Origin of the sequence: Streptococcus sp. Marseille-Q0941, assembly GCF_943736975.1 — a bacterium.
Taxonomy (GTDB): Bacteria; Bacillota; Bacilli; order Lactobacillales; family Streptococcaceae; genus Streptococcus.
Map to the genome: position 1 here is coordinate 115344 of NZ_CALSFO010000003.1, position 57671 is coordinate 173014.

Genomic DNA, 57671 nt, shown 5'->3' on the forward strand with positions numbered 1-57671 from the left:
TCAAGATTAAAGCAGAACAAGAAACAGAAATCAACGGAACTGGTCCTAGTGTTGAATCAGAGCAACTGGAAGAGTTGAAAGATATTCTTTCAAGTTTAACAGCAGAAGATACAGTTGTCTTTGCAGGATCAAGCGCTAAAAACTTAGGCAATGTCATCTATAAGGATTTGATTGCCCTGACTCGTCAGACAGGCGCTCAAGTGGTTTGTGACTTTGAGGGTCAGACTTTAATCGATAGTTTGGATTATCAACCCCTTTTAGTTAAACCAAATAATCATGAACTTGGAGCTATCTTTGGTGTTAAATTAGACAGTTTAGATGAAAGTGAGAAATATGCCCGAGAGTTATTGGCTAAAGGTGCTCAAAACGTTATTATTTCTATGGCTGGTGATGGAGCACTTCTGGTAACTTCAGAGGGTGCATACTTTGCTAAACCGATCAAGGGAACTGTTAAAAACTCAGTGGGTGCTGGTGACTCTATGGTTGCTGGATTTACGTGTGAGTTTGTCAAATCAAAAGATGCAGTAGAAGCCTTCAAATGGGGTGTGGCTTGTGGAACAGCAACTACATTTTCAGATGATTTAGCAACTGCAGCATTTATTAAAGAAACTTATGAAAAAGTTGAGGTAGAAAAAAGAAGAAAATTCAAGATTTATTGAGAAAAGATGTCATGTTGCTGGATTTGCAGGCAACTGAAAAAACAGCGGTTATCGAAGAAATGATTCATAGCTTGGTAAATCACGGTTATGTGACAGATTTTGAAACCTTTAAATAAGGAATTTTAGCCCGTGAAGCTCTCTCTTCCACTGGTCTGGGTGACGGAATTGCTATGCCTCACAGCAAGAACTCTGCTGTCAAAGAAGCGACTGTTCTCTTTGCTAAGTCAAACAAGGGTGTTGACTACGAAAGTTTAGACGGGCAACCAACAGACCTCTTCTTTATGATTGCGGCTCCAGAAGGTGCTAATGATACTCACTTAGCTGCCTTAGCAGAATTGTCTCAATACTTGATGAAAGACGGCTTTGCTGACAAACTTCGTCAAGTAACATCTGCTGACCAAGTCATTGAGCTTTTTGACCAAGCTTCAGAAAAAGCTCAAGAACCAGTTCAAGCTCCTGCAAATGAATCTGGTGACTTTATCGTAGCAGTTACAGCTTGTACAACAGGAATTGCCCACACATACATGGCCCAAGAAGCTCTTCAAAAAGTGGCTGCGGAAATGGGTGTTGGTATCAAGGTTGAAACCAACGGTGCAAGTGGTGTAGGCAACAAATTAACAGCAGAAGATATCCGCAATGCCAAAGCTGTTATCATCGCTGCAGATAAAGCAGTTGAGATGGATCGTTTCGATGGTAAACCATTGGTGAACCGTCCAGTTGCAGACGGTATCCGTAAGACAGAAGAGTTGATCAACTTGGCTCTTTCTGGTAATGCTGAAGTCTACCGTGCTGCTAACGGAGCGCAAGCTTCAACAGCATCTAATGAAAAACAAAGTCTAGGTGGTTCCTTCTACAAACACTTGATGAGTGGTGTATCACAAATGTTGCCATTCGTTATCGGGAGCGGTATCATGATTGCTCTTGCTTTCTTGATTGACGGTGCTTTGGGTGTACCTAATGAGAGCCTTGGAAATCTTGGTTCTTACCATGAGCTAGCTTCTATGTTCATGAAAATCGGTGGGTCAGCCTTTGGTTTGATGCTTCCAGTGTTTGCAGGATATGTTGCTTACTCAATCGCTGAAAAACCAGGTTTGGTAGCCGGTTTCGTAGCTGGTGCTATCGCTAAAGAAGGTTATGCCTTTGGTAAAATCCCTTACGCTCAGGGTGGTGAAGCAACTTCAGCTCTTGCAGGAGTATCATCAGGTTTCCTTGGAGCCCTAGTAGGTGGATTTATCGCTGGTGCCTTGGTTCTCTTGATTAAGAAATATGTAAAAGTTCCTCGTTCACTTGAAGGTGCTAAATCAATCCTTCTCTTGCCACTTTTTGGAACAATCTTGACAGGATTTGTTATGCTAGCTGTTAATATCCCAATGGCCGCAATCAATACTGGTATGAATAACTTCCTCGCTGGTCTTAGTGGAGGGTCTGCTATTCTTCTTGGTCTTGTTCTTGGAGGAATGATGGCTGTCGATATGGGTGGACCTGTCAATAAAGCCGCTTATGTCTTTGGTACTGGTACTCTTGCAGCAACAGTGTCAACAGGTGGTTCAGCAGCTATGGCAGCAGTTATGGCTGGAGGAATGGTTCCGCCGCTAGCAGTATTCATTGCGACTCTTCTTTTCAAGGACAAATTTACCAAAGAAGAACGTAACTCTGGTTTGACAAATATCGTAATGGGCTTGTCATTCATCACTGAAGGTGCGATTCCATTTGGTGCTGCTGACCCAGCTCGCGCTATCCCTAGCTTTATGGTTGGTTCAGCTTTAGCAGGTGGACTGGTTGGTCTGGCAGGTATCAAACTTATGGCACCTCACGGGGGGATCTTTGTTATCGCTCTTACAACAAATGCCTTCCTTTTCCTTGTCTTTGTCTTTGTCTTGGTAGGGTCTCTTGTAAGTGGAGCTTTGTTTGGTTACCTACGCAAACCATCAGAAAAATAATTACAAACACAATTAAATGACTGAACACGAAAGTGGGCAGTCATTTTTTTAACCTCTCGAAAAGTTCATGAAATATGTTATAATAGAAGAATGGCAAACAAGAATACAACTAAAACAAGACGCAGACCGTCTAAAGCAGAATTAGAAAGAAAACAAGCGATTCAACGAATGTTGATTTCCTTAGCTTTGGCTATCTGTTTAATTTTTGCTGCCCTTAAATGGGGAGCTGTAGGAATCACTGTTTACAATCTAATCCGCTTACTTGTGGGGAGTTTAGCTTATCTAGCTATTTTCTCTCTCTTGATCTATCTCTTCTTTTTCAAATGGATTCATAAACAAGAAGGATTGCTAGCTGGTTTCTTTTTCATTTTTACAGGCTTACTACTAATATTTCAAGCCTATCTTATCTGGAAATTTAGCATGGCAAACGCCGTTTTCCAAGGAACGGTTGGACAAATTTTTAAAGATTTAACTAGCTTTCAAGTGACAAGTTTTGCTGGTGGAGGTGTGATTGGGAGTGCACTCTACATTCCGATAGCCTTTTTGTTCTCAAATATTGGGACCTACTTTATCGGAGCAATCCTAATCATAATCGGAGTTCTTTTAATAAGTCCATGGTCTATCTATGATATCGCAGATTTTCTTTCAGCTCGATTTGCTATCTGGATGGAGCGCCGTGAACAGAGAAAGCAAGAGCGTTTTATCAAGCGTGAAGAAGAAAAGGCACGAAGAGAAGCAGAAGAGCAAGCAAGACTTGAGAAAGAAAAGGAGGAGCAGGCTTTACTTGACCTGCCTCAAGTAGATATGGAAACTGGAGAAATATTGTCAGACGAACCAAGACAAGAATTTCCTCCACTACCAGAGGAAGAATGGGTAGGACCTGAGATTATTCTCCCTCAAGCTGATTTTGAATATCCTGAGGAAGATCACTATCCGATAGAAGAAGATTTCCCAGAAGATGATGACGAAGATGTTGAAGTAGACTTTTCTGCTAAAAAGGCCTTGGAGTATAAGCTTCCAAGTTTGCAACTCTTTGTGCCAGACAAACCAAAAGACCAGTCTAAAGAAAAGAAAATCGTTCGAGAAAATATCAAGATTTTGGAAGAAACCTTTGCAAGTTTCGGTATCAAGGTAACGGTTGAACGTGCTGAAATAGGTCCATCAGTAACCAAGTATGAGGTTAAACCAGCAGTTGGCGTTCGTGTTAATCGTATTTCCAATCTAGCAGACGACTTAGCTCTAGCCTTGGCTGCTAAAGATGTCCGTATTGAAGCACCGATACCTGGAAAGTCGCTAGTCGGTATAGAAGTTCCAAACTCAGAAATCGCAACAGTTTCCTTCCGTGAGCTTTGGGAGCAGTCGCAAACCAAACCTGAAAATCTTTTGGAAATTCCTCTTGGGAAAGCAGTCAATGGTACGGCTCGTAGTTTTGATTTGGCTAAAATGCCTCACTTGCTAGTAGCAGGTTCGACTGGTTCAGGTAAATCTGTTGCAGTTAATGGTATTATCGCAAGTATTCTGATGAAGGCTCGTCCAGACCAAGTCAAGTTTATGATGGTGGATCCTAAGATGGTCGAGTTATCAGTTTACAACGATATCCCCCATCTCTTGATTCCAGTTGTAACCAATCCTCGCAAGGCAAGTAAGGCCCTTCAAAAAGTCGTAGATGAAATGGAAAACCGTTACGAACTCTTTGCTAAAGTCGGAGTTCGGAATATTGCTGGATTCAATGCTAAAGTTGAGGAATTCAATGCTCAGTCTGAATACAAGCAAGTACCGCTACCTTTAATCGTTGTGATTGTCGATGAGTTGGCAGATTTGATGATGGTTGCCAGCAAGGAAGTGGAAGATGCTATTATTCGTCTCGGGCAAAAGGCACGTGCGGCTGGGATTCACATGATTCTTGCAACCCAGCGTCCTTCAGTAGATGTTATCTCTGGTCTGATTAAGGCAAATGTGCCGTCACGTGTAGCATTCGCTGTTTCTTCAGGAACGGATTCACGTACGATTTTGGATGAAAATGGTGCTGAGAAATTGCTTGGTCGAGGGGACATGCTCTTTAAACCAATTGATGAAAACCATCCTGTTCGCTTGCAAGGTTCCTTTATCTCAGATGATGATGTTGAACGCATCGTAAACTTCATCAAGGCTCAAGCTGATGCGGATTATGATGACAGTTTTGACCCAGGAGAAGTTTCTGAGACAGATAGTGATTCTGGTTCTGGCGATGAGGGCGGGGATCCACTCTTTGAAGAAGCCAAGGCCTTGGTTATTGAAACTCAAAAAGCAAGTGCATCCATGATTCAACGCCGTCTATCGGTTGGTTTTAACCGAGCAACTCGATTGATGGAAGAATTAGAAATGGCTGGTGTTATCGGCCCAGCTGAAGGAACAAAACCTCGTAAAGTCTTACAACAATAAATTGTTTGAAAATAGAATAAAAATTCAAGAAATCACCTTTAGGAAATTTGGGGAATCTACTCTAATTTTTCGAAGGTGGTTTCTTTCTTTATACCTATGATTATAAGTATTTTTGTTGTAAAAAGACTTTCAGCTTGGTCCGAGATTTAGATTTTACTTTTACTAATTTTAACTAATAAAGTATTGATTTTTAAACTGGTTTTTGATATATTAAAATGGTATAAGAAATATTTATATGTTTAAAAAATAAGCGAAAAAAATGAAGGGGGTTATTTTTTTAAGAGAAAATGCAAACGCTTACTTTTTAAACAGAAAGGAATAAAAAACGAATGGATAAAAGGTTATTTGAAAAACGTTGTAAATATAGTATTCGGAAATTTTCATTAGGTGTTGCCTCTGTTATCATTGGTGCGACATTCTTTGGAACAAGTACTGTTTTAGCAGATACAGCCCAAACTGGATCTACTGCAAATATGCCAGCTGATTTAGCAGCAGCTCTGGCCAATGCAAAAGATGATACTGGGCATGATTTTGAAGCGCCAAAATCTGGAGAAGATCAAGGTTCTCCTGAAGTGACTGATGGACCAAAAACTGAGGAAGAATTACTAGAGAAAGAAAAAGAAGCTGCAGCAACTTCAGCAACTGAAAATGAACTTCCAAAAGATCTGCGTGAAAAACTAGATAAAGCCGAAGATAGCGGTCATATTGCTTCAAAAGAAGACCTGGAAAAAGAAGACAAAAGTTTAGTTCCAGCAGAAGTTGCAAAAACAAAAAATGGAGAATTGAACTACGGTGCTACGGTTGAGATTAAGAGCGATGCTGGAACTGGTAGTGGTATTGTTATTGGAGAAAATCTTGTCTTATCAGTGTCTCATAACTTCATCAAAGATGTTCCAGATGGGAACAATCGTAGAGTAGCTGATAACATTGATAGTGATAAAGATGTTTATACAGTTTCTTATGAAGGTGCACCAGACGTTAAATTTAGTAAAAATGATGTAAAACACTGGGATCGTGAAGGCTTCCTAAAAGGTTATAAAAATGACTTAGCTATTGTCAAACTTCGCAGTCCTCTTGCAAATGCTCCAGTTGAAGTTGCGGATAAACCGTCAACTATCAAGAAAGGAGATAAGGTTCATGTATTTGGATATCCAAAAGGAGTGCTCGATCCAATCCTCAATACTACTGTCGAAGATATTAATGACCATGGAGAAGGCGTTCGTGGAATTAGCTACCAAGGAAGTGAACCTGGTGCAAGTGGCGGTGGAATCTTTGATGAAAATGGAAAATTAATTGGGATTCATCAAAACGGTGTATCTGGTAAACGTAGTGGTGGTATTCTTTTCTCACCTGCACAGTTAGAGTGGATTCAAAACTATATTAAGGGTATTGAAACAACTAAACCAGCTGGTCTAGATGCTCTTGATAAACAAGTTGAAGATAAAGAAGAAAAACCAAAAGAGGATAAACCTCAGGAAGAAAAACCAGCTGAAAACAAACCGGCAGAAAATAAACCGGCTGAAGCAGCAACGGGAGGAACTAGTGACGCTACTACCGAAGTGAAAAAAGAGTGGGACTCAGTAAGCCGTGTGAAAGGGAATGTTGAAGTCGTTGAAGAAGGCGGAGTACGCTACAACAAATTAACTTCAACAACAGCTAACGACAATGGAGCAAACGAAGCTTTATTTGAAAAAGCTGGATTACAGGCGGATGCGGAAGGAAATGTAAGCGTTGACTTAACGTTCAAGGCAAACACTCCTCCAGCTGAAACACGCTTTGGGGTATATCTAAAATATAAAGATAATGACAACAACATCTTTGTTGGGTATGACAAGGGCGGTTGGTTCTGGCAATACAAAGGACCAAATGTAAACACTTGGTATAGTAAGACTCGTGTAGAAGCACCAAATGTAGGGGAAGAAAACCACCTATCGATCGTGTACAAGAAAGACGGTCAATTAAACGCTACAAATAATGGACAAACTTTATTTAGCACTGAAGTCGTTCCAGAAGCTGTCAAGAACGCTTTAGCTGATGTCAATAAAGTTTACCTTAAAGCAGGTACTTATGGTAAAGAATTAACATCTGTATCGATCAAAGCGGATAACCAAGATAATATCAAACCTGAAGAAGAAACTCCAGCTGTGGATGATGGGTTACGTCGCAATGATCAAGACGTTCATTATGAAACTTTACAATCAGAACAATTAAAAGCGATTATTGACACAGCGTTTCCACGTGTTAAAGAATATGAATTAGATGGAAAAACGTTAACAGGTCAAGTTCAAAAATTAGATAAAATGTCAATCAACGGTGTGTTAGTGACTCCAGAAGTTCAATACCGCAAGATTGATGACACTACTGCAGAATATGTAATGAAAGTAAGAAACGATGATGAATTCATCAATGCTGAAATTACTGTAAAATTACAATTAGTTGGCAACGAAATGCATTTCGATGTTACTAAAGTAGTGAACAAAAACAATGTCGAAATGGGTAAACCAGTCGACAATGTTCGCAAATTAATCCAAACCATTGAATTCCCAGGAAACACACTTGTTTCTGTTGGTTCTAACAAACAAGGTGCAAAATTCGACGGAGCTCAAATGTCTACAAACACGCATAACCGTGGAGACTATCATTTAGACTTGAAAGAAGGCAAGATGAATGAATATACTTACGGCTTCATGTATGGATTTGTTTCTTCTAATGAATTAGCAGCGTCTGTTTGGAGTAACTCTCAATTTACTTATAAAGGAAATGACTTTGCACGTTTAACAACAGCGTTAGAACGTGTTGAAGGCGTAAACTACTTAGGTATTCAAAGCTCACCTTACTGGTATCAACGTGCTTATAAGAACTTAGTATTCCCAGAATACACATTAGAATTACCAAGTTCTAAAGTAGTCATTACAAAAGACTTAAACAAAGATAATGTTGTGGACTGGCAAGATGGTGCGATTGCATATCGTAATATCATGAACAATCCAAAAGGAGCAGAATCTGTTCCAGATTTAGTAGCCTATCGTATTGCGATGAACTTTGCATCTCAAGCGCAAAACCCATTCTTAATGACATTAGATGGTATTAAGAAGATTAACTTACACACAGATGGTTTAGGCCAATCAATCCTACTTAAAGGGTATGGTAGTGAAGGTCACGACTCAGGTCACTTAAACTATGCGGATATCGGTAAGAGAATCGGTGGCGTTGAAGACTTCAAGAAATTATTAGCAAGAGCAAAAGAATACGGAGCTAAAGTCGGTATTCACGTAAACGCTTCTGAAACATATCCTGAATCTAAATACTTCAGTGAAGCTATTTTACGTAGAAATTCTGACGGAACATATATGTACGGTTGGAACTGGTTAGACCAAGGTATCAACATCGATGCAGAATATGACTTGGCTCATGGACGTTTGGATCGTTGGAAAGAATTAAGAGAAAAACTAGGTGCTGACTTAGACTTCATCTATGTGGACGTTTGGGGTAACGGACAATCAGGAGATAACACTGCTTGGCCAACTCACGTACTTGCTAAAGAATTAAACTCTCAAGGCTGGCGTATGGCTATCGAGTGGGGCTTCGGTGCGGAATATGATTCGACATTCCAACACTGGGCAGCTGACTTAACTTACGGTGGATACACACTGAAAGGTATTAACTCAAACATTACTCGATTCATCCGTAACCACCAAAAAGACTCATGGGTGGGTGACTATCCAAGCTACGGTGGTGCCGCTAACTATCCATTACTTGGTGGATATAACATGAAAGACTTCGAAGGATGGCAAGGTCGAAGCGACTACGAAGGATATATTCGTAACCTCTTCGAAAACAACATCATGACGAAGTTCTTCCAACACTACAAAGTTTCTAAATGGGTGAACGGTGACCCAGTTGCGATGAGCGACAACGGTCAAAACTACAAGTGGACTCCAGAAATGGAAGTGCATTTAACAAATGACAATGGGGACGAAGTGAAAATTGTTCGTCAATCGAACGACCCTAATAGCCCAGACTACCGTAAACGTGTAACAACATTAAACGGTCGTGTCATTGAAAATGGTGGAAGCTACTTAGTACCATGGAACTGGGATGAAAATGGTAAAGCTTTGACAGGCGACAAAGAAAAGATGTACTTCTTCACAAATACTGCTGGAACAACTGAATGGACACTTCCAGATGATTGGACTGGAGATAAAGTATACCTCTATCGTCTAACAGACCAAGGTAAGAAAGATTTAGTCGAATTAACAGTAGGTGCAGACCGTAAGATTCAAATTACGGGAGATGCGTACCAACCATATGTACTTTACAAAGTTCCTCAAGGCAAGAAGACAATGGTATGGAGTGAAGGGCTACACATCTATGACCAAGGTTTCAACAGCGGAACATTAGATCATTGGGAAAAAACTGGTGACAGCGAACACGCTGAAATCGTGAAATCTCAAGGGGCTAACGAAATGTTACGTATTCAAGGAAACACTGAACGTGTGACATTGAAACAACGCTTAACAGACTTGAAACCTAATACAAGATATGCTGTTTATGTAGGTGTAGATAACCGAAGCGATGCACGTGCAGATATCACAATCCGTGTGGGCGATAAAGTGATTTCTAACTACACGAACAAATCAATCGCGAAGAACTATGTACAAGCACATGCGCATAACACACTTAAGAAAAATGCGACAGTGGATAATACAAGTTACTTCCAAAATATGTATGTATACTTCACAACAGGCGAAGATGTTTCTAATGTGACATTAGAACTTGGACGTGATGCGGATGCAGCAGCAACTTACTTCGATGAAATTCGTGTATTTGAAAACCAATCTGTAATGTACAACGAAAAACACGACACAGGAAATGGTAAATTCAAACAAGACTTTGAAGAAGTGCCTCAAGGTATCTTCCCATTCGTAGTGGGAGATGTTGAAGGTGTACAAGATAACCGTACTCACTTATCTGAAAAACACGAACCATATACTCAACGTGGATGGAATGGTAAGAAAGTCAACGATGTTATCGAAGGCAATTGGTCATTGAAGACAAACGGTTTATCAGGATATGACAAACTCGTTTACCAAACAATTCCACAAAACTTCCGCTTCAAAGAAGGTAAGACTTATAAAGTAACCTTCGAATACGAAGCAGGTTCAAATGGAGCATACTCATTCGTAATCGGTAATGGCGAAAATTCTCGTCGTAGTAAATTAACGAAATACGACTTAGAAAACACTTGGGAAAATTCATCAACTCCTAAGAAAGTAAGCTTCTATGTTACTGGTGAAAAAGGTGGAAACACTTGGATTGGTATTTACTCAAATGCGCGTGGTGCCGATACTAAAGGAGATACAGATAACAACGAAATCAACTTCAAAGGTTATAAAGACTTTATGTTAGATAACCTTGAAATTGAAGAAATTAAGTTAACTGGTAAGATGATCATCGATGAAGCATACGAAAAGAATACTCCAATCGTAAATGGCAACTACAAACAAGATTCATTAAATGCTTATAAAGACGCTGTAGCAGCTTTATTAGAAGCAGACGATGATATTAGTGTGGATGATGCTAAAGCTCTTGTAGAACGCGTTAACGAGGCTAAAGAAAAACTTGCGGTAAAACGTAGCGCTCCAGATTGGGACGATATTCATGATCTTGATGCTCCTTATGAAGAAGCAGATAATGTATGGTATGCATTTGATGGAAATACAAATACTTTATGGCATACACCTTATGGAGTGAATAGCTTAGGAAAACCATTAACAGTAGAGTTCAATAATCCGATGGAATCAACTCGCTTTGAATATGTTCCTCGTCCTTCAGGTCCAAACGGACGTGTGATGAGCGGTAGCCTTACAGTGATTGATGAAAAAGGACAAGAACATAACTTTAACTTTACTGGATGGGCAAATGATGCGAAGACAAAAGTGATTAACTTCGATGCTCCAATCAAAGTGAAGAAAGCTATCTTTACTGGTAACGAAACATACGGTGACCCTGGACATATTTCAGCAGCGGAATTACGCTTCGTCCTTCCAATTGAAGATGATAAACCATTAGATGAAGCTGCATACAATGCTGAAGTAGAACGTGTTCGTAAGATTGATCGTCAAGATGCGAAAGAATACTTGGCAGCTGTTGAAGCGTACAAGAATGGTCTTGCAGAGCATAACTTATTAACTCCAAACGGACTTAATAAATTGGTAGAAGGCTTGAAAGAAATCAAAGAAACTGAAGATTCAACTCCAGATCTAAAACCAACTCCAGATCCAGAGCCAACTCCAGATCCAAAACCAACTCCAGATCCAAAACCAACTCCAGATCCAAAACCAACTCCAGATCCAGAGCCAACTCCAGATCCAAAACCAACTCCAGATCCAAAACCAACTCCAGATCCAGAGCCAACTCCAGATCCAAAACCAACTCCAGATCCAGAACCAACTCCAGATCCGAAACCAACACCGAATCCAGAGCCAACACCAGATCCAGAACCAACACCAAATCCAAAACCAACTCCAGAACCTGAAGTCCTTTCAAGTAAGGGAGATCAACAACCACCAGTAGTTGAAATTCCTGAATTTACAGGTGGCGTTAATGCTGCAGAAGCGGCTGTTCATGAAATTCCAGAATTCAAGGGTGGCGTTAATGCTGCAGAAGCGGCTGTTCATGAAATTCCAGAATTCAAGGGTGGCGTTAATGCTGCAGAAGCGGCTGTTTATGACATTCCAGAATTCAAGGGTGGCGCTAATTGGGTTGAAGCGGATAAGAATGAGCACCCAGAGTTCAAAGGTGGCGTTAATTGGGTTGAAGCGGACAAGAATGAGCTTCCAGAATTCAAGGGTGGCGTTAATTGGGTTGAAGCAGCTAAGAATGATGTTCCTGAGTATAAAGAGACATTAGGTGCAGGAGACAATCAGACAAGTCCAATTGCAGAAAAACTTGATCAGAATCCAGCTCTAACACCAATGCCTGCGATGCAAGCAGCACAAAAAGAAGCAGATCAGTCCAAACTTCCTGAAACAGGTGAAGGAGCAACTGAACACCTCTTCCTAGTGGGTCTTACAGTAGCGATGTCTGCCCTATTTCTTGAAAAAAGAAAAGAAGATTAAAACATCATAGAGTTTTATACCATAAAAACTCAAACTCCTAACGGATTGTAATGGAGAAAAACAAACACCTAGAGAGGACCTCTTGGTCCTCCCTTTTTAAAAGGGAAATGATAACGCTTACCCAATTTAAGCGTGGGAAGGAAATAAAGAAAATGGGAAAACATTTTTTTGAGAGACGGTGTCATTACAGTATACGTAAATTTGCTATTGGCGCAGCTTCTGTTATGATTGGTGCTAGCATTTTTGGTGCTGGCATGGTTCAAGCAGCAGAAACAGAGGGACCTGCAGAGACAGAGGGTACAGTGACACAGGTTCAGCCCATGGATAAGTTACCAGCAGATCTAGCAGCTGCCATCGAAAAAGCTGAAGCAGCAAATCCAACTGAAACTACGGAAACGAATCCAACTGATGCGGAAGCTCATCCTGAAAATACTGGACAAGTAGCTCCAAAGCCAGCAGAAACTTCTGCTCCTAAGGAGGAAGTAACTCCAAAACCAGCAGAAACTCCTGCTCCTAAGGAAGAAGTAGCTCCAACAACTAAACCAGCGGAGAAGCCAGTGACCAAAGATTTGGTTGAAACTCCAGATGTCAACCATTTAGAAAAGGCAACTGCAACAGCTTCAAACCATGAAGCCAATACTCCATTTACAGCTGAGAAGGCGATTGATGGAAATCCAGATACTCGATGGGCAACTGACCGTGATGTTGTGAAACCAACAATCGAATTTAAGCTTGAAAAGACAACCTTAATTAAGCATGTGGAAATCGATTGGGACCGTCGTGTTCGTGGTGAACAAAATGATCCAAACATCAAATCTTGGAACCTCTATTATGCAGGTCAAGACGAAGTCAATGGATCAGGTCCTGGAGAATGGAAGTTAGCCCATCAACGCACAGGAACTCCGGTTCTAGATGAAAAAGTTGACTTAAAAGAAGCCATTCAAGCAAAATATCTCAAACTGGAAATCACAGATTATCAAGCTGGTACGATGCAATGGAAAAATGTGGGTATCCAAGAAATTCGCGCCTACTCAAATATACCGGATGCTAGCAAACCAACAGATATTCGTCAAGTTACAGAAATCACTGTTGCTGAAAATGGAAAATCACTTGTATTGCCTAAATTGCCTGGTCAAGTTAGTTTGATTGGAAGCAACAAGCAAGGAGTTGTTGACCTAAATAATAAAATCTATACACCTTTGACAGACCAACATGTCAAAGTGATGGTCCAACAAACCAATGATAACCACACTTTCAGAAAAGAATTCGAAGTTGTTATTAAAGGCTTGCATGCTGATGAAGGTGTTGGAACGAAGCCTGCAGTTGCACCAGCAGTCCAACAATGGTACGGTACTCAAGGTAAAACTTCTATTACTTCAGAGACGGTCATTTCAGTTGGAGATTCTGGATTTGACAAAGAGGCTAAATTCTATCAAACAGACCTCGAAAATCGTGGTTTGGAAGTCGCAACAGGTGGTCAAGAAGCACAAAACCGCATTGAGTTTAAAAAGGTTGAAGACAAGGGCTATGGCAAAGAAGGCTATGGTATCACCATTAAAGATGGCGTTATCACAGTAGAAGCTGCAACCAATACTGGTGCCTTTTATGCAACTCGTACCCTCCTTCAAATGGGAGAAAAAGACTTACAGAACGGTGAAATCCGTGATTACCCAAGCTTTAGTCACCGTGGCTTTATGCTAGATACAGGTCGTAAGTTTATTCCTTATGATACGCTTGTAGATATCATGCTCAACATGGCCTACTACAAGATGAACGATCTTCAATTGCACTTGAACGACAACTATATCTTCCTCGATAAACACGTGGAAGGTAAACATCTCAGCCAACAAGAAGAATTGGATTATGTTCTTAAAAATGCTAAGACAGGCTTCCGTGTAGAGACTGATGTTGTCGGTGAAAATGGTGAGAAATTAACATCTGACGAGCATTACACCAAGGAAGAAATGCAAGAAATTATCAAGTTAGCTAAAGCTTTGCATATCAACCTTGTTCCTGAAATTGACACACCAGGTCACGCATTATCATTTGTTAAGGTACGTCCAGACTTGATGTATAAGGGCCAACTAAGTGCCAGAAAACACAATGTAGAACGTGTAGCTATGTTGGACTTGGATAACAAGTACGAAGAAACGCTGGCTTTTGTCAAATCAGTCTATGATAAATTGCTCGATGGTGAAAATGCACCTCTTCGTGGCGTTTCAACAGTTCATATCGGTACAGATGAGTACTATGGAAGTCCTGAAAGTTATCGTCGTTATGTCAATGATATGATCCAGTACATCAAAGGTAAGGGCTTAACACCACGTATTTGGGGTTCGCTCTCTGCCAAACAAGGAACTACACCTGTTGATTGGAAAGATGTAGAAGTGGATATCTGGAGTATCCACTGGCAACGTCCAGCTGCCGCAATTGCTCAGGGTGCTAAGATTATCAATATCACAGATATTCCAACCTATAGTGTTCCAAGTGGAAGCAATAGTCAAGGTGGTTATGGGGATTATGCCAACTATGAAACTCAATACAACCGCTGGACACCAAATGACTTCTCAACTGGTGGAGGACCACGCCTAGAAGCCTCTAATCCAAATATCCTTGGTGGTGGTCATGCAGTCTGGAATGACAACATTGACCTCCATGAAACAGGACTTACCTCTTTTGATATCTTTAAACGCTTCTTCAAGAGTATGCAATCAACTGCAGAACGCACTTGGGGTTCAGATCGTGCAGCTAAGACCTATGCAGACCGTATCCAACCAACAAGTGTTTATGCACCGCGTTCAAATCCAGATAAGATAGTAGAAGAAAGCGACCTCTTTACAATTAAAGCAGAAACTATTAAGAAATATCTTGCTAAGAATGTGAAGAAAACAGAAGCAGGATTGAATTTTGAAAAAGATTCTAGCATCGAAGGTCTCGTTGGTGATGTTGGTCCGAGTCATGTTTTGAAATTGGATGTGACAGTGACAGGAGACGGAGAGCAAGTCTTCTCAACTAGTGGAGACAACCAACTTTATCTTGCGGACAAGGATGGCTATCTCGCTTATAAATTTGAACAATTCCATATTCAATTTAATAAGAAACTTGAAAAGAACAAACGTTATCAAATCTCAGTTGTAACCAAACCTCAAGTGACAGAAGTTTATGTAGATGGCGAAAAGGTTGAACGTATTGCAAATCCAGCTCATCCTCGCTTGGCCCACAATACCTTGGTACTTCCACTTGAAACAATCGGTGGTTTCCAAGGAATCTTGCATAGTGCGGAGTTGTCCAATGAAGCATTTGTAAATCCACGTTTGATCCCAACAGATCACTTTAGTGTTTCTGCAACTAGTCAGGAAACACCAGGAACAGAAACTGAAGGACCAGTAGAAAAAGCTTTCGATAATGATCCGAATACTTTCTGGCATTCAAAATGGACTGGAGACCGTGCTCCATATACAGTTGCAATGAATTTGAATGCTCCTGAAAAAGTCAATGGTTTGACTTATCTTCCACGTCCAGGTGGAGGCAACGGAGTCGTGACCTCTTATGAAATTTATGCTCAAAAAGATGGTCAAATGGTGAAAGTTGCTTCAGGAACTTGGGAAAATAATGCCAAAGAAAAAACTGTTAATTTTGCGACAGTTGAAACCAACAAGGTAGAATTTAAAGTTCTATCAGGTGTCGCAGGATTTGGTAGTGCTGCAGAAATCCAACTACTCAAGCCACTTTCTAATAGTGAATCTGAAGAACCAGTTGCTCCAGAAAAACCAGTGACTCCTGAGAAACCAGTGACCCCAGAACCACCAAAAGTTGGAGAAGTGGGCGATGGTACAACTGAACTCGCTGATAGTTTTGTAGCTAAGAAGCCAGCTAGTGATGATGTGATTGCTGCTGCGGCACAAAGTCAAGACTATCTCAAGAAAGAATACAAGGTATTCCCAACACCACAAAAAGTTACTTATGGTGAAGGTGTTACGAAACTTCAAAAACAAGTTAATCTTGTAATGGGCAATCAGTTAGATATTTATACTCGAAACCGCTTGAAGAGTGTCTTGCAAGATCATCAAATTTCTTACACAAGCAGTCAAGCAGCAGTAGCAGGTGCTACCAATATCTATCTTGGTGTTCATGGTCAAAATTCACAGGCTGAAAAAGAAATCTCTGGTATTTCTCAAGGACTTTTTGATAAGATTGATGCTTATGCTTTGTCAATCAAAAACAATACAATCTCTATCGTCGGTAAAGATACAGATGCTGTCTTCTATGGTTTGACGACTCTTAAACACATGCTTAATGAAAGTGAAGCTCCAGTTTTACGTAATGTAACAGTTGAAGATTTTGCTGAAATCAAAAACCGTGGCTTTATCGAAGGTTACTATGGAAATCCATGGTCAAATGCTGACCGAGCTGAACTCATGCGCTATGGTGGTGACTTGAAGTTGACTCAATACTTCTTTGCACCAAAAGATGATCCATACCACAACAAGAAATGGCGTGAACTTTATCCAGAAGAAAAATTAGCTGAAATTCGTGAGTTGGCGCGTGTCGGAAACCAAAACAAGACTCGCTATGTTTGGACTATCCACCCATTCATGAACAACCGTATTCGTTTTGGAAATGATGCTGACTACCAAAAAGACCTTGATACCATTAAGGCTAAATTCACTCAATTGATGGATGTCGGTGTCCGTGAGTTCGGTATTCTAGCTGATGATGCTCCAAGCCCAGTTGGTGGCTACAATAGCTACAACCGCTTGATGAAGGACATGACAGATTGGTTGACTGAAAAACAAGCAACTTATGCGGGCCTTCGTAAGGAAATGATCTTCGTTCCAGGTCAGTATTGGGGTAATGGTCGTGAAGATGAATTGAGATCTCTAAATGAAAATCTTCCAACTTCAACTTCTATGACCCTTACTGGTGGTAAGATTTGGGGTGAAGTATCAGAAAACTTCCTTACAAACCTTAAGAACAACCTAACTGCAGGTGGTAAGACTTACCGTCCAGTTTCTCTATGGGTCAACTGGCCTGTTACAGACAACTCTAAACAACACTTAATCTTGGGTGGTGGTGAGAAATTCCTTCATCCAAATGTGGACCCAAGTCTCCTTTCAGGTATCATGTTGAATCCAATGCAACAATCTGAGCCTTCTAAGATTGCCCTTTTCTCTGCGGCTCAGTATGCATGGAAACAATGGAAGTCTGAAGAAGAAGCTAAGAAAATAAATGATATCGCCTTCAACTTTGTTGAAACTGGTAAGTTTACAGATAGTGAAACATCTGTTGCCTTCCGTGAACTTGGTAAACATATGATCAACCAAAACATGGATAATCGTGTCGTCAAACTGGAAGAATCTGTAGACTTGGCTCCAAAATTAACAGACTTCCTGACCAAGCTTAAAGCAGGTCAGGATGTGACTGCCGAACGTGCAGCCTTGCGAGCTGAATTTGCCAAGATTAAAGAAGCAGCCGAACTTTACAAAGCATCAGGCGATAAAAAAATGGTTGCCCAAATCCACTATTGGTTGGATAACGCAATCGACCAAATGAATGCTCTCGATGCCTTCCTTACAGGAACTGAAGCCATGGCTACAAACGATGCAGCCAAACTCTGGGATAGCTACTATAAAGGTTTGAAATTGTACGAACAGTCTCAAACTCATACCTTCCATTATGTAGACCATATGGAAAAAGCTGAATTGGGTGTCCAACATATCCGTCCATTCTTACTTGGTCTTCGTGAAGTATTGGCAACTGAAGTTCAAAAAGCCTTGCACCCTGACCAAGTGATCAGCACCTTTATCACAAACCGTACAGGTGTAGAAGGTGGACTTGCTGAAGTTACTGATGGAGATTTAGGAACACATGCCCTTATCAAATCACCAAACAGTATCCAAACGGGTGACTATATTGGTTTGAAATTTAATAAGGCTGTTCCAATCCAAAACTTGACATTTGCAATGGGAACTCAAGCAAATCCACGCGATACCTTTAACAATGCTAAAGTTGAGTACCTCAATAAAAATGATCAATGGGTAACACTTTCAGAACCAAGCTACACTGGTAATGAGCCTCTTCTTAAATTTGAAAATCTCAATATCAATGCTAAAGCTGTTCGAATGATTGCCACTTCTAATCGTGATAATACTTGGTTTGCTGTACGAGAAATCGCTGTGAATCGTCCTGTAGAAGTAAGTCGTCCTAAACAGACAGCTACAGTGACCATCAGTCCAAATCTCATGTACAAGTACAACACGACAGTTGCTCAGATTACAGATGGTCGTGATAATACTGAAGCTATGCTTGCAAATGCTGATCGCACGGATACAACTCCTGTCGATGGTTGGATTCAACTTGACTTGGGCGAAGTCAAACCTGTAACTAAGGTTCGTCTCGTTCAAGGTTCTGGAGATAAATTGGCAGAAGGTGTTCTTGAGTATTCTACAGATGGAAATTCATGGCAAGAATTGGATCGTTTAGCTGGTGAACAAACCAAAGAAATTGAAACTCCAATTTCAGCTCGTTACATTCGTGTTCGTAATACCAAGAATATCAATCTATGGTGGCGTATCGCTGACTTCTCAGTTGAGACACGTGCTGGAAATAGTGAGATGACAGATACCAATGTTGAAAGCTTGAAATCAACTCCAGTATATGACAGTCTCGGTCGTTATGACATGCAAATTCCAAGTGGAACTAAGCTTCCAGCTCATAGCTACTTGGGTATGAAGCTAGACCGTCTACACCAAGCTGAAAGTATTCAGGCTATTGGTATTGGAAATCCAGCCCTTGACTTGGAATTCTCTCCAAATGCACAAGAATGGTATCCAGCTAATCAAGTAACAGATAAGTCCTTGGTACGTTATGCTCGTTTGGTGAATAAGACTGACCAAGAACAAGCAGTGACAGCAACATCTCTACTTGTTAAGACAAAAGAAGTTCAACCAACCAAACTTGATTCTACATCTATGGGAATAGATGCCTATTATGGTGCAAATGATGTTCGCAAGATCAAGAATTTGGATCAGTTGTTTGATGGTGTCTACAATAACTTTGTAGAGTTCTCTGATTATGCACATAAAGATGGTCACATTACCTTGAAACTTGGTAGCGAACGTGAAATCAAGAAGATTAGAGCTTATATCCAAGATGGTACGAAGAACTATCTTCGTGATGGTAAGATTCAGGTTAGCCAAGATGGCAAGACTTGGACTGACGTTGTGACAGTTGGTGATGGCCTTGCAAATGACATGCATGATGATTCATTGACAGATGGATGGACACATGATTCTAAGATGCCTGGAAATCGCTACATCGAGGGTGAACTTGCAAGTCCAGTGAAAGCCAATTATCTACGTGTTCTCTTCACTGCTAACTACGACGCTCGTTTTGTCGGATTTACTGAATTAGTCATCAATGATGGTGAATTTGTGAAACCTATCAACGACCCAACGGTTCAAGGAAATGGTGGAGAAAGTAGAGGCAACCTTTACACCAATCTTGTAGATGGCAAAGTCTTGACAAGCTATAAGGCTGAGAAAGGCCAAGGTGAGTTGGTTTACCACTTATCAGAACCAACAGATGCTAACCATATCCGACTTGTTTCTAGTCTTCCTCAAGGAGTAGTGGCTCGCGTACTGGCTCGCACTCTTAAAACAGACAGAGACGGTGCTTGGACAGATTTAGGCACAATTACCTCAAGCTTCCAAACATTTGCAGTGAGAGATAAAGCTCCGTTACTTGATGTTAAACTCATTTGGGAAGGTGACAAACCAGAGTTCTATGAAATGACTACTTACTACCAAGAACTTTCAGAAGAACCTGAGCAACCAACTCCAGATCCAAAACCAACCCCAGATCCACAACCAACCCCAGATCCAGAGCCAACTCCAGATCCAGAACCAACCCCAGATCCAGAGCCAACTCCAGATCCGAAACCAACTCCAGATCCGAAACCAACTCCAGATCCAGAGCCAACTCCAGATCCAGAGCCAACTCCAGATCCGAAACCAAGTCCAGATCCAGAGCCAACTCCAGATCCGAAACCAACTCCAGATCCAGAGCCAACTCCAGATCCGAAACCAACCCCAGATCCAGAGCCAACTCCAGATCCGAAACCAACTCCAGACCCAGAGCCAACTCCAGATCCGAAACCAACTCCAGATCCAGAGCCAACTCCAGATCCAAAACCAACCCCAGATCCAGAGCCAACTCCAGATCCGAAACCAACTCCAGATCCGAAACCAACTCCTGAACCTGAAGTCCTTTCAAGTAAGGGAGATCAACAACCACCAGTAGTTGAAATTCCAGAATTCAAAGGTGGAGTTAATGCTGTAGAAGCGGCGGTTCATGAAATTCCAGAGTTCAAGGGCGGCGTTAATTGGGTTGAAGCGGACAAGAATGAGCTTCCAGAATTCAAGGGCGGCGTTAATTGGGTTGAAGCAGCTAAGAATGAGGTTCCAGAATATAAAGAACCTGTTGCAAACCCAGCTACACCACTTGCGGATCACAAGCAAACTTCAAGTTCAACAAGTCAAAAACAAGAACAAGAAGGACCAAATGCACCAGCTACTGAAGCTAAAGGCCAGCTTCCAGCAACTGGTGAGCAAGATTCAGCAGGCTTAGCCTTCCTAGCAAGTCTTGGATTGGTTCTATCTGCAACCTTTATCAAAAAAGGGAAAGAAGATTAAGTACGAATCTTCTTTCGATGCAGAATAGCTTGTTTTAATCATAAAAAACCAGGGACAATAGTTCCTGGTTTTTTATGATTAAAATGAAAAAAACCAACGGAGTAACCGTTGGTATTGAGAAATGCTTAAGATGCTCCGTTAGTAGCGCTAACTCCTGCTTCAGTAGTTGGAGGATTTACTGAAGAATCAGATGGCTCATTTTTTTGAGAATTGTTATCTGATTTTGTATCTTCTCTTTTGCTAGGAGTTTGAAGGTCTTCTTTTTGAGTCGTTTCTTGATTGTTGGATGGACTTTGTGCAGGAGCATTGGATTCAGCGGGAGCTTCCTTTTGAACTTCCTTGATGATGGTTGTTTGTGGAGTCGTATCTTTATGATCCTTGTTTTTATCTAAAGCATTCATGATAGTGATACTAGCTGTAATCAAACCAAGGATACTGGCTAAAGTTGCAATTGTTTTTTGAAAGACGGTAAAGCCTTTTTTTAGATGTTCAGTTTTAGGTTTTGATTTTCTGCGATAGTTAGACATAATTTCTCTCCTTTTACCATGCTTCATTATACCCAAAATCTTTAAAAAAAACTTAAATGAACCTGAACGGCATTTCTTGTCGCCTGAACTGTTTCATGTTACAATAGAAGGAGTGATTTTAGAAAGCGTGAGAAACAATGATTTACTTTGATAATTCGGCTACGACCAAGCCTTATCCTGAAGTACTTGAAACCTATATGCAGGTGTCTGCAAAAATTATTGGTAATCCATCTAGCCTTCATCGTTTGGGGGACCAATCTACCAGAATTTTAGAAGCTTCTCGACAGCAGATTGCAGATTTAATTGGTAAGAAAAGCGAAGAAATCTACTTTACATCTGGTGGCACCGAAGGGGATAACTGGGTTATCAAAGGTGTGGCTTTTGAAAAAGCGCAATTTGGTAAACACATTATTGTGTCTGACATTGAACATCCAGCGGTTAAGGAATCAGCTCTTTGGCTGAAGACTCAAGGATTTGAGGTAGATTTTGCACCTGTAGATGAGAGAGGATTTGTAGATGTAGCTGCCTTAGCAAGTCTACTTCGTCCGGATACAACGCTAGTCTCTGTTATGGCAGTTAACAATGAAATCGGCTCAATCCAGCCTATTGAAGCTATTTCAGAACTATTAGCTGATAAGCCAACTATTTCTTTCCATGTGGATGCGGTTCAAGCCTTGGCTAAGATTCCAACAGAAAAGTATTTGACAGACCGAGTGGATTTTGCAACCTTCTCGAGTCACAAGTTCCACGGTGTTCGTGGTGTTGGATTTGTCTATATCAAGTCAGGTAAGAAAATTACGCCACTTTTAACTGGTGGTGGCCAAGAGCGTGATTATCGCTCAACTACTGAGAATGTAGCAGGTATTGCAGCGACTGCTAAGGCACTCCGTTTGTCGATGGAAAATTTAGACGTGTTTTCTTCTAAGACAGCCCAGATGAAGGAAGTCATCCGTCAAGCCCTTCTTGAATATCCAGATATTTTTGTTTTCTCAGGTGAGGAAGACTTTGCTCCTCATATTCTGACCTTTGGGATTAAGGGTGTCCGTGGTGAAGTCATTGTTCATGCATTTGAAGACTATGATATTTTCATTTCCACAACCTCTGCTTGCTCGTCCAAGGCAGGAAAACCTGCTGGTACCTTGATTGCTATGGGGGTTGAAAAAGAGAAGGCCCAGTCAGCAGTCCGCCTCAGCCTGGACCTAGAAAATGACATGAGTCAAGTTGAGCAATTTTTGACCAAGCTAAAATTAATTTACAATCAAACTAGAAAAGTGAGATAGGAGTATTCATGCAGTATTCAGAAATTATGATTCGCTACGGGGAACTGTCAACCAAAGGTAAAAACCGGATGCGTTTCATTAATAAACTACGTAATAATATCTCAGACGTTTTATCTATCTATCCTCAAGTCAAGGTTACTGCTGATCGTGACCGTGCCCATGCTTATCTCAATGGTGCTGATTATGAACCAGTAGCTGAGTCACTCAAACAAGTTTTCGGGATTCAAAACTTTTCACCAGTGTATAAGGTTGAAAAATCTGTAGAGGTTCTTAAATCTGCTGTCCAAGAGATTATGCAGGACATCTATAAGGAAGGCATGACCTTTAAGATCTCTAGCAAACGTAGTGATCACAACTTTGAACTGGATAGTCGTGAACTCAACCAAGTTCTTGGTGGTGCTGTTTTTGATGCCATTCCAAATGTACAAGCCCAGATGAAAAATCCCGATATCAATCTGCAAGTGGAGATTCGTGAAGAGGCGGCTTATCTTTCCTATGAGACCATTCGTGGTGCGGGTGGTCTACCAGTTGGAACTTCTGGGAAAGGTATGCTCATGTTATCAGGAGGAATTGACTCGCCTGTAGCAGGTTATCTTGCACTGAAACGTGGAGTGGATATTGAAGCTGTTCACTTTGCTAGTCCACCATATACTAGTCCCGGTGCCCTCAAGAAAGCTCAGGATTTGACCCGTAAATTGACTAAGTTCGGTGGGAATATCCAGTTTATCGAAGTACCTTTCACTGAGATCCAAGAAGAAATTAAAGCCAAAGCTCCAGAAGCCTATCTTATGACTTTGACACGTCGCTTTATGATGCGGATTACCGACCGTATCCGTGAAGTGAGAAACGGTTTGGTCATTATCAATGGTGAAAGTCTTGGTCAGGTAGCAAGCCAAACTCTTGAAAGTATGCAGGCTATCAATGCCGTGACCAATACACCAATTATTCGTCCAGTTGTGACCATGGATAAGTTGGAAATTATTGATATTGCTCAGGAAATTGACACCTTTGAAATTTCTATCCAACCTTTTGAAGACTGCTGTACGATTTTTGCGCCTGATCGTCCGAAAACAAATCCAAAGATTAAGAATGCCGAACAGTATGAAACACGTATGGATGTTGAAGGCTTAGTTGAGCGAGCAGTGGCAGGGATTATGATCACAGAAATCACACCGCAAGCCGAAAAAGATGCTGTCGATGAATTAATTGAAGATCTTCTTTAATGAGAATACAACTAAAAGTTAGTTTTTATCCTTAATTTGGACGGAAACTGACTTTTTTTCTATTTTTATGCTATAATAAGGTAAAATTTTGAATATAGAGAGTTTTCTGACAATGAATCAATCATACTTTTACCTGAAAATGCGAGAGCATAAACTCAAGGTTCCCTACACAGGTAAGGAACGCCGTGTACGTGTTCTTCTTCCTAAAGACTATGAGAAGGACACGAATCGCACTTATCCGGTTGTCTATTTCCATGATGGTCAGAATGTCTTTTACAGTAAAGAATCCTATGTCGGTCATTCATGGAAGATTATTCCTACCATCAAGCGAAATCCTGATATCAGTCGCATGATTGTGGTAGCCATTGATAATGATGGCCTAGGACGTATGAATGAGTACGCGGCATGGAAATTCCAAGAGTCTAATATTCCCGGTCAACAGTTTGGTGGTAAGGGAGTCGAGTATGCTGAGTTTGTCATGGAAGTGGTCAAACCCTTTATCGATGAAAACTATCGTACAAAATCAGACCGCAAGCACACTGCTATGGTTGGGTCTTCTCTAGGCGGCAATATTACCCAGTTTATTGGCTTGGAGTATCAAGACCAGATTGGCTGCTTGGGTGTCTTTTCATCTGCTAATTGGCTTCACCAAGAGGCTTTTGATCGCTATATCGAGCGTAAAAAACTATTGCCAGACCAGCGAGTCTTTATCTATGTTGGGACGGAAGAAGCAGATGACACGGATAAGACCCTTATGGCTGGTAATATCAAGCAGGCTTATATTGACTCTTCTCTTCGCTATTATCATGATTTGATAGCAGGAGGAGTTCAGTTAGAAAATCTTTCACTCAAGGTTCAGGCTGGGGCTATCCACCATGAAATTCCATGGTCAGAAAATCTACCGGCTTGCCTACGTTTTTTTGCAGAAAATTGGTAATTAGTATAAAGGAGACAGGATATGCATATTGAACATCTTAGCCACTGGAGTGGAAATCTAAATCGTGAAATGTATGTCAATCGATATGGACATGGAGGCATCCCAGTTGTTGTCTTTGCTTCTTCAGGTGGTAGCCATAATGAATACTATGATTTTGGAATGATTGATGCTTGCGCATCCTTCATCGAAGAAGGTCGCGTGCAGTTCTTTACCCTTTCCAGTGTAGATAGTGAGAGCTGGTTGGCAACTTGGAAAAATAGCCATGACCAAGCTGAGATGCACCGTGCCTATGAACGATATGTGATTGAAGAAGCGATTCCTTTTATCAAGCACAAGACAGGATGGTTTGACGGTATGATGACAACAGGTTGCTCTATGGGAGCCTACCATGCCCTTAATTTTTTCCTTCAGCATCCAGATGTTTTTACCAAGGTCATTGCTCTTAGTGGTGTATACGATGCGCGCTTCTTTGTAGGTGACTACTATAATGATGATGCTATCTATCAAAATTCACCAGTAGACTATATCTGGAATCAAAATGATGGTTGGTTTATTGACCGTTACCGTCAGGCTGAAATTATTGTTTGTACAGGTCTAGGCCCTTGGGAACATGATGGACTACCTTCTTACTATAAGCTCAAAGAAGCCTTTGACCAAAAACAAATTCCTGCCTGGTTTGCAGAATGGGGACATGATGTTGCCCATGATTGGGAATGGTGGCGCAAACAAATGCCTTATTTCCTCGGTCACATGAGTCTATAAAAGGAGTTGCTTATGAATTATCTTGTAATTTCACCCTATTACCCACAAAATTTTCAACAGTTTAGTATTGAGTTAGCTAATAAAGGAATTACAGTTCTAGGAATCGGGCAAGAACCCTACGAACAACTAGATGAACCATTGCGCAATAGCTTGACGGAGTATTACCGAGTTGATAATCTTGAAAATATTGACGAAGTCAAGCGTGCAGTTGCCTTTCTTTTCTATAAACATGGACCAATTGACCGCATCGAATCTCACAATGAATACTGGTTAGAGTTGGATGCCGCTCTTCGTGAACAGTTTAATGTCTTTGGTGCCAAGCCAGAAGACCTTAAGAAGACAAAGTTCAAGTCTGAAATGAAGAAACTCTTCGAAAAAGCTGGAGTTCCAGTGGTTCAAGGTGCTGTTATTGAAACAGAAGCAGATGTTGATAAAGCTGTGAAAGAAATCGGCCTTCCGATGATTGCAAAACCTGACAATGGAGTTGGGGCAGCAGCAACCTTCAAACTTGAAACAGAAGATGATGTAAACCACTTTAAGGCTGAATGGGACCACTCAACCATTTATTTCTTTGAAAAATTTGTAACTTCAAGTGAAATTTGTACTTTCGACGGTTTGGTAGATAGAGACGGAAATATTGTCTTCTCGACAACATTTGATTATGCCTACACTCCTTTAGATTTGATGCTTTACAAGATGGACAATTCTTATTATGTTCTTAAAGATATGGATCCAAAATTGCGCAAGTATGGTGAGGCTATTGTTAAGGAATTTGGTATGAAAGAACGTTTCTTCCATATTGAGTTCTTCCGAGACGGTGATGATTACATCGCGATTGAGTACAATAACCGTCCAGCAGGTGGTTTCACGATTGATGTCTATAACTTTGCCCATTCGATTGATTTGTACCAAGGTTATGCAGCTCTTGTGGCGGGTAAACCCTTCCCAGAGTCTCCATTTGAAACTCAGTATTGTCTTGCAACATCTCGTCGGGCCAACGCTAACTATGTATATTCAGAGGAAGACTTGCTAGCCAAATACGGTCACCAATTCAAGGTCAAAAAAATCATGCCAGCTGCTTTTGCTGAATTGCAAGGAGATTATCTCTATATGCTTACGACACCAAGTCGTGAGGAAATGGAACAGATGATTAAAGACTTTGGTCAGCGTCAATAATAATCAAAATCAGGAGGCTGGGACAAAAGTTCTAGCCTCTCAATTGTCTTTGGATTGTCGAGTAAGACGCAGTGGTTGAGTGGACTCTACTAGGCTGATTTCATCAGCTTTTACAGCCCTACTCAACTGTGCGGAGGTGGGACTACGAAATCGAATTCTAACGAATGACCGATTTCTGTCTCACTCTCTTTTTTGAAGAGTTAAAATAAAAGCGTTTTCTCATGGGATTCTTTTAGAAAATCTGTTGCTAAAAGCCTTAAAAATTGATAGAATAGGGATTGTCTAAAAAATATTAAGGAGAATCTATCAATGGATTTCACATGGGCAGTCAAATATGCCACTGAATTTTTGGGAACAGCCATTTTGATTATCTTGGGAAATGGTGCCGTTGCCAACGTTGAACTTAAAGGTACGAAAGGTCACCAAAGTGGCTGGCTCGTTATCGCTGTTGGTTACGGTATGGGGGTTATGATTCCAGCTTTGATGTTTGGTAACGTTTCTGGTAACCACATCAACCCAGCCTTCACTCTTGGACTTGCAGTTAGCGGTCTTTTTGACTGGGGACAGGTACCATTTTACATTATTGCGCAAGTGTTGGGAGCAATCTTCGGACAAGCCTTGGTTGTTGCGACTCACCGTCCTTACTACTTAAAAACAGAAAACCCAAATAATATCTTGGGAACTTTCTCAACTATTTCAAGTTTGGATCATGGTACAAAAGAATCTCGTTATGCAGCAATTGTGAACGGTTTTATCAACGAGTTTGTTGGATCATTTGTTCTTTTCTTTGCGGCACTTGGTTTGACAAAGAACTTCTTTGGTGCTGAATTAGTTACAAAAGCTCAAGCGTTGATTAATGAACAAGTGGCACAAGCGACTGCTCAAGGTCAAACAATTCCTCAAGAACAAGTCGCTACATATCTTGAACAAGCGAAAACACAAGTAGCTCCATTCTTGTCACCAGGTCTTGGTATTGCACACTTGGCACTTGGTTTCCTAGTTATGGCCTTGGTAACATCACTTGGTGGACCTACAGGACCTGGTTTGAACCCAGCTCGTGACTTTGGACCACGTCTTCTTCACGCAGTGCTTCCTAAATCAATCCTTGGTGAACACAAGGGTGATTCAAAATGGTGGTATTCTTGGGTACCAGTAGTAGCACCAATTGCTGCTGCGATTGCCGCTGTAGCGCTCTTCAAATTACTTTACCTATAATCTTTAAAAACTGGGTTTTCCCAGTTTTTTCTTTTTAGTACAGTTGTGTCTTTTAGACTTGAATGTTGAAATAGTCAGACTTTTTTCATTTTAAATCAAAAGATGTAAATATGGCAAAAATATGGTAAAATAGAGTATTAAGTAAACGTTAAAAAGGAATATTATGCGTAAAGAAATTGCACCTGAATTATATAATTACAATAAATTCCCTGGTCCTGAATTTCATTTGTCTGGAGATAAAGTCGAAGCGGAAGGTTTTACTTTTACCTTAGTTGAAAATAGCAAGGAAGCCTTTGATGCAACGGTATTTTCTCAACGCTTTTCAGAAGTTTTAACTAAGTATGATTATATTGTAGGAGACTGGAGTAATGAACAGTTACGCTTGCGTGGTTTCTACAAAAATGAGCGAGCTGAAGAATCTCTTGAGAAAATCAGTCGTTTACAGGATTATCTACTCGAGTATTGTAGCTATGGATGTGCCTATTTTGTCTTAGAAAACGAGACTCCTAAACGAGCACCATTTGATCAAAAAATGCGCAAGAAAGAAGAAGAAAAAGACAACCGAAAAGGGAAGAAATCTTCTCAAAATAGGAAAAGAAATCATACGGATAAGAGAAATAGACGTCGTCGTAAAGAACAGAAGCCTCAGAATGAATCAAAGGAACAACGTCATTTCGTCATCCGTAAGAAGGACTAGAAAATAAGGAGAAAAGATGAAACCGTCGATTTATAGTTTAACACGCCAAGGGATGCAAGAATGGGTCCTAGAGCAAGGAGAAAAGAAATTCCGAGCGGATCAAATCTGGGAATGGCTTTACCGTAAACGTGTTCAGACATTTGAAGAAATGACCAACTTGTCTAAAGATTTGATTGCCAAGCTCAATGACCAGTTTGTAGTCAATCCCTTAAAACAACGTATCGTTCAAGAATCAGCTGATGGAACAGTTAAGTACCTTTTTGAACTGCCAGACGGTATGTTGATTGAGACTGTCCTTATGCGTCAACACTACGGTTTATCAGTCTGTGTAACAACTCAGGTAGGATGTAATATCGGTTGTACCTTCTGTGCGTCAGGTTTAATCAAGAAGCAACGTGACCTTAATAACGGGGAAATCGTAGCGCAGATCATGCTGGTTCAGAAATACTTTGACGAACGTGGTCAAGATGAACGTGTCAGCCATATTGTTGTCATGGGTATTGGAGAACCATTTGATAACTACAATAATGTTTTGAACTTTATCCGTATCATCAATGATGACAAGGGAATGGCTATCGGTGCTCGCCATATCACCGTATCAACTTCTGGCTTGGCTCACAAGATTCGTGAGTTTGCCAATGAAGGAGTACAGGTTAACCTAGCTGTTTCTCTTCATGCTCCAAACAATGAACTGCGTTCAAGCATTATGAAGATTAACCGCGCCTTTCCGATTGAAAAACTATTTGCAGCTATCGAGGATTACATCGAGACGACCAACCGCCGTGTGACTTTTGAGTATATCATGCTAAATGAAGTCAATGATGGAGTTGAACAAGCGCTTGAGTTGGCAGAATTGCTGAAAAACATCAAAAAATTGTCCTATGTCAACTTGATTCCTTATAACCCAGTTAGTGAGCATGACCAATACAGTCGTAGTCCTAAAGAACGTGTAATGGCCTTCTACGATACCCTCAAGAAAAAAGGGGTCAACTGTGTTGTCCGTCAAGAGCATGGTACAGATATTGATGCAGCTTGTGGACAATTACGCTCCAATACCATGAAACGTGACCGCCAGAAGGCAGTCGCAGCGGTAAATCCATAAAATGACTAAAAAAAGAGAATTAATCTTAAGATTGGGAGTGGCTGTTTACAGCCTATGCATCGTCTGTTTTTGTTTTACTCCCCAACCTCAACTTCCTACAGGAGTGGAAACTCCAGGTATTCAAACTTTTGGACGCCTGGTTTTTCTTTTGACGCCTTTTAACTCCCTTTGGAATCTGGGAGAAGTAACTAGCTTTTTACAGCTGTTTTGGATATTTTTACAAAATGCCTTAAATATCCTCTTGCTTTTCCCATTAATTTTCCAGCTTCTCTATCTTATACCTGCTCTAAGAAAAACGAAGAAAGTGATTTTGTTTAGCTTTTTATTGAGCTTGAGCATCGAGTGCACACAGCTAGTGTTAGATTTTTTCTTTGATTTTAATAGGGTCTTTGAGATTGATGATTTATGGACCAATACATTGGGTGGCTACCTGGCTTGGGTCCTTTATAAACTACTACATAAAACAAGATAAGGAATTAAAATGAGTATCTTAGAAGTTAAAAATTTGAGTCACGGTTTTGGAGACCGTGCGATTTTTGAAGACGTATCCTTCCGTCTCCTAAAAGGTGAACATATCGGGCTAGTCGGTGCTAACGGTGAAGGGAAATCAACCTTTATGAGCATCGTAACTGGTAAAATGTTACCGGATGAAGGGAAGGTAGAATGGTCCAAATATGTGACAGCAGGCTACCTGGACCAGCACGCTGTGCTCAAAGAAGGTCAAACTGTGCGTGATGTTTTGCGTACAGCCTTCGATGAGTTGTTTAAAGCAGAAGCTCGGATCAATGATCTTTACGTGGAAATGGCAGAAGAGGGCGCTGATATTGATGCTCTGATGGAAGAAGTCGGAGAACTTCAGGACCGTTTGGAGAGTCGTGATTTTTATACTTTAGATGCCAAGATTGATGAAGTGGCGCGTGCTCTCGGTGTCATGGACTATGGTATGGATACAGACGTAACAGCCTTATCAGGTGGCCAAAGAACCAAGGTGCTTTTAGCCAAACTTCTTCTTGAAAAGCCAGATATCTTGCTTTTGGATGAGCCTACCAACTATTTGGATGCAGAGCATATTGACTGGCTCAAGCGCTATCTGCAGAACTATGAGAATGCCTTTGTCCTTATTTCGCACGATATTCCATTCCTCAATGATGTGATCAATATCGTATATCACGTTGAAAATCAACAGTTAACTCGTTATTCTGGAGATTACTACCAGTTCCAAGAAGTCTATGCCATGAAGAAATCGCAGCTAGAGGCAGCCTATGAACGTCAACAGAAGGAAATTGCTGACCTCAAGGATTTCGTAGCCCGCAACAAAGCCCGTGTCGCAACTCGTAATATGGCCATGTCTCGCCAGAAGAAATTAGACAAGATGGACATTATCGAGCTTCAAAGTGAGAAACCAAAGCCGTCCTTTGATTTTAAACCAGCTCGTACACCAGGTCGCTTTATCTTCCAAGCCAAGGATTTGCAGATTGGTTACGACCGCCCACTTACAAAACCATTAAATCTTACCTTTGAACGCAATCAGAAGGTTGCCATTATTGGTGCCAATGGTATCGGTAAGACAACTCTATTGAAGAGTCTTTTGGGCATTATTCCACCCATTGCTGGTGAAGTTGAACGCGGTGATTATCTAGAACTTGGCTACTTTGAGCAAGAAGTGGAAGGCGGCAATCGCCAAACACCTCTAGAAGCAGTTTGGAATGCCTTTCCAGCTCTTAACCAAGCAGAAGTCCGTGCAGCCCTTGCTCGCTGTGGTTTGACGACTAAGCATATCGAAAGCCAAATTCAAGTCTTATCAGGTGGGGAACAAGCCAAGGTTCGTTTCTGTCTCTTGATGAATCGCGAGCACAATGTCCTTGTTCTAGATGAGCCTACCAACCACTTGGATGTGGATGCTAAGGATGAGCTCAAACGTGCTCTGAAAGAATATAAAGGGTCAATCCTTATGGTTTGCCACGAACCAGACTTCTATGAAGGTTGGATGGATCAAATCTGGGACTTCAATGAGCTAACATAAAAAGAGAAACTCGCAAAACTAGAATAGGAAAAAGCCAAGTCTGTGTGACTTGGCTTTTTGGCTAGTAATTCAAATAGGTTTCAATCTCAGATTTTTGGATTTCTTTTCCGTAGTGACAGATCGGGCAAGAAACGAAATAAGTTTTACCGTAAGGAAAGAGGGGAATCCAGTAAAGAGTAAACTTGCGTCCGTATTCCGTAATTTCCCAAGTCCCAACATTGTTACAATGGCCACATTCGATAGCAGTTTGTGTATGTCCCAACACTTTTTGGTAACCTTTTGACCCCCAAAATAGAATCATTTTATAATCTCCTTAAAATAAATGATGTTATTGTTTGCTAAAATCGTAGTCTTTCACAATTTCAATACTATTGATAGTGATAGCAGTTGTTGGTTTATCTTTTTCGTCTTTTTCAGCCTTGGCAATTTTATCTACAACGTCCATACCATCAATCACTTGACCAAAGACTGGGTGTTTACCATCAAGAGTTGGATTTCCACCTTCTTTATAGGCTTCGATAATTTTTTTAGGATAGCTACTTGTAGGAAGTTTAGCAGAATAGTCAGTTGTACTTTGGTTGATGAAGAATTGGCTACCATTTGTGCTTGGTTGACCAGTATTGGCCATAGATAGGGAACCACGGATATTATAAAGGTATGGAGAGATTTCATTTTTAAAACCAGTCCCCTTGTCCTTGGTTTTGTCCTTATCGTGCCAGATAGATTCACCACCTGTACCATCACCTTTTGGATCTCCGGTTTGTACCATAAATCCATCAATCACACGGTGGAAAGTAACTCCATTGTAGTAGCCTTCCTTAGCGTGAGTAAGGAAGTTTTCAACCGCAAGTGGAGCTAACTTTGGAAAGAGCTTGATACGGATATCCCCTTGGCTAGTGTGGAGAATAGCCTCAGCCTCATCTTCAGCGACTTCCTTAGAAAGTTGAGGGAAGTTCGCATTTTCATTGGTTAAGGCGTCTTTCAAATCTTTTTCTGCTTGGGAAGCAGCCTTAGCACTTTGTTCTGTAGCAATTTTAGAATCCACATAATCATCACCACGAAGTGCACGTTGGATGCTTGTACATCCACCGAGAGCAAAAGTCGAAATGAGTAGTAGTGTAGCTAGTTTCTTCATGTTAGTCCTTTCAAAAATCATTTCTACCATTGTACCCTAAAAAGAAGTGGATTTCAAATATTAGTAACGAGGTAGTTTAAGAGGAAATCAACCAAAAGGTCGCTTGATTAGAGATTTTTCTTTGGATGATGGTCGATAATTTCCTGGTATTGTCCCAGTATCCGCTCTCCCTTTAGCTTCAATTCCTAATTAATCAATGAACTTAATACTAGGTCTCGAAAAGAATTATGCTTCCTCTTTCTGTCTGAGTTCAAAGAGGTCTTCTACTTTCAGATTAAAAACTTGAGCAATTTTAAGAGCCATTTCTAGCGAAGGATTGTAACGATTATTTTCCAAGTGCAGAATTGTCTCACGTCGCATGCCGATGAGGTTGGCTAACTCCTGCTGGGTCATGCCTGTGGACTCACGAACAGATTTGAGATTAGTAATAATTTTGCTTTCTTTGGCCATGCTTATCCTCTACGTTCCAAGATAAAATAGACAACTGCAAAGATGCAAATCAAGGCAGCTATGCTAATAAATATCTGGCCCATGTAAAGAGTGAGAGCCCCCATATACCCAATGATAACTGCTAGGATCATCAGTGCGCCTAGTATAAAAACAAACATCAAGCTAGCTGCCTTGACTAAATTAGCATAAAAGCGTTCGTCCGGAGTTTCCTTGACATTTTTCAAACAGAAAAAAACAAATACAATCACTTCAGTAACGAGGCCAATTCCCAAAATCCATTCTTTAATACCAGAACTTTCGCTTGGGGTCGCAACCCAAATCCCTACTGTATAAAAAATGCTTGCTGCAAATAAAAGTACCGTGTAAAGCTTAGCAGACAAGTCAAAAATAATCTTTCCCTTATCTTTCTGACTCTTATGAGGCCGTGGTTTCATATGTAGCCAGCTCCAAATAGCTATAATTTGACCTGACACTGAAATACCAGTAATAACTAACTTGGGTCCCCAACTAAGATTAGAACTAAATAAAACAATAAAATCAATAAAGAGAGCTACGGCAATCATTGCAATGAGGCCACGCATTTTTTGACTTTTTTTCATGATAGACTCCTTTTTTGTGTTATAAATATATCACACTTAAATTTATGTTATAAATATATCACACTTAAATTTAGAAAGCAAGAATTTTATGTGTCAATGTGGTAATAATTTGAAAAATTTTTTAATAAAAGCCCTTGATAGTCAAACAACTAAAGAATTCTTTGAAGCAATGCATCGTATTTGGTTTGGATAGTTTCGTTAATAATATTTGATGATAAAGAATTTTTGGAAAATCTAGATACTGTATGGATCTCTACTTTATTTCTTAGACTGTTATAAAGTCTGTCAGAATAAGCTTTGTAGGTGTAGAAGATAATTTTTACAGAAGTGAAGTAAGCATTCAATACGAATCAATACATAAGAAAAACTCTGATTTCAAGCGTTTTTTCTTTTTTCAATTTTAATACATTTCACTATATTTCAGTCCAATCTCTACCTTCTTATCTATACTTTTATGGAGCTGAAGTTGACATCTACAAAGTTTAATGTTAAAATACATTCAAAAATATATTTGAATGAGGTGTTTTATGGTTCAAAATGTTGTTACTTCAATAATCCTGTATTCTGGGACAGCCGTAGACTTACTTATTATCCTAATGTTATTTTTTGCCAAAAGAAAAAGCAGAAAGGACATCATTAACATCTATTTAGGACAATTTCTAGGCTCTGTTAGTCTAATATTGCTAAGTTTACTTTTTGCATTTGTCTTAAATTATATTCCTAGTAAAGAGATTTTAGGTTTGCTCGGTTTGATTCCAATTTTCCTAGGACTCAAAGTTTTGCTTTTAGGAGATTCTGATGGAGAAGCTATTGCAAAAGATGGTTTGCGCAAAGATAATAAAAACCTGGTTTTTCTAGTCGCTATGATTACTTTTGCAAGTTGTGGTGCTGACAATATTGGTGTTTTTGTCCCATATTTTATTACCTTAAATTTAGCGAATTTGATAGTGGCTTTACTTACCTTTCTAGTCATGATTTATCTCTTGGTTTTTTCTGCCCAAAAATTGGCACAAGTCCCTTCTGTTGGAGAAACTTTGGAAAAATATAGCAGATGGTTTATTGCCGTTGTTTATTTAGGATTGGGGATGTATATTCTGATTGAAAACAACAGCTTTGACATGCTAAGGACTGTGTTCGGCTAGGAGAAAAAATTATGAAAAAAGATAGTATCTGCCAAGTGAATATTATAAATCAACAAAATGTTACAACCGCAACGAACTACCTTGAAAAGGAAAAAGTCCAAAAATCACTTCGTATTTTATCAAAGTTTACCGATAATAAACAGATAAATATCATCTTTTATCTCCTTGCTGTTGAAGAACTCTGTGTCTGTGATATAGCCTGTTTACTAAATCTCAGTATGGCATCTGCTTCCCACCATCTTCGTAAACTAGCCAATCAAAACATCTTGGACACTAGAAGAGAGGGGAAAATTATATATTATTTTATAAAGGATGAGGAAATCAGAGATTTTTTTAATCAACTAGGATAACAACTATTTTTACTACTTTTCCATGATTATAGGGGATTATATATGAAATTTTTTGATGAAAATTTCCCATAAGAAATACCTACTCGTATCAAATGTTTAAGAAAAAAGTATAATTTAAAGCAAAGCGACCTAGGTAATGCAGGTCAAGTTAGCCAAGTTGAAAAGGAAGAAATCTGAAAGAAAATGTATCTTTGATAGTAGTCATTTATTGTGAAATATGATATATTTATTGACTAGATGGATGAATATTTCTAAAGTTAAATAAAATATGACAGATACATGTTTTTTAGTGTATCTTGTTTGTACTCAAAGTATGAAATGAATATCTAATATTTAAGATTAATAAATATTATACGATGAGATAGAATGCTACAAAATGAAAGGCGATGTAATCTGATGAAGAAAGATAGATTAATTGCATTGACAGATGCGGTTCTAGCAATTATAATGACTATCCTAATCTTAGAATTAGAAAAACCAACGACACCAAATCTTCAAGCTTTTTGGGATTTACGGCAAAATTTCTTTGCTTATTTTCTTTCTTTTTTCTGGTTGGGATCGTTATGGATGGCACTAAACACATTATGGGAAAAGGTTGAGAAAATTTCTCAACAAATTGTTTGGTGGAATTTGTTTCTTTTATTTTTTGTTTCATTTATGCCCTACGCTACTGGAATCGTTAGTAGTCATTTCATGAATCATACGGCACAGCTCTTTTATGGACTGATCGTTATTGTTTCAACGGTAGCAAACTGGTTTTTGCATAAAGTAATTGATAAACCCAATATAGATCAGAAAGAATTACTTGAAGCTACCGCACAATATAGAAAGTTATTGATACCTGACCTAATAATTAAAGGAGTGGGATTGATTCTATCCTTAATTCTCTATCCTCCGATTATGATGTATAGTGTTTTAATTGCAGCATTTTACATCATAACTTTAAAAACACTATCTGAAAAAAGAGTGAATAACTAAAAAACGGTGACCAAAGTTAGGTGTATTATTTTAATGCTTACAGACCTAAACTATTCCCCTATTTATAATTTATTGATTCATATTTTATGAAATTAAAAAGTAGATATCGTTCAGAAAATCCTTGATATTACGCTGTTTTTAGTCCAACTGAAATCCATACTTTCCAAACCAGGTCTTAAGAAAGCTCGTAAAGCTAGGTAGTTTTCTAAACGTTAAAAACTAGCTACAATACAGCATTTACAACACTTCATGGTTCACACCATGGGGTGTTTTTGATGATTTTAAGCAAAATTCACACCATTTAATTGAAAGTTATTTAAATTAGATGAAAATTTGTTTTCTGAAAAAGTGGGAAAACATTGATTTTAAGCGAATTTTGAAACATATTCGAATGGGAGTTTTTAAAATCATGTTTCGGTTGTAAAAGTGCCAAACTGGACTCTCCATAGGAGAGTGATATCATCTACTAATAGATTGTCTTCTAATAGTTCCATTTTGCGTTTTGGGACAGGTTTAGGGCCTTCCATATCAAGATTAGGAAAGATATAGGGCTTGACAGGGTAGTCTTTATAGACAGTATCAAAAGTAGTATTCATAAATTTTTTCTTTCTAATTTATCCCTATTAGTCTAAAAAATTAAAAAATTTTAAAGTCTGTCAAGTTTTTTTCTTGACACCGTTCATAAATCTGCTATAATAGAACATGTGCTAAATAGCTAAGCTATTTCACCGAAATAAAAAATAAAAGAAAAGAGATATTAAAAATGGCAGTAAAAATCCGTTTGACTCGTATGGGTTCTAAGAAAAAACCTTTCTACCGTATTAACGTAGCAGATTCACGTTCACCACGTGACGGACGTTTCATCGAAACAGTTGGAACTTACAACCCACTTGTTGAAGAAAACCAAGTAACTTTGAAAGAAGACCGTATTCTTGCATGGTTGGCTGATGGAGCTCAACCTTCAGATACAGTTCGTAACATCCTTTCAAAAGAAGGCGTATTGAAGAAATTCCACGATTCTAAATTCTCAAAATAAGTTTAAAGTAGGTTGACAGATGGATACGATTGAAAATCTCATTATTGCAATTGTGAAACCTTTGATTTCACAACCTGATGCCTTAACTATCAAGATTGAAGATACACCAGAATTTTTGGAATATCATTTGGATCTTGACCAGAGCGATGTGGGTCGTGTAATCGGTCGTAAGGGTCGCACTATTTCTGCGATAAGAACGATTGTCTACTCTGTCCCAACTGAAGACAAAAAAGTAAGAATCGTTATCGATGAAAAATAAAGAAAGCGGGACAGATGTCTCGCTTTTTTGTGAGGAGGAGAAGATGAAGGATTTAACGTTTAGACAATTACAAGCCTACTTGCTTGAACATTAGCAGTAGTCTCTCTATCTATGCTATTGTTCGACTTGGAGCATCAACTGTCAGTGTCTTTGGTAATCTTGGAACAGTTTTGACCATTCTAGCCGGAGCTCTTATCCTCCACGAACCAATTTATAGTTTCCATGTGATTGTAGCTACTTTGATTATTGCTGGAATTTTAGGCATGAATCTGATGAGAAAAAAGTAAAGATTGTTTAGCAGTCTTTTTCTTTATCTAGACGATACAGAAAATTCAAAATTTTTAATGAAATCAAGTTTAGAAAACCATGATTTTAATATAGCATGATAAAATAGATAAAAGAATGATACTAGGATAAAGAGGAGAGAGTGTAGAAATGAAGCAAAATGATATAGCTGAAGCTATTGCTTTTTATAACAGAAAACCCGAGACTTTGGTACGTCACATTATACCAGTCTTAGATTGTGATTTGGTTGTTTATCATCGCCCTGGATGCTCAAGTAAAGGACACATTATTTTTTATCATGGAGCTTGTGGACGTAGTCAGATGTGGGCCAACCAGTATGATGCTTTTGAAGGATTTGACCTCTACTTTGTAAATGTTAGAGGACAGGGTGAATCACCTATGAAAGCTGGTCTACCTGACTTAGAAGGTGCTGTTCAAGATGTAGATGCTATTTTGTCCTATTTCCAGCTAGATAAGGTGATATTGGTCGGACATTCTTGGGGAGGAAATCCACTTCAAGAGTATACCTATCGTCATCCAGATCGAGTTCTAGCCTTGGTCATGGTAGATAGTTGGGGACAGCATCGTTACCTATCGGATAAAGAGAGAAATCGCATAAAATATTCTTCTCTTATGTACAAAACGATTCCTTGGAAGGTGATTGCTGATAAGAACTCAAAAATGTGTACAGATAATCCTATCACAAGAGAATTAGTCAAGACGGCCATTATAGAAACTGGACGAGATGTTTTTTTGAACCTTGGTATCACAGGTTTTTTAGCTGTCCATGAGATAGAAGGTTATCATGGCAATCCTCCCATGCTATTAGTAAGAGGTGAAAACGATTTTCCCAAACACCTAAAAATGATCTACGATGGTATCATTGCCTTAAATCCCAATGCGCGTCAAGTAACGATTTCAGATAGTAAACACCAACCGATGAATGACCATCCTAAAGAGTTTAATCAGATAGTTGGTGATTTTTTTGAAGAAGTAGTAGCCTTGTAAGACAGGACCTATTCAGCTTGTGAAAATCCCTCTAACATGATAAAATAAAGGGAGTAAGATACACAGGAGATTAAATGAACTACTTTAACGTTGGAAAGATTGTTAATACACAGGGCTTGCAAGGTGAAATGCGGGTCTTGTCTGTGACAGATTTTACTGAAGAACGCTTTAAAAAAGGGGCAGAGTTAGCCTTGTTTGATGAAAAGGATCAGTTTGTTCGAACAGTGGTCATTGCTACCCACCGTAAGCAAAAAAACTTTGATATTATCAAGTTCAAGGATATGTACCATATCAATGATATTGAAAAATATAAAGGTCATAGTTTAAAAGTTGCTGAAGCTAATCTCAATGATCTTGATGAAGGTGAGTTTTACTACCATGAGATAATCGGTTTGGAAGTTTACGAGGAAGATAACTTGATAGGAACTATCAAGGAGATTCTACAACCAGGTGCCAATGATGTCTGGGTGGTCAAGAGAAAAGGAAAACGCGACCTACTTTTACCTTATATTCCGCCAGTAGTTCTCAATGTTGATATTCCAAACAAGCGGGTTCAAGTGGAGATCTTAGAAGGACTAGATGATGAAGATTGATATTTTGACCCTCTTTCCTGAGATGTTTTCTCCGCTGGAGCACTCAATCGTTGGAAAGGCTCGAGAAAAAGGGCTCTTGGATATCCACTATCATAATTTTCGCGAATATGCTGAAAAGGCCCGTCATGTGGATGACGAACCATATGGTGGTGGTCAAGGTATGCTACTTCGAGCACAACCGATCTTTGATGCCTTTGATGCCATTGAAAAGAAAAATCCGCGCGTGATTCTCTTAGATCCAGCTGGGAAACAGTTCGATCAGGCTTACGCTGAGGATTTGGCGCAAGAAGAGGAACTAATCTTTATCTGTGGTCACTACGAAGGCTATGATGAGCGAATTAAGACCTTGGTAACCGATGAAATATCTCTCGGAGATTATGTCCTAACTGGAGGAGAACTGGCAGCAATGACCATGATTGACGCTACAGTTCGCTTGATACCAGAGGTGATTGGTAAAGAATCTAGTCACCAAGATGATAGCTTTTCATCAGGTCTTCTCGAGTATCCTCAGTATACACGGCCTTATGACTATCGTGGCATGTTGGTTCCAGAGGTGCTCATGAGTGGTCACCATGAGAATATTCGACAATGGAGACTCTATGAAAGTCTTAAGAAAACCTACCAACGTAGGCCAGATTTGCTGGAAGAGTATGAACTAACAGCAGAAGAAGAGAAAATGTTGGCTGAAATTAAAGAAAAAAACGACTAAAAGGAGAAACTTATGCAAGTAATTAAACGTGATGGACAAGTCGCAGACTTTAACCCAGATAAAATCTATCAGGCTATCCTGAAAGCTGCACAGACAGTTTATGTCTTGACAGATGATTTGCGCCAAAATCTCGCCCAAGTCACTAAGAAAGTTGTGTTGGATCTTGAAGAAGCAAAAGTAGAACGTGCAACGATCAGTATGATCCAGTCAATGGTTGAGCACCGCTTACTAGGTGCAGGATACATCACTATTGCTGAACACTATATCTCTTACCGTTTGCAACGCGACTTGGAGAGAAGTGGCTACGGTGATCACATAGCTGTTCACTTACATTTTGAACAAATTCGCTAAGATAAAAAGAGTGAGATGATAGAAGCATCTCACTCTTTCTTAAATCTTCTTTTTTGAGCTGTTTGGATAGTAGAGGGAACGAAAGTTACTCTTCGAATATCCGATACTCGAATAATTCGGCTGACGTTTTTGGCGAAATTTTTAACGATAATTTGTTGGCGATTCGTATCATACTTGATAATGTCGCCTGTAAAACTTGACTCAGCAAAAATGATGTGTACAGCCTTTTTTTTAGCTATCGCTTCTTCAAGTCTAGCAACTAGGGGATCGCTTTTTTCAGGAATGGAATCTTCATATCCAATAACAAAATCATGGACTTTTTGCAAAGCCTGTTTTAATAAATTTTTCATTCCGGCCTCCCTTCTTTAAATCATTATATAAAAATTTTATGAAATCTACAAGATTTTTCGAATAATCAATTGAGAACAAAAAGGAGAAGAATATGGCAGAATTTACATTTGAAATCGAAGAACACCTACTCACTCTATCTGAAAACGAAAAAGGATGGACGAAAGAAATCAATCGTGTCAGCTTTAATGGTGCACCAGCCAAGTTTGACATTCGTAGCTGGAGTCCTGACCATACAAAGATGGGGAAAGGAATCACCCTCTCAAATGAGGAGTTTCAAGTGATGGTGGATGCCTTCAAAAATCAGTAAGCATTTATGGAAGAATAATCTAAAAGAGAGTGGGACAGAAATCAATAATTCGTTAGAATTCGATTTCGTCGTCCCACCTCCGCACAGTTGAGTAGGGCTGTAAAAGCTACTGAAATCAGCCTAGTAGAGCCCACTCAACAACTGCGTCTTACTCGACAATCCAAAGACAAGAAAGAGGCCAGGACTTTTGTCCCAGCCTCATTTCTTTATTTGCTTGAAAAATAGGATTGAGTACGGAGACGTTGAAGGAGTGGTCGACCGATAAAACTGATGGCAACGATTTTTGCAAGATCAGGAATGATAAAGGGAATGACACCGACAGCCAGTGCTTTATCAAATGGCATCCCAGCTAAGAAGTGGAGACTAAGAATACCACCTACAAAGACAAGAGAATCTCCCAAGAGATTTGCAAAGAAAATACGTAAGACGCCACTATTTGTGTGAATGAGATAGGAAGTAAGTCCCGCATAGACAAGGTCGAACCAAAGATAACCAGCGCTTGGCCCTACCAAAACATGAAAACCAGCTCCTCCGCTAGCAAAAACCGGAATACCGATAGCACCCAGTAAGAGATAGAGACCAACAGAAAGAACGGCTTCCCTTGGTCTAAAAACAGTAGCAATGAGTCCGATAGCAAAGTTTTGCAGAGTAAATGGAACTGGACCAATCGGGATACTAATCTGGGCCAATACTGCAATAAGAGCTGCTCCAATAGCAGGAATAGCGTAGATATGAGCTTTTTTCAAAATAGTTAACCTCTTCTATAAATTATAGTAACTATTATACTGAATAAGATATAAATGTCAACCTATTTTAAAATAAAAGGTTACAAATCTGTAACGCCCGATTTAGAACAAAAAAGAGACCCGGAGGTCTCTGTTTGTTTTATCGCATAGTCACAAATTCTTCTGAACCTGTTGGATGGATAGCGACAGTAGCATCAAAATCAGCTTTTGTGGCTCCCATCTTGATAGCAACTGCAAAACCTTGAATCATTTCGTCCACTCCGTAGCCGATTCCATGAAGGCCAACTACCTTTTCGTCTTCACCAGCTGTAACGAGTTTAAAGCGAGCTTCTTGGCGGTGACTGGTAACTGCAGAATACATAGATGCGAATTTTGAAGTATAGACTTTAACGTTTTCTTGTCCGTACTCTTTGATGGCCTCTTCCTCAGTTAGACCGACAGTTCCGATAGCTGGGTGTGAGAAGACAACAGTTGGAATAGTAGTGTAGTCCATTTTGGCATTGGTTTTACCGTTGAAAAGTCTTTCTGAGAGTGTACGGCCAGCCTTGATAGCGACAGGAGTCAGTTCTTTTTCACCTGTGACATCTCCAAGTGCGTAGATACCTTCGACGACAGTGTTTTGGTATTCGTCAACTTGAATGAAACCACGTTCATTAAGTTTAACACCTGCTTTTTCAAGCTGAAGCCCTTCAACATTTGGACGGCGACCGGTTGCCCAGATAACTTGACTAGCAGTATGAGTGCTACCGTCTTCAAAATGAATCCGAATGCCTTGTTCAGCTTCTTCAAGTTTAGCTGGAACCTTATGTGTGTGTAGATTTAATCCAGTATTTGCCATTTCCTGAACCAGGCTCTCAACGATATAACTATCAAATCCACGTAGCGGACGATCACGGCGTACAAATAAATCCGTCTTGACACCGAGTGTATGGAGTACACCAGCAAGTTCGACAGCAATATAGCCAGCACCTAGGATGGCTACAGATTCAGGTAACTCCTCCCATGCAAAGACATCATCAGAACTACCACCTAGTTCAGCCCCAGGAATAGCTGGAATATGTGGATGGGCCCCAGTTGCAATCACGATATGATTGGCACGGATCAACTCTCCATTAACGCTGACAGTATGAGCATCAACAAACTCAGCACGTCCTTCAATCAAATCAACCCCGTTACGCTTGAAACTTCCGTCGTAAGAAGAGCGGGCACGGTCAATATAAGCTTCACGATTCTGACGAAGCGTGGCGTAATCAAATTCACTCCCAGTACTTGTAAAACCGTAGTCGGGTCCGTATTTGTGGATACTCTCTGCGATTTGGGCTCCATACCACATAATTTTCTTGGGTACACAACCAACATTAACGCAGGTTCCTCCTAATTTTTTTTCTTCAATAACTGCAGCTTTAGCACCATGTTCACCAGCACGGTTCATGGTAGCAATACCCCCGCTACCTCCACCGATGGCGATAATGTCGTATTCTCTCATAGAAAGCTCCTTTACTTGTTTTCTACTCATATTCTATCTTTTTTTGGAGGTCAATGCAAAAATCTGCTACGCTTAAATTTCTTAAGAAAATGCTTGCAAAAATAAAAAAGAAGTTGTATTATATAACTAACACAACAATAAAAGATTTGGCAATTATTTTTGGATGGTCAGAAAGCAATTGTCCATTTTTAGGACTTGTGCTATAATCTTAATATATATTTATAAAAGAGGTATGATATGAAAAAGAAGTCAAAAGCTAAAAAATGGCCTTTGTTTACAGCTATCGGTGTTGCATCCGTTTTTGTAGTAGGAGCAGCTGCTGTTCTTCTATTGAGACAACCAAATCAAGCAGCAACCAAAGATGAAGTTGCGAAGATTGTTCTTGCCAAAGAGGGGACAGTAGCATCATCGGTTCTCTTATCAGGTACTGTAACTGCTCAGAATGAACAATATATTTATTATGATTCTAGTAAGGGAGACTTGGATGAAGTTTTGGTTTCCGTGGGAGATAAGGTGAGCGAGGGTCAGGCACTCGTTAAGTATAGCAGTACTGAAGTTCAGGCTGCCTATGATGCTGCCAGTCGTGCAGTTGCTAAAGCTGACCGTCATATCAATGAATTGAATGAAGCTCGAAATACAGCCGCCGCTACACCTAGCCTTCCTCAAACAGGTCTAGACGGAGTACCTGCTCAAGCTCAAGCCCAGTCATCCGGTTCTGCCACAGCTGCTATTGATTCACAAATCAGTGATGCGCGTGATGTGCGCGCAGATGCAGAAGCGCAACTCGAAAAAGCCCAAGCCCAGTTGAATGCTGCTACGGTATTGAGTACGGTGGAGGGAACAGTTGTTGAAGTGAATCGTAACGTTTCAAAATCTCCGACAGGAAATAGTCAAGTATTGGTACATATCGTAAGTAACGATAATTTGCAGGTCAAGGGGGAGCTTTCTGAATACAACCTAGCTAACCTTTCTGTCGGTCAAGAAGTCACCTTTACTTCTAAAGTTTATCCAGATAAAACTTGGAATGGTAAGATTAGCTATATTTCAAATTATCCCAAAAATAATAGTGAAGCAAGTGCAAGTCTTGCTGCCTCAAATTCAGGTTCTAAATATCCCTATACCGTTGATGTAACAAGTGAAATTGGTGATTTGAAGCAGGGATTTACAGTCAGTGTCGAAGTGAAAAGCACTAGTAAAGCATTGATTGTTCCGATTACGAGCGTAGTTATGGAAGAAGATAAAAACTATGTTTGGATTCTTGATGAAAATCAAAAGGCCAAAAAAGTTGAAGTTGGATTGGGCAATGCGGACGCAGAAAACCAAGAGATCACATCTGGTCTGAAAGATGGAGCAAAAGTCATCAGTAATCCGACAGCTTCCTTGCAAGAAGGAAAAGAGGTGAAGACTGATGAAGCAACTAATTAGCCTCAAAAATATCTGCCGTAGCTATCGCAATGGTGACCAAGAGCTCCTAGTCCTTAAAAATATTAACCTTGAAGTACACGAGGGAGAATTCGTAGCAATCATGGGACCATCTGGTTCTGGTAAGTCTACCCTCATGAATACCATTGGTATGTTAGATACCCCTACAAGTGGTCAGTATTTTCTAGATGGAAAAGAAGTAGCTGGTTTGGGTGAAAAACAATTAGCCAAGGTTCGAAATCAAGAAATTGGTTTTGTCTTTCAGCAGTTCTTTCTTTTATCTAAATTAAATGCGTTACAAAATGTAGAATTGCCCTTAATCTATGCTGGTGTTTCTACCTCAAAACGTCGTAAATTAGCAGAAGAATATTTGGAAAAAGTTGAGTTGACGGACAGAAGTCATCACTTGCCATCGGAATTATCAGGTGGTCAGAAGCAAAGGGTGGCCATAGCGCGTGCACTCGTTAACAATCCGTCTATCATCTTGGCAGATGAACCTACTGGAGCCCTTGATACCAAAACTGGAAATCAAATCATGCAACTCTTAGTTGAATTAAACAAGGAAGGAAAAACCATCATCATGGTTACGCATGAACCTGAAATTGCTGCCTATGCTAAGCGTCAAATCGTCATTCGTGATGGTGTCATTTCGTCTGATAGTGCCCAAGTAGAAAAGGAGGAAAATTAAGATGCAGAATCTGAAATTTGCCTTTTCATCTATCATGGCCCATAAAATGCGTTCCTTCTTGACCATGATAGGGATTATTATCGGTGTATCATCGGTCGTTGTAATCATGGCCTTGGGAGATTCCATGTCTCGTCAGGTCAATAAAAACATGACCAAGTCCCAGAAAGACATCCATGTATTTTTCTCCCCTACAAAGAGTAAGGACGGTTCCTTTACCCAGAAGCAATCTGCTCTAACCCTGTCTGGAGGACGAGAAGAAGATTTTGTTGAACCACCAAAACCTCAAGAAGCCTGGGTTAAGGAAGCTGCTAAGCTCAAGGGAGTGGATAGTTACTATGTGACCAACTCAGCCAATGTGACCTTGACCTATAAGGATAAAAAGGTGGAACACGCTAACATGACGGGTGGGAATGTCACTTATATGGATGCGGTCGAAAATAAAATCATTGCAGGTCGAAGTCTTAGAGCACAAGATTATAAAGATTTTGCAAACGTGATTATTTTAGATGAAGAACTTGCCAATAGCCTTTTTGGTTCAGCACAAGAAGCTCTCAATCAGATTGTTGAAGTAAATGAAATCAGTTATCGTGTTATTGGTGTTTATGAAAGTAAAGAAGCTAAGGCTGTAAAATCCTTTGGAGTCGGAGGACTACCAATTACGACCAATATTTCTCTTGCAGCTAATTTTAACACAGACGAGATTTCAAATATTGTCTTCCGTGTCAATGATACTAGCTTGACTCAGACTTTGGGTCCAGAATTGGCTAGAAGAATGACGGAGATTGCAGGTCTCCAACGAGGGGAGTATCAGATAGCAGATGCAACGGAAGCCTTCAATGAAGTGCAACAAATGTTTGGCTTCATAACAACGATTATTAGTGCCATTGCGGGGATCTCCCTCTTTGTCGGTGGTACGGGTGTTATGAACATTATGCTTGTTTCGGTGACAGAGCGTACTCGTGAGATTGGTCTACGCAAAGCGCTAGGAGCAACACGGGCTAATATTCTGGTTCAGTTCTTGATTGAATCCATGATTTTAACCTTGTTAGGTGGGTTCATCGGTCTTGTGCTGGCTGCAGGGGTGACCATGCTTGCAGGTGTTCTTCTTCAAAACTTGATCGCAGGAATCGAAGTTGGAGTATCCATCCCAATAGCTCTCTTTAGTTTAGCGGTCTCAGCAGGTATCGGTATGATATTCGGTGTTCTACCAGCCAATAAAGCCTCTAAGCTCGATCCAATCGAAGCCCTTCGCTATGAATAAGATAATCAACAGGAAAAACAAGATGGACACAAGTCTGTCTTGTTTTTGGTTGGATTTCTCTATCGAAAATCACTAAAAATATGGTATAATGAAGTGTTAGAAAAACAGGTTTCATTAGCCTGGAAAGGAAAAATTATGTCTGAAAAGAATTTTTATATTACAACACCGATTTACTATCCATCTGGTAAACTTCATATCGGTTCTGCTTACACAACTATCGCCTGTGATGTCCTAGCCCGCTACAAACGCCGTATGGGCTACGATGTCTTTTATCTGACTGGTCTTGATGAGCATGGTCAAAAGATTCAACAAAAAGCAGAAGAAGCTGGGATCACACCTCAAGCTTATGTTGATGGCATGGCAGTTGGAGTTAAAGAACTCTGGCAATTACTGGATATCTCATACGATAAATTTATCCGTACCACAGACGATTACCATGAAAAAGTAGTGGCTCAAGTCTTTGAACGCTTGCTAGCTCAAGATGACATCTACTTGGGTGAATATTCTGGTTGGTACTCAGTCTCAGATGAGGAATTCTTTACAGAAAGCCAACTGGCAGAAGTCTTCCGTGATAAAGCTGGAAATGTGACTGGTGGTATCGCTCCATCAGGTCATGAAGTGGAGTGGGTTTCTGAAGAATCATACTTCCTTCGTCTCAGCAAATACCAAGATCGCTTGGTCGAATTTTTCAAATCACATCCTGACTTCATCACTCCAGATGGTCGCCTCAATGAAATGCTGCGTAACTTCATCGAGCCTGGCTTGGAAGACTTGGCGGTATCTCGTACAACCTTTACCTGGGGTGTACCAGTCCCATCAAATCCTAAACACGTTGTTTATGTATGGATTGATGCTCTTCTCAACTATGCGACAGCTCTTGGTTATGGACAAGATGAGCATGGGAACTTTGACAAGTTCTGGAACGGAACAGTCTTCCACATGGTCGGAAAAGACATCCTTCGTTTCCACTCAATCTACTGGCCAATCCTTCTCATGATGCTCGATATCAAATTACCTGACCGCTTGATTGCCCACGGTTGGTTTGTCATGAAAGACGGCAAGATGTCTAAGTCAAAAGGGAATGTCGTTTACCCTGAAATGCTAGTAGAGCGTTATGGACTAGATCCACTTCGTTACTACCTCATGCGTAGTCTTCCAGTTGGTTCAGACGGAACCTTCACTCCAGAAGACTATGTAGGCCGTATCAATTATGAATTGGCAAATGACCTCGGGAACCTCCTCAACCGTACGGTTTCTATGATTAACAAGTATTTTGATGGACAAATTCCAGCCTATGTAGAAGGTGTAACAGAGTTTGACAATGCTCTTGCTGAAGTAGCAGAACAATCAATCGCCGACTACCACACCTACATGGAAGCAGTTGACTACCCACGTGCCCTTGAAGCAGTCTGGACTCTTATTTCACGTACTAATAAATACATCGATGAGACAGCTCCATGGGTCTTGGCTAAGGATGAAGCACTTCGCGCCCAATTGGCAAGTGTTATGAGCCACTTGGCAGCCAGCCTTCGTGTCGTAGCTCACTTGATTGAACCATTTATGATGGAAACCAGTCGCGCAGTCTTGACTCAACTTGGTTTAGCAGAAGTTTCTAGTCTTGAAAACTTGAGCTTGGCTGACTTCCCTGAGGGTGTCACTGTAGTTACCAAAGGAACACCAATCTTCCCACGTCTCGATATGGAAGAAGAAATCGCCTATATCAAGGAACAAATGGAAGGCAATAAGCCAGCTGTCGAAAAAGAATGGAATCCAGATGAAGTCGAACTCAAACTAAACAAGGAAGAAATCAAGTTTGAAGACTTCGACAAGGTTGAAATCCGTGTCGCAGAAGTCAAAGAAGTTTCTAAAGTTGAAGGTTCTGATAAGTTGCTTCAATTCCGCCTCGATGCTGGTGATGGTGAAGATCGTCAAATCCTCTCAGGAATTGCAAAATACTATCCAAATGAACAAGAATTGGTCGGCAAGAAAGTCCAAATCGTTGCCAACCTCAAACCACGTAAAATGATGAAAAAATATGTCAGCCAAGGGATGATCCTCTCAGCTGAACATGATGGCAAATTAACCCTTCTCACAGTTGATTCAGCTGTACCAAACGGAAGTGTGATTGGCTAAGATTTAAAGAGGCTGGGACAAAAAGTCCTAGCCTCTCAATTGTTTTTTGAGTGTCGAGCAAGACGCAGTGGTTGAGTGAGCTCTACTACGCTGATTTCATCAGCTTTTACAGCCCTACTCAACTGTGCGGAGGTGGGACGACGAAATCGAATTCTAACGAATGACCGATTTCTGTCCCACTCTCTTTCTTTTGTAAGGTGTCAGTTGCTAAAAGTGGCCTTCTGTTTTATAATGAAGAAAAACGGAGGAAGTTGCCATGAAATACATTTCATTTGGTCAAGAAAAAAAGAACTGTCAGAAATTGTTCTCGGAATGATGCGAATCAGTGACAAGTCGGCTAAAGAGGTTGAGGAGTTGGTTGAAACAGCCCTATCTGTAGGAATCAATGCCTTTGACTTGGCAGATATCTATGGTGTAGGTCGTTGCGAAGAATTACTGGGTCAAGTGTTAAACAATCGTCCTGACCTGCGAGAAAAGATGTGGATCCAGTCCAAATGTGGCATTCGCATTGAAGAGTTCACCTATTTTGATTTTTCAAAAGAGTATATTTTAGAGTCAGTAGATGGAATTTTAAAAAGATTGCAGGTTGACTATTTAGATAGCTTGCTTCTCCATCGACCAGATGCTCTGATGGAAGCTGACCAAGTGGCGGAAGCCTTTGAAATCCTACACACATCTGGTAAAGTTCGAGATTTCGGTGTGTCCAACCAAAATCCTATGATGATAGAATTGCTAAAGAAGGAAGTCAAACAGCCTCTATCGATCAATCAATTACAACTAAGTGCAGCTTTCACGCCAGGTTTTGAATCCGGTTTTCATGTCAATATGGAAGGGGACAAGGCAGCTTTGCGTGATGGAAGTATCTTTGAATACTGTAAATTAAACGACATGGTGATTCAGGCCTGGTCAGTCTTACAGTTCGGATATTTTAAAGGGAATTTTGTTGGCAATGAGAAGTTCCAACAACTAAACCAAGTTCTAAATCGACTAGCGATAAAATATGGAGTCAGCCCATCAGCTATTGCTATCGCTTGGGTCTTACGCTATCCAGCTAAGATGCAGGCAATAGTAGGAACAACTAACCCTAAACATTTGATAGAAGCAAGCCAAGCAAGTAATGTTAACCTAACTCGAAAAGAATGGTATGAGATTTACCTAGCAGCAGGGAATGATTTGCCATAGGAAAAAATGCATTTTAAGAATTCACAGTCAAAAAGCCGTTGAAAAACGGTTTTTTGTTATAATAAGACAAGAGAACTATTAAGGAGAAAAACATGACATTTGAAGAAATCTTGCCTGGGCTAAAGGCAAAAAAGAAATACGTTCGTACTGGCTGGGGAGGAGCTGAAAACTATGTCCAGCTCTTTGATACCATTGAACAAAATGGAGTCGCCCTTGAAGTGACACCCTATTTCCTAATCAATGTGTCTGGAGAAGGGGAAGGTTTTTCTATGTGGAGTCCGACACCTTGTGATGTTTTGGCGACGGATTGGGTAGAAGTGCATGACTAGACGCGTATTGATTACGGGAGTGAGTTCAGGGATCGGTCTAGCTCAAGCTCGCCTCTTTTTAGAGAAGGGCTATCAAGTTTATGGAGTTGACCAAGGCGAAAATCCACTTTTACAGGGTGATTTTCACTTTTTACAGAGGGATTTGACATTAGACTTGAAACCTGTTTTTGACTGGTGTCCTCAGGTGGATATTTTGTGCAATACTGCTGGAGTGTTGGATGATTACAAACCACTTTTGGAACAGACTGCGCAGGAAATTCAAGAAATTTTTGAAATCAACTATGTGACTCCAGTGGAGCTGACTCGTTATTATTTGACGCAAATGCTGGAGAAAAAGAAGGGAATCATTATCAATATGTGTTCCATAGCTTCAAATCTAGCGGGAGGTGGCGGTCACGCCTATACTTCTTCCAAGCATGCCCTAGCGGGCTTTACCAAACAGCTGGCCCTGGATTATGCGGAAGTTGGGATTCAGGTCTTTGGTATCGCACCAGGTGCTGTCAAAACGGCTATGACCGCTGCGGAATTTGAGCCAGGCGGCCTAGCAGACTGGGTGGCTAGCGAGACCCCTATCAAACGCTGGATAGAGCCAGAAGAAGTGGCAGAAGTCAGTCTCTTTTTGGCCAGTGGAAAGGCATCTGCCATGCAAGGACAAATCCTGACCATTGATGGTGGTTGGAGTTTGAAGTAGGGGAATCTGATGGAAATCAAAAATCACTTTGGCGTCTATGGCGTTTGCTTTGAAAATGGGAAGTTACTCTGCATTGAGAAAACGAGAGGTCCATATCAACATCGCTATGATCTACCTGGGGGTAGCCAGGAACTAGGTGAAGGATTGACAGAAACTCTGATTAGAGAAATTTTGGAAGAGACGGGGTATACGATTAGCGATTATTCAAACCCTAGAATCTATGATGTGCTGGTTCAAGAAGAGGGAAAAGACTTCGCAGTACATCATATCATGGCCTTTTATGATATAGTACTTGATTTCGAACGCTATCAAAAATCACTTCCTCATGAGGTTCTTGATGGAAGTAATGATTCAGCAAATGCACTTTGGATTCCTCTTGAGCAAATTAATGAAGATAACGCATTGCCCTTAGTATTAAAGCTTAAGAAAGAGTTATTAGAAATTCCAGAATTGGATAAAACTTTGTATATGAATTGGAAGGTAATCAATGAAAAATTATTTAATGGATGAAAGTATATTTCAGTATCCTGAATCTTTTAAAAAAATGATAGAACTTAATTTAGTTGATTTTGATGTTTGGTATTTTTTAGATTCGGAATGGGCCTTGTCCCTGTATAAGGGGTTGCAGGAAAGGTACCCGACAAGAAAGTTGATTCCATTTGCTAAAAGAGGGGATTGTGACGATACTGCTTGTTTTGAAATTGGAAAAGGCAATAAAGTACAACTAATTCATGATTTTGCTGTAGAAGGCTGGGAGCAAAGGAAAGAGTTTCATGACCTTTGGGAATGGATAGAATATGCAGTCAAATGCATGATAGAATATAATAAAGATGATGGGATAGAGTAAAGGCCTATTGTAAGTGTTAAAAGGAGTAGATAGATGAACCTTAAAGATTTATTACAGGATATTGAGACTGATGCTCAATCGGATCGTATTTAAGTCTGGTACCTAAAAAGAATAAGAAAACTCAAACAGATGGTATGCATGTTCTCAATCGTTTATGCTATGTCTTTTATTTGTCAGATCATCGTGATCTGTCTGAGTATTTAATTAAGAAAATGTTGAAAGTTCCTTTTGAGGGGGATTATCGAACGTGGGAGCCTGTTCAAAATTCAGCATTACTAGCTATTCTGATTGATGAAGATAAGTATCTCACACAAGTCAAAGATCGGATTTTATATGCGCGAGATTTCGGTGATGAAGTAAGTGTATCTGGGAAGCAAAAGGTTCATAAGCGGTTTTTGACAGGTTTTAGATTGAATACTCTAAAAAAAGAATTAGAGAAAACCAAGGATGAAACCTCATAAATGAATAAAAGAATGGGAATCTTATTTCATTTATTGTACTTAAAAGTTTTTTCTAATGAATTGGAAATAAATCAGGACTTAGTGAATTCCGAAATCCAAGAAACCATTTCAATCCTTCGTAACTACATTCTAGAAAATGGATTTAAGCAACTCTATCCCTTCAAATAAAAAAGTAAATGAAAAGGAGCACACATGACACCTCAAGAAATGTGGAATGAATACAAGAAAATCAATCCCTCGATCAGAGATGAAATCGATGCCTGGGCTTTTGGAGTGGAAGCAGATCTCTTGGCAGATTTAGTTCTAAGAGGCGAAAAGACAGCAACCGCCTCAGCCTACGACCTCTATGCACTAGAGGATGAACCTCTTCCACAAGAAGGGACCTTCGATGTTATTTTAGACAGTCAAAATCAGGCTGTCTGTATTGTCGAAATTACAAAGGTTTCCGTTCAGCCCTTTCATCAAGTTTCTGCTGACCATGCCTTTAAGGAAGGTGAGGGGATAAATCTTTAGCCTATTGGCGTCAGGTTCATGAGGACTTTTTCACCGAGTGGATGAGGGAGGCCGGACTGACTTTTACACCTGACAGCAAGGTTGTTTTGGAAGAATTTCTCAAGGTCTACCCTCTGTAGACAGATAGAAGGAAGAAAGTTTTGGAAATTGCCGTCCAATCCTTTTTTCTCAAGCAAAACATGATATAATAAGTTTGTTTGAAGAAGAGTAGCAGCTCTTAAACTTAGAATAGGAGAAAACTATGCAAGCAGTTGAACATTTTATTACGCAATTTGTTCCTGAACACTATGATTTATTTTTAGACTTGAGTCGTGAGACCAAGACCTTTTCTGGCAAGGTGACCATCAGTGGTCATGCGAAAAGTGACCGTATTTCCCTTCACCAAAAAGACTTGGAAATCGCTTCTGTAGAAGTTGCAGGTCAAGCTCGTCCATTTACAGTTGATCATGAAAATGAAGCCCTTCATATCGAACTGGCTGAGGTAGATCAAGTTGAAGTGGTTATCGCTTTTTCAGGAAAAATCACAGACAACATGACAGGAATTTACCCTTCTTACTATACTGTTGATGGAGTGAAGAAGGAAGTTTTGTCTACGCAGTTTGAAAGCCACTTTGCGCGTGAAGCCTTCCCGTGTGTGGATGAGCCAGAAGCCAAAGCAACCTTTGATCTCGCTCTCCGCTTTGACCAAGTAGAAGGTGAAGTGGCCTTGTCTAACATGCCTGAGATTGATGTTGAAAACCGTAAGGAAACAGGTATCTGGAAGTTTGAAACAACGCCTCGTATGTCTTCCTACTTGTTGGCTTTTGTTGCTGGTGATTTGCAAGGGGTAACGGCTAAAACAAAAAACGGTACTCTCGTAGGTGTCTACTCTACCAAAGCCCACCCACTATCTAATCTTGATTTCTCATTGGACATCGCTGTTCGCTCCATTGAGTTTTACGAAGATTACTACGGAGTTAAATATCCAATTCCTCAATCGCTTCATATCGCCCTCCCTGACTTCTCATCGGGTGCTATGGAAAACTGGGGTCTTGTAACTTACCGTGAAGTTTACTTGGTTGTGGATGAGAACTCAACCTTTGCTAGCCGTCAGCAAGTTGCCCTTGTTATCGCCCACGAGCTTGCCCATCAATGGTTTGGAAACCTCGTTACTATGAAATGGTGGGATGACCTCTGGCTCAATGAAAGCTTCGCTAACATGATGGAATACGTCTGTGTGGATGCCATCGAGCCAACTTGGAATATCTTTGAAGACTTCCAAACAGGTGGAGTACCAGCCGCTCTTAAACGTGATGCGACTGATGGCGTTCAGTCTGTCCACGTCGAAGTTAAACACCCAGATGAAATCAATACCCTCTTTGACGGAGCTATCGTCTATGCCAAAGGAAGCCGTCTCATGCACATGCTTCGTCGTTGGCTAGGTGATGCTGATTTCGCTAAAGGTTTGCATGCCTACTTTGAAAAACACCAGTATGGAAATACCATTGGTCGTGACCTTTGGAATGCCCTTGGACAAGCGTCAGGACGTGATGTGGCGGCCTTCATGGATTCTTGGTTGGAACAACCTGGTTACCCAGTTCTCACTGTCAAAGTTGAAAATGATGTTTTGAAGATCTCACAAAAACAATTCTTCATTGGTGAGCATGAAGACAAGAACCGTCTTTGGGTAGTACCCCTTAACAGTAACTGGAAAGGCTTGCCAGATACACTTGAAACGGAAAGTATCGAAATTCCTGGCTACGCAGCTCTTCTTGCTGAAAATAACGGAGCTCTTCGTCTCAACACTGAAAATACTGCCCACTACATTACCGACTATCAAGGAGACTTGTTAGAAGCTGTTCTTGCTGAGCTAGAGATACTTGATAACACAAGCAAACTGCAAATCGTTCAAGAACGTCGTTTGCTTGCTGAAGCAGGACACATTTCTTATGCTGACTTGCTCCCAGTCCTTGATAAACTTGCTAAGGAAGAGTCCTACCTTGTGGTTTCAGCTGTTTCTCAAGTGATTTCTGCCCTTGAGCGCTTTATTGATGAAGGAACAGAAACTGAGAAAGCCTTTAACACTTTGGTTGCTAAATTAGCTCGTCACAACTATGACCGTCTTGGTTTTGAAGCCAAAGATGGGGAATCAGATGAGGATGAATTGGTTCGTCAGTTAGCTATTTCCATGATGATTCGCTCTAATGATGAAGAAGCTAGTCAAGTCGCTAGTCAGATCTTTGCAGCTCACAAGGAAAATCTTGCAGGACTTCCAGCAGCTATTCGTTCTCAAGTCCTTATCAATGAAATGAAACACCATGAGACCAAGGATTTGGTCACAACTTATCTGGATCTATACACTCATGCGACGGATGCGGTCTTTAAACGCCAGTTGGCCGGAGCTCTTGCATACAGTACAGATGCTGACAATATCCAAACCTTGATTAGCTCATGGAAGGACAAGTTTGTAGTGAAACCACAAGACCTTTCTTCATGGTACCTCCAATTCCTCGGACACCAAGTAACCCAAGAAACTGTTTGGGTATGGGCTCGTGAAAATTGGGATTGGATCAAAGCAGCCCTTGGTGGTGACATGAGCTTTGACAGCTTTGTTATCTTCCCATCACATATCTTTAAAACAGATCAACGTTTGGCAGAGTACAAGGAATTCTTTGAGCCACAACTCTCTGACCTTGCTCTTAGCCGCAACATCCGAATGGGTATCAAGGATATCGCAGCTCGTGTTGACTTGATTAAGCGTGAGAAAGCAGCGGTTGAAGCAGTTGTTGCACAATATGGCAAGGCTTAAAACCTTCTATTCTAAATAGTAATCAAAACTCAACTTTCTCTTGGAAAAACAAGAAAAGTTGAGTTTTTTTTAAGATATTTTTGCTATAATGGATATAATAAGGAGGAATTTTTGATGATTAAAATTCTATTAGTGGAAGATGACCTAGGTCTGTCAAATTCAGTTTTTGATTTTTTGGATGATTTTGCGGATGTCATGCAGGTTTTTGATGGCGAAGAAGGTCTATACGAGGCTGAAAGTGGTGTTTATGACTTAATTCTATTGGACTTGATGTTGCCAGAAAAAAATGGTTTCCAAGTTTTGAAAGAATTGCGTGAAAAAGGAATTATAACCCCAGTCCTTATCATGACTGCCAAAGAGAGTTTGGATGACAAGGGACATGGTTTTGAGCTTGGAGCTGATGATTATCTGACCAAACCATTCTACCTAGAAGAACTCAAAATGCGTATCCAGGCCCTTCTCAAACGTTCTGGGAAATTTAACGAAAATACCTTGTCATACGGTGACTTGACAGTCAATCTATCTACCAATGAAGTGAAGGTTCAGGATGCCTCTGTTGAGCTGCTCGGTAAAGAATTTGAACTCTTGGTTTATTTCCTCCAAAACCAAAATGTCATCTTACCAAAAACTCAAATCTTTGATCGTTTGTGGGGATTTGATAGCGATACGACTATTTCCGTTGTGGAAGTCTATGTCTCAAAAGTTCGCAAGAAACTGAAGGGTACAGCCTTTGCTGAAAATCTTCAAACCTTGCGTAGTGTTGGGTATATTTTAAAACATGTTTAAGAAATTTAGAAAGAATTGGTACGCAGAAGATTTCAGTTATTTTATCCGTAATTTTGGTGTTTTTACGCTGATTTTCTCTGCCATGACCCTGATTATCCTGCAGGTTATGCACTCCAGTCTCTACACATCAGTTGATGAGAAACTGCTATCCCTCAGCAAAAATCCTCAAGATATTATTCAATTGGCGGTCAATCGCGCAACTGAGGACGTAAAGGATTTGAGTAGCGGCAGTGTCACTTCAGCTTCTGATAAAAAGCCAAATGTGAGTTCCAATACTGAAGTGATTTTGCTCGATTCAAATTTGAATCAATTAGTGACTGGAAATCGCTTTTTAGGATTAGACAGAATCACTTTCAATAAAAAGGATTTAAACCATATTCGCCAACTCCATGTTGTGAATAGTTACGGTCAGGATGAGATTTATCGTGTTGTCCTGACTGAAATGAATATTGATTCGGTTTCGACCAATATCAAGTATGCTGCTATCCTGATTAACACGAGCCAACTAGAGCAGATTAGTCAAAACCACGAACAGTTAATCGTGGTGGTGATGGCAAGTTTTTGGATTCTATCTATCTTGGCCAGTCTTTATCTTGCTCGTGTCAGTGTGAAACCCTTGCTTGAAAGTATGCAAAAGCAGAAGAGCTTTGTGGAAAATGCCAGTCATGAATTACGGACGCCGTTAGCAGTTCTTCAGAACCGTCTAGAAACTCTTTTTAGAAAACCAGAGGCTACCATTCTGGAGTCAAGTGAGAGCATCGCTTCTAGTTTGGAAGAAGTTCGAAATATGCGCTTTTTAACAACCAATCTTCTCAATCTGGCACGTAGGGATGATGGAATCAAGCCAGAGTTCGGAGAAGTAGAGCCCGACTTCTTTGATACGACCTTTACCAACTATGAAATGATTGCATCTGAGAATAATCGTGCTTTTCGTTTCGAGAATCATGTCCATCGCACCATTATCACAGATAAACTCCTTCTCAAGCAATTGATGACCATTCTATTTGAC

The 57671-nt window shown here is 40.2% G+C and carries 46 protein-coding genes and 6 pseudogenes (2 of these 52 cut by a window edge); 43 read left to right on the top strand and 9 right to left on the bottom strand.

What is annotated here, in order from left to right; genetic code table 11:
• The 6 genes and pseudogenes from pfkB to NGI26_RS09300 all read left to right on the top strand — a co-directional run.
• Positions 1–659, top strand: the 3' portion of a protein-coding gene (gene pfkB, locus NGI26_RS02440) for a 1-phosphofructokinase (RefSeq protein ID WP_251935520.1). The gene continues 271 nt to the left of window position 1, outside the view; only the last 659 of its 930 coding nucleotides appear in the window; its start codon lies off the left edge, out of view; it ends in the stop codon at positions 657–659.
• A gap of 11 nt (positions 660–670) precedes the next feature.
• Positions 671–2599: pseudogene (locus NGI26_RS02445) on the top strand (fructose-specific PTS transporter subunit EIIC).
• 90 nt (positions 2600–2689) lie between these two features.
• Entirely contained in the window at positions 2690–5020 is a 2331-nt protein-coding gene (locus NGI26_RS02450; RefSeq protein WP_251935523.1) for a DNA translocase FtsK, read from the top strand.
• A gap of 329 nt (positions 5021–5349) precedes the next feature.
• Positions 5350–12141 carry a SpGH101 family endo-alpha-N-acetylgalactosaminidase gene (locus tag NGI26_RS02455; RefSeq protein ID WP_251935525.1) on the top strand — a complete coding sequence of 2264 codons (6792 nt, stop codon included), beginning with the start codon at positions 5350–5352 and terminating at the stop codon, positions 12139–12141.
• Between the two features lie 152 nt (positions 12142–12293).
• Positions 12294–20000, top strand: a pseudogene (locus NGI26_RS02460) (beta-N-acetylglucosaminidase domain-containing protein); the annotation flags it as partial.
• A 444-nt stretch (positions 20001–20444) separates the two neighbouring features.
• A pseudogene (locus tag NGI26_RS09300) lies at positions 20445–20834 on the top strand (SIALI-17 repeat-containing surface protein); the annotation flags it as partial.
• A 125-nt stretch (positions 20835–20959) separates the two neighbouring features.
• Here the strand turns inward: NGI26_RS09300 and NGI26_RS02465 are convergent.
• A complete protein-coding gene (locus tag NGI26_RS02465; RefSeq protein WP_251935530.1) occupies positions 20960–21361 on the bottom strand; it encodes a DUF6556 family protein in 402 nt (133 codons plus the stop codon).
• Between the two features lie 137 nt (positions 21362–21498).
• Between NGI26_RS02465 and NGI26_RS02470 the strand changes: the two genes are divergently transcribed.
• From NGI26_RS02470 to abc-f, 10 genes and pseudogenes are all read left to right on the top strand, one after another.
• Positions 21499–22641 (top strand): cysteine desulfurase family protein, encoded by a 1143-nt coding sequence (locus NGI26_RS02470; RefSeq protein ID WP_251935532.1) that lies wholly within the window; start codon positions 21499–21501, stop codon positions 22639–22641.
• A gap of 8 nt (positions 22642–22649) precedes the next feature.
• A complete protein-coding gene (gene thiI, locus NGI26_RS02475; protein WP_251935534.1) occupies positions 22650–23864 on the top strand; it encodes a tRNA uracil 4-sulfurtransferase ThiI in 1215 nt (404 codons plus the stop codon).
• A gap of 112 nt (positions 23865–23976) precedes the next feature.
• Positions 23977–24801: an alpha/beta hydrolase gene (locus tag NGI26_RS02480; RefSeq protein ID WP_251935537.1), complete on the top strand. Its 825-nt coding sequence runs from the start codon at positions 23977–23979 to the stop codon at positions 24799–24801.
• Positions 24802–24822: 21 nt separating this feature from the next.
• The gene (locus tag NGI26_RS02485) at positions 24823–25563 is read left to right on the top strand and encodes an esterase family protein (RefSeq protein ID WP_251935539.1); all 741 of its coding nucleotides are present in this window, start codon (positions 24823–24825) and stop codon (positions 25561–25563) included.
• Positions 25564–25575: 12 nt separating this feature from the next.
• Positions 25576–26739: an ATP-grasp domain-containing protein gene (locus tag NGI26_RS02490; protein ID WP_251935541.1), complete on the top strand. Its 1164-nt coding sequence runs from the start codon at positions 25576–25578 to the stop codon at positions 26737–26739.
• A gap of 309 nt (positions 26740–27048) precedes the next feature.
• Positions 27049–27954, top strand: a complete 906-nt coding sequence (gla, locus tag NGI26_RS02495; RefSeq protein ID WP_251935543.1) for an aquaglyceroporin Gla — start codon at positions 27049–27051, stop codon at positions 27952–27954.
• Positions 27955–28117: 163 nt separating this feature from the next.
• Positions 28118–28651 carry a YutD-like domain-containing protein gene (locus tag NGI26_RS02500; protein WP_251935545.1) on the top strand — a complete coding sequence of 178 codons (534 nt, stop codon included), beginning with the start codon at positions 28118–28120 and terminating at the stop codon, positions 28649–28651.
• Positions 28652–28667: 16 nt separating this feature from the next.
• Positions 28668–29753 carry a dual-specificity RNA methyltransferase RlmN gene (rlmN, locus tag NGI26_RS02505; RefSeq protein WP_251935548.1) on the top strand — a complete coding sequence of 362 codons (1086 nt, stop codon included), beginning with the start codon at positions 28668–28670 and terminating at the stop codon, positions 29751–29753.
• A gap of 1 nt (position 29754) precedes the next feature.
• A pseudogene (locus tag NGI26_RS02510) lies at positions 29755–30233 on the top strand (VanZ family protein).
• Between the two features lies 1 nt (position 30234).
• Positions 30235–31776 carry a ribosomal protection-like ABC-F family protein gene (gene abc-f, locus NGI26_RS02515; protein WP_251935552.1) on the top strand — a complete coding sequence of 514 codons (1542 nt, stop codon included), beginning with the start codon at positions 30235–30237 and terminating at the stop codon, positions 31774–31776.
• A gap of 61 nt (positions 31777–31837) precedes the next feature.
• Here the strand turns inward: abc-f and NGI26_RS02520 are convergent, their stop codons facing one another.
• The 4 genes from NGI26_RS02520 to NGI26_RS02535 all read right to left on the bottom strand — a co-directional run bounded on the left by NGI26_RS02520 (position 31838) and on the right by NGI26_RS02535 (position 33960).
• Positions 31838–32077, bottom strand: a complete 240-nt coding sequence (locus NGI26_RS02520) for a zinc-ribbon domain-containing protein (protein WP_251935555.1) — start codon at positions 32075–32077, stop codon at positions 31838–31840.
• Positions 32078–32104: 27 nt separating this feature from the next.
• Positions 32105–32911: a peptidylprolyl isomerase gene (locus NGI26_RS02525; RefSeq protein WP_251937163.1), complete on the bottom strand. Its 807-nt coding sequence runs from the start codon at positions 32909–32911 to the stop codon at positions 32105–32107.
• Positions 32912–33136: 225 nt separating this feature from the next.
• On the bottom strand, positions 33137–33361 hold the full coding sequence (locus tag NGI26_RS02530; RefSeq protein ID WP_251935557.1) for a helix-turn-helix transcriptional regulator: 225 nt from the start codon (positions 33359–33361) through the stop codon (positions 33137–33139).
• Between the two features lie 2 nt (positions 33362–33363).
• Entirely contained in the window at positions 33364–33960 is a 597-nt protein-coding gene (locus tag NGI26_RS02535) for a hypothetical protein (RefSeq protein WP_251935559.1), read from the bottom strand.
• Positions 33961–34487: 527 nt separating this feature from the next.
• Between NGI26_RS02535 and NGI26_RS02540 the strand changes: the two genes are divergently transcribed.
• The 3 genes from NGI26_RS02540 (at position 34488) to NGI26_RS02550 (ending at position 36430) form a co-directional block, all read left to right on the top strand.
• Complete coding sequence (locus NGI26_RS02540; RefSeq protein WP_286009824.1) at positions 34488–35102, top strand: CadD family cadmium resistance transporter; 615 nt, start codon at positions 34488–34490, stop codon at positions 35100–35102.
• Positions 35103–35113: 11 nt separating this feature from the next.
• Complete coding sequence (cadX, locus tag NGI26_RS02545; protein WP_000711085.1) at positions 35114–35452, top strand: Cd(II)/Zn(II)-sensing metalloregulatory transcriptional regulator CadX; 339 nt, start codon at positions 35114–35116, stop codon at positions 35450–35452.
• A 396-nt stretch (positions 35453–35848) separates the two neighbouring features.
• Positions 35849–36430: a TMEM175 family protein gene (locus NGI26_RS02550; protein ID WP_251935561.1), complete on the top strand. Its 582-nt coding sequence runs from the start codon at positions 35849–35851 to the stop codon at positions 36428–36430.
• Positions 36431–36837: 407 nt separating this feature from the next.
• Here the strand turns inward: NGI26_RS02550 and NGI26_RS02555 are convergent, their stop codons facing one another.
• Positions 36838–37026 (bottom strand): hypothetical protein, encoded by a 189-nt coding sequence (locus NGI26_RS02555; RefSeq protein WP_251935563.1) that lies wholly within the window; start codon positions 37024–37026, stop codon positions 36838–36840.
• Between the two features lie 167 nt (positions 37027–37193).
• Between NGI26_RS02555 and rpsP the strand changes: the two genes are divergently transcribed.
• The 7 genes from rpsP to NGI26_RS02590 all read left to right on the top strand — a co-directional run bounded on the left by rpsP (position 37194) and on the right by NGI26_RS02590 (position 40671).
• Complete coding sequence (rpsP, locus tag NGI26_RS02560; RefSeq protein WP_004253064.1) at positions 37194–37466, top strand: 30S ribosomal protein S16; 273 nt, start codon at positions 37194–37196, stop codon at positions 37464–37466.
• A 19-nt stretch (positions 37467–37485) separates the two neighbouring features.
• The gene (kphA, locus tag NGI26_RS02565) at positions 37486–37725 is read left to right on the top strand and encodes an RNA-binding protein KphA (protein WP_000379617.1); all 240 of its coding nucleotides are present in this window, start codon (positions 37486–37488) and stop codon (positions 37723–37725) included.
• 83 nt (positions 37726–37808) lie between these two features.
• A complete protein-coding gene (locus NGI26_RS02570) occupies positions 37809–38012 on the top strand; it encodes an EamA family transporter (protein ID WP_251935566.1) in 204 nt (67 codons plus the stop codon).
• A gap of 148 nt (positions 38013–38160) precedes the next feature.
• On the top strand, positions 38161–39018 hold the full coding sequence (locus NGI26_RS02575; RefSeq protein WP_251935568.1) for an alpha/beta fold hydrolase: 858 nt from the start codon (positions 38161–38163) through the stop codon (positions 39016–39018).
• A gap of 74 nt (positions 39019–39092) precedes the next feature.
• The gene (rimM, locus tag NGI26_RS02580; RefSeq protein ID WP_251935570.1) at positions 39093–39611 is read left to right on the top strand and encodes a ribosome maturation factor RimM; all 519 of its coding nucleotides are present in this window, start codon (positions 39093–39095) and stop codon (positions 39609–39611) included.
• Positions 39601–40320 carry a tRNA (guanosine(37)-N1)-methyltransferase TrmD gene (gene trmD, locus NGI26_RS02585; RefSeq protein ID WP_251937166.1) on the top strand — a complete coding sequence of 240 codons (720 nt, stop codon included), beginning with the start codon at positions 39601–39603 and terminating at the stop codon, positions 40318–40320. Before rimM ends, trmD begins: the two co-directional genes overlap by 11 nt.
• A 12-nt stretch (positions 40321–40332) precedes the next feature.
• On the top strand, positions 40333–40671 hold the full coding sequence (locus NGI26_RS02590) for an ATP cone domain-containing protein (RefSeq protein ID WP_075567824.1): 339 nt from the start codon (positions 40333–40335) through the stop codon (positions 40669–40671).
• Positions 40672–40700: 29 nt separating this feature from the next.
• Here the strand turns inward: NGI26_RS02590 and NGI26_RS02595 are convergent, their stop codons facing one another.
• Positions 40701–41021, bottom strand: a complete 321-nt coding sequence (locus tag NGI26_RS02595; RefSeq protein WP_251935572.1) for a hypothetical protein — start codon at positions 41019–41021, stop codon at positions 40701–40703.
• A 92-nt stretch (positions 41022–41113) separates the two neighbouring features.
• On the opposite strand from NGI26_RS02595, the gene NGI26_RS02600 reads away from it, so the two are divergent.
• Positions 41114–41329, top strand: a complete 216-nt coding sequence (locus NGI26_RS02600; RefSeq protein WP_006145796.1) for a YdbC family protein — start codon at positions 41114–41116, stop codon at positions 41327–41329.
• A gap of 206 nt (positions 41330–41535) precedes the next feature.
• Here NGI26_RS02600 and NGI26_RS02605 read toward each other — a convergent pair whose 3' ends face one another.
• Positions 41536–42075 carry a biotin transporter BioY gene (locus NGI26_RS02605; protein WP_251935574.1) on the bottom strand — a complete coding sequence of 180 codons (540 nt, stop codon included), beginning with the start codon at positions 42073–42075 and terminating at the stop codon, positions 41536–41538.
• A gap of 139 nt (positions 42076–42214) precedes the next feature.
• Positions 42215–43561 carry a glutathione-disulfide reductase gene (gene gor / locus NGI26_RS02610; RefSeq protein WP_251935586.1) on the bottom strand — a complete coding sequence of 449 codons (1347 nt, stop codon included), beginning with the start codon at positions 43559–43561 and terminating at the stop codon, positions 42215–42217.
• A gap of 53 nt (positions 43562–43614) precedes the next feature.
• Between gor and NGI26_RS02615 the strand changes: the two genes are divergently transcribed.
• The 16 genes and pseudogenes from NGI26_RS02615 to NGI26_RS02690 form a co-directional block, all read left to right on the top strand.
• Entirely contained in the window at positions 43615–43767 is a 153-nt protein-coding gene (locus NGI26_RS02615) for a hypothetical protein (protein ID WP_251935588.1), read from the top strand.
• 31 nt (positions 43768–43798) lie between these two features.
• Positions 43799–44986: an efflux RND transporter periplasmic adaptor subunit gene (locus NGI26_RS02620; protein WP_251935590.1), complete on the top strand. Its 1188-nt coding sequence runs from the start codon at positions 43799–43801 to the stop codon at positions 44984–44986.
• Positions 44970–45671, top strand: coding sequence for an ABC transporter ATP-binding protein (locus tag NGI26_RS02625; RefSeq protein WP_251935592.1), 702 nt, complete (start codon positions 44970–44972; stop codon positions 45669–45671). Before NGI26_RS02620 ends, NGI26_RS02625 begins: the two co-directional genes overlap by 17 nt.
• A gap of 1 nt (position 45672) precedes the next feature.
• The gene (locus tag NGI26_RS02630; protein WP_251935595.1) at positions 45673–46932 is read left to right on the top strand and encodes an ABC transporter permease; all 1260 of its coding nucleotides are present in this window, start codon (positions 45673–45675) and stop codon (positions 46930–46932) included.
• 135 nt (positions 46933–47067) lie between these two features.
• Positions 47068–49065 carry a methionine--tRNA ligase gene (gene metG / locus NGI26_RS02635; RefSeq protein ID WP_251935597.1) on the top strand — a complete coding sequence of 666 codons (1998 nt, stop codon included), beginning with the start codon at positions 47068–47070 and terminating at the stop codon, positions 49063–49065.
• Positions 49066–49321: 256 nt separating this feature from the next.
• Positions 49322–50247, top strand: a pseudogene (locus tag NGI26_RS02640) (aldo/keto reductase).
• Positions 50248–50339: 92 nt separating this feature from the next.
• On the top strand, positions 50340–50576 hold the full coding sequence (locus NGI26_RS02645; protein WP_000141913.1) for a DUF2829 domain-containing protein: 237 nt from the start codon (positions 50340–50342) through the stop codon (positions 50574–50576).
• Entirely contained in the window at positions 50569–51267 is a 699-nt protein-coding gene (locus NGI26_RS02650) for a 3-oxoacyl-ACP reductase (protein ID WP_251935599.1), read from the top strand. Before NGI26_RS02645 ends, NGI26_RS02650 begins: the two co-directional genes overlap by 8 nt.
• 9 nt (positions 51268–51276) lie before the next feature.
• The gene (locus NGI26_RS02655; RefSeq protein WP_251935601.1) at positions 51277–51777 is read left to right on the top strand and encodes an NUDIX hydrolase; all 501 of its coding nucleotides are present in this window, start codon (positions 51277–51279) and stop codon (positions 51775–51777) included.
• The gene (locus tag NGI26_RS02660) at positions 51755–52114 is read left to right on the top strand and encodes a hypothetical protein (protein ID WP_251935603.1); all 360 of its coding nucleotides are present in this window, start codon (positions 51755–51757) and stop codon (positions 52112–52114) included. The genes NGI26_RS02655 and NGI26_RS02660 overlap by 23 nt, the downstream gene beginning before the upstream one ends.
• A gap of 134 nt (positions 52115–52248) precedes the next feature.
• On the top strand, positions 52249–52575 hold the full coding sequence (locus NGI26_RS02665; protein WP_353505213.1) for a DUF6707 family protein: 327 nt from the start codon (positions 52249–52251) through the stop codon (positions 52573–52575).
• Positions 52576–52743: a hypothetical protein gene (locus NGI26_RS02670; protein WP_251935607.1), complete on the top strand. Its 168-nt coding sequence runs from the start codon at positions 52576–52578 to the stop codon at positions 52741–52743.
• A gap of 24 nt (positions 52744–52767) precedes the next feature.
• Positions 52768–53207, top strand: a pseudogene (locus NGI26_RS02675) (ASCH domain-containing protein).
• Between the two features lie 122 nt (positions 53208–53329).
• A complete protein-coding gene (locus NGI26_RS02680) occupies positions 53330–55876 on the top strand; it encodes a M1 family metallopeptidase (protein ID WP_251935609.1) in 2547 nt (848 codons plus the stop codon).
• A 114-nt stretch (positions 55877–55990) separates the two neighbouring features.
• A complete protein-coding gene (locus NGI26_RS02685; protein WP_251935611.1) occupies positions 55991–56662 on the top strand; it encodes a response regulator transcription factor in 672 nt (223 codons plus the stop codon).
• Positions 56655–57671, top strand: partial view of a sensor histidine kinase gene (locus NGI26_RS02690; RefSeq protein WP_251935613.1) — the 5' portion only. It continues 318 nt past the right edge of the window; 1017 of the gene's 1335 nt are visible here — the first part of the coding sequence; its start codon is at positions 56655–56657; its stop codon lies beyond the right edge, outside the window. Before NGI26_RS02685 ends, NGI26_RS02690 begins: the two co-directional genes overlap by 8 nt.

Excerpts from the sequence above, each read along its gene's own strand:
- NGI26_RS02465 (WP_251935530.1), bottom strand. The coding sequence starts at position 21,361 with ATGTCTAACTATCGCAGAAAATCAAAACCTAAAACTGAACATCTAAAA.
- gor (WP_251935586.1), bottom strand. The coding sequence starts at position 43,561 with ATGAGAGAATACGACATTATCGCCATCGGTGGAGGTAGCGGGGGTATT.
- abc-f (WP_251935552.1), top strand. The coding sequence starts at position 30,235 with ATGAGTATCTTAGAAGTTAAAAATTTGAGTCACGGTTTTGGAGACCGT.
- NGI26_RS02485 (WP_251935539.1), top strand. The coding sequence starts at position 24,823 with ATGCATATTGAACATCTTAGCCACTGGAGTGGAAATCTAAATCGTGAA.
- NGI26_RS02650 (WP_251935599.1), top strand. The coding sequence starts at position 50,569 with ATGACTAGACGCGTATTGATTACGGGAGTGAGTTCAGGGATCGGTCTA.
- NGI26_RS02550 (WP_251935561.1), top strand. The coding sequence starts at position 35,849 with ATGAAGAAAGATAGATTAATTGCATTGACAGATGCGGTTCTAGCAATT.
- NGI26_RS02575 (WP_251935568.1), top strand. The coding sequence starts at position 38,161 with ATGAAGCAAAATGATATAGCTGAAGCTATTGCTTTTTATAACAGAAAA.
- rlmN (WP_251935548.1), top strand. The coding sequence starts at position 28,668 with ATGAAACCGTCGATTTATAGTTTAACACGCCAAGGGATGCAAGAATGG.
- NGI26_RS02590 (WP_075567824.1), top strand. The coding sequence starts at position 40,333 with ATGCAAGTAATTAAACGTGATGGACAAGTCGCAGACTTTAACCCAGAT.
- NGI26_RS02660 (WP_251935603.1), top strand. The coding sequence starts at position 51,755 with ATGAAAAATTATTTAATGGATGAAAGTATATTTCAGTATCCTGAATCT.
- NGI26_RS02685 (WP_251935611.1), top strand. The coding sequence starts at position 55,991 with ATGATTAAAATTCTATTAGTGGAAGATGACCTAGGTCTGTCAAATTCA.
- NGI26_RS02530 (WP_251935557.1), bottom strand. The coding sequence starts at position 33,361 with ATGGCCAAAGAAAGCAAAATTATTACTAATCTCAAATCTGTTCGTGAG.
- NGI26_RS02595 (WP_251935572.1), bottom strand. The coding sequence starts at position 41,021 with ATGAAAAATTTATTAAAACAGGCTTTGCAAAAAGTCCATGATTTTGTT.
- NGI26_RS02455 (WP_251935525.1), top strand. The coding sequence starts at position 5,350 with ATGGATAAAAGGTTATTTGAAAAACGTTGTAAATATAGTATTCGGAAA.
- metG (WP_251935597.1), top strand. The coding sequence starts at position 47,068 with ATGTCTGAAAAGAATTTTTATATTACAACACCGATTTACTATCCATCT.
- NGI26_RS02625 (WP_251935592.1), top strand. The coding sequence starts at position 44,970 with ATGAAGCAACTAATTAGCCTCAAAAATATCTGCCGTAGCTATCGCAAT.
- NGI26_RS02480 (WP_251935537.1), top strand. The coding sequence starts at position 23,977 with ATGAATCAATCATACTTTTACCTGAAAATGCGAGAGCATAAACTCAAG.
- NGI26_RS02500 (WP_251935545.1), top strand. The coding sequence starts at position 28,118 with ATGCGTAAAGAAATTGCACCTGAATTATATAATTACAATAAATTCCCT.
- NGI26_RS02555 (WP_251935563.1), bottom strand. The coding sequence starts at position 37,026 with ATGAATACTACTTTTGATACTGTCTATAAAGACTACCCTGTCAAGCCC.
- NGI26_RS02620 (WP_251935590.1), top strand. The coding sequence starts at position 43,799 with ATGAAAAAGAAGTCAAAAGCTAAAAAATGGCCTTTGTTTACAGCTATC.
- NGI26_RS02680 (WP_251935609.1), top strand. The coding sequence starts at position 53,330 with ATGCAAGCAGTTGAACATTTTATTACGCAATTTGTTCCTGAACACTAT.
- NGI26_RS02470 (WP_251935532.1), top strand. The coding sequence starts at position 21,499 with ATGATTTACTTTGATAATTCGGCTACGACCAAGCCTTATCCTGAAGTA.
- NGI26_RS02525 (WP_251937163.1), bottom strand. The coding sequence starts at position 32,911 with ATGAAGAAACTAGCTACACTACTACTCATTTCGACTTTTGCTCTCGGT.
- NGI26_RS02615 (WP_251935588.1), top strand. The coding sequence starts at position 43,615 with ATGCAAAAATCTGCTACGCTTAAATTTCTTAAGAAAATGCTTGCAAAA.
- NGI26_RS02600 (WP_006145796.1), top strand. The coding sequence starts at position 41,114 with ATGGCAGAATTTACATTTGAAATCGAAGAACACCTACTCACTCTATCT.
- gla (WP_251935543.1), top strand. The coding sequence starts at position 27,049 with ATGGATTTCACATGGGCAGTCAAATATGCCACTGAATTTTTGGGAACA.
- NGI26_RS02645 (WP_000141913.1), top strand. The coding sequence starts at position 50,340 with ATGACATTTGAAGAAATCTTGCCTGGGCTAAAGGCAAAAAAGAAATAC.
- rimM (WP_251935570.1), top strand. The coding sequence starts at position 39,093 with ATGAACTACTTTAACGTTGGAAAGATTGTTAATACACAGGGCTTGCAA.
- kphA (WP_000379617.1), top strand. The coding sequence starts at position 37,486 with ATGGATACGATTGAAAATCTCATTATTGCAATTGTGAAACCTTTGATT.
- cadX (WP_000711085.1), top strand. The coding sequence starts at position 35,114 with ATGAAAAAAGATAGTATCTGCCAAGTGAATATTATAAATCAACAAAAT.
- thiI (WP_251935534.1), top strand. The coding sequence starts at position 22,650 with ATGCAGTATTCAGAAATTATGATTCGCTACGGGGAACTGTCAACCAAA.
- trmD (WP_251937166.1), top strand. The coding sequence starts at position 39,601 with ATGAAGATTGATATTTTGACCCTCTTTCCTGAGATGTTTTCTCCGCTG.
- NGI26_RS02670 (WP_251935607.1), top strand. The coding sequence starts at position 52,576 with ATGAATAAAAGAATGGGAATCTTATTTCATTTATTGTACTTAAAAGTT.
- NGI26_RS02520 (WP_251935555.1), bottom strand. The coding sequence starts at position 32,077 with ATGATTCTATTTTGGGGGTCAAAAGGTTACCAAAAAGTGTTGGGACAT.
- rpsP (WP_004253064.1), top strand. The coding sequence starts at position 37,194 with ATGGCAGTAAAAATCCGTTTGACTCGTATGGGTTCTAAGAAAAAACCT.
- NGI26_RS02630 (WP_251935595.1), top strand. The coding sequence starts at position 45,673 with ATGCAGAATCTGAAATTTGCCTTTTCATCTATCATGGCCCATAAAATG.
- NGI26_RS02490 (WP_251935541.1), top strand. The coding sequence starts at position 25,576 with ATGAATTATCTTGTAATTTCACCCTATTACCCACAAAATTTTCAACAG.
- NGI26_RS02655 (WP_251935601.1), top strand. The coding sequence starts at position 51,277 with ATGGAAATCAAAAATCACTTTGGCGTCTATGGCGTTTGCTTTGAAAAT.
- NGI26_RS02450 (WP_251935523.1), top strand. The coding sequence starts at position 2,690 with ATGGCAAACAAGAATACAACTAAAACAAGACGCAGACCGTCTAAAGCA.
- NGI26_RS02535 (WP_251935559.1), bottom strand. The coding sequence starts at position 33,960 with ATGAAAAAAAGTCAAAAAATGCGTGGCCTCATTGCAATGATTGCCGTA.
- NGI26_RS02540 (WP_286009824.1), top strand. The coding sequence starts at position 34,488 with ATGGTTCAAAATGTTGTTACTTCAATAATCCTGTATTCTGGGACAGCC.
- NGI26_RS02665 (WP_353505213.1), top strand. The coding sequence starts at position 52,249 with ATGCATGTTCTCAATCGTTTATGCTATGTCTTTTATTTGTCAGATCAT.